This window comes from Janthinobacterium violaceinigrum, assembly GCF_009208555.1.
Classification (GTDB): Bacteria; Pseudomonadota; Gammaproteobacteria; order Burkholderiales; family Burkholderiaceae_D; genus Janthinobacterium; species Janthinobacterium violaceinigrum.
Map to the genome: position 1 here is coordinate 56,292 of NZ_WFLI01000007.1, position 57,671 is coordinate 113,962.

Annotated in this window: 51 protein-coding genes (2 of these 51 cut by a window edge); 9 read left to right on the forward strand and 42 right to left on the reverse strand. The window is 59.3% G+C overall.

Going from position 1 to position 57,671, the window contains the following annotated elements:
• The 24 genes from GCN75_RS08125 to leuS all read right to left on the reverse strand — a co-directional run.
• Positions 1–303 carry the beginning of a glycosyltransferase family 2 protein gene (locus tag GCN75_RS08125; protein ID WP_152282110.1) on the reverse strand. 753 nt of this gene lie to the left of the window's left edge, so only the first 303 of its 1,056 coding nucleotides appear in the window; the start codon lies at positions 301–303; its stop codon lies off the left edge, out of view.
• Positions 296–958, reverse strand: coding sequence for an LbetaH domain-containing protein (locus tag GCN75_RS08130; protein WP_152282111.1), 663 nt, complete (start codon positions 956–958; stop codon positions 296–298). The genes GCN75_RS08125 and GCN75_RS08130 overlap by 8 nt, the downstream gene beginning before the upstream one ends.
• Before the next feature lie 37 nt (positions 959–995).
• Positions 996–2,006 (reverse strand): glycosyltransferase family 2 protein, encoded by a 1,011-nt coding sequence (locus GCN75_RS08135; protein WP_152282112.1) that lies wholly within the window; start codon positions 2,004–2,006, stop codon positions 996–998.
• A complete protein-coding gene (locus tag GCN75_RS08140) occupies positions 2,003–3,037 on the reverse strand; it encodes a glycosyltransferase family 2 protein (protein ID WP_193317417.1) in 1,035 nt (344 codons plus the stop codon). The genes GCN75_RS08135 and GCN75_RS08140 overlap by 4 nt, the downstream gene beginning before the upstream one ends.
• 4 nt (positions 3,038–3,041) lie before the next feature.
• The gene (locus GCN75_RS08145) at positions 3,042–4,814 is read right to left on the reverse strand and encodes an ABC transporter ATP-binding protein (RefSeq protein ID WP_152282114.1); all 1,773 of its coding nucleotides are present in this window, start codon (positions 4,812–4,814) and stop codon (positions 3,042–3,044) included.
• A gap of 2 nt (positions 4,815–4,816) precedes the next feature.
• Entirely contained in the window at positions 4,817–5,716 is a 900-nt protein-coding gene (locus GCN75_RS08150; protein WP_152282115.1) for an NAD-dependent epimerase/dehydratase family protein, read from the reverse strand.
• Between the two features lie 337 nt (positions 5,717–6,053).
• Positions 6,054–7,379 carry a lipopolysaccharide biosynthesis protein RfbH gene (gene rfbH, locus GCN75_RS08155; RefSeq protein WP_152282116.1) on the reverse strand — a complete coding sequence of 442 codons (1,326 nt, stop codon included), beginning with the start codon at positions 7,377–7,379 and terminating at the stop codon, positions 6,054–6,056.
• Between the two features lie 18 nt (positions 7,380–7,397).
• The gene (gene rfbG / locus GCN75_RS08160) at positions 7,398–8,480 is read right to left on the reverse strand and encodes a CDP-glucose 4,6-dehydratase (RefSeq protein WP_226941194.1); all 1,083 of its coding nucleotides are present in this window, start codon (positions 8,478–8,480) and stop codon (positions 7,398–7,400) included.
• Positions 8,465–9,235, reverse strand: a complete 771-nt coding sequence (gene rfbF / locus GCN75_RS08165) for a glucose-1-phosphate cytidylyltransferase (protein WP_152282117.1) — start codon at positions 9,233–9,235, stop codon at positions 8,465–8,467. The genes rfbG and rfbF overlap by 16 nt, the downstream gene beginning before the upstream one ends.
• A gap of 64 nt (positions 9,236–9,299) precedes the next feature.
• On the reverse strand, positions 9,300–10,514 hold the full coding sequence (locus GCN75_RS08170; RefSeq protein ID WP_152282118.1) for a GumC family protein: 1,215 nt from the start codon (positions 10,512–10,514) through the stop codon (positions 9,300–9,302).
• A gap of 91 nt (positions 10,515–10,605) precedes the next feature.
• The gene (locus tag GCN75_RS08175; protein ID WP_152282119.1) at positions 10,606–12,519 is read right to left on the reverse strand and encodes an SLBB domain-containing protein; all 1,914 of its coding nucleotides are present in this window, start codon (positions 12,517–12,519) and stop codon (positions 10,606–10,608) included.
• Positions 12,520–12,575: 56 nt separating this feature from the next.
• Positions 12,576–15,530 carry a YjbH domain-containing protein gene (locus GCN75_RS08180; protein ID WP_152282120.1) on the reverse strand — a complete coding sequence of 985 codons (2,955 nt, stop codon included), beginning with the start codon at positions 15,528–15,530 and terminating at the stop codon, positions 12,576–12,578.
• 380 nt (positions 15,531–15,910) lie between these two features.
• Entirely contained in the window at positions 15,911–16,549 is a 639-nt protein-coding gene (locus GCN75_RS08185) for a DUF4197 domain-containing protein (RefSeq protein ID WP_226941195.1), read from the reverse strand.
• 365 nt (positions 16,550–16,914) lie between these two features.
• Positions 16,915–18,489: a tetratricopeptide repeat protein gene (locus GCN75_RS08190; protein WP_152282122.1), complete on the reverse strand. Its 1,575-nt coding sequence runs from the start codon at positions 18,487–18,489 to the stop codon at positions 16,915–16,917.
• A 3-nt stretch (positions 18,490–18,492) separates the two neighbouring features.
• Positions 18,493–20,697 carry an EAL domain-containing response regulator gene (locus tag GCN75_RS08195; RefSeq protein ID WP_152254858.1) on the reverse strand — a complete coding sequence of 735 codons (2,205 nt, stop codon included), beginning with the start codon at positions 20,695–20,697 and terminating at the stop codon, positions 18,493–18,495.
• Between the two features lie 5 nt (positions 20,698–20,702).
• Positions 20,703–22,856, reverse strand: a complete 2,154-nt coding sequence (locus tag GCN75_RS08200; protein WP_226941196.1) for an HDOD domain-containing protein — start codon at positions 22,854–22,856, stop codon at positions 20,703–20,705.
• A gap of 203 nt (positions 22,857–23,059) precedes the next feature.
• Complete coding sequence (locus GCN75_RS08205) at positions 23,060–24,268, reverse strand: multidrug effflux MFS transporter (RefSeq protein WP_152282124.1); 1,209 nt, start codon at positions 24,266–24,268, stop codon at positions 23,060–23,062.
• Positions 24,269–24,413: 145 nt separating this feature from the next.
• Positions 24,414–25,619, reverse strand: coding sequence for a THUMP domain-containing class I SAM-dependent RNA methyltransferase (locus GCN75_RS08210; RefSeq protein WP_405002792.1), 1,206 nt, complete (start codon positions 25,617–25,619; stop codon positions 24,414–24,416).
• A 100-nt stretch (positions 25,620–25,719) separates the two neighbouring features.
• Positions 25,720–26,334: a 2-hydroxychromene-2-carboxylate isomerase gene (locus tag GCN75_RS08215; protein ID WP_152282125.1), complete on the reverse strand. Its 615-nt coding sequence runs from the start codon at positions 26,332–26,334 to the stop codon at positions 25,720–25,722.
• A gap of 10 nt (positions 26,335–26,344) precedes the next feature.
• Positions 26,345–26,782 carry a CopD family protein gene (locus GCN75_RS08220; protein WP_034745744.1) on the reverse strand — a complete coding sequence of 146 codons (438 nt, stop codon included), beginning with the start codon at positions 26,780–26,782 and terminating at the stop codon, positions 26,345–26,347.
• 84 nt (positions 26,783–26,866) lie between these two features.
• Entirely contained in the window at positions 26,867–28,150 is a 1,284-nt protein-coding gene (locus GCN75_RS08225) for a glutamate-5-semialdehyde dehydrogenase (RefSeq protein ID WP_405002793.1), read from the reverse strand.
• 11 nt (positions 28,151–28,161) lie between these two features.
• Positions 28,162–29,178 (reverse strand): DNA polymerase III subunit delta, encoded by a 1,017-nt coding sequence (gene holA / locus GCN75_RS08230; RefSeq protein ID WP_058048018.1) that lies wholly within the window; start codon positions 29,176–29,178, stop codon positions 28,162–28,164.
• Positions 29,179–29,188: 10 nt separating this feature from the next.
• Positions 29,189–29,797 (reverse strand): LPS-assembly lipoprotein LptE, encoded by a 609-nt coding sequence (locus tag GCN75_RS08235; protein WP_152282127.1) that lies wholly within the window; start codon positions 29,795–29,797, stop codon positions 29,189–29,191.
• 2 nt (positions 29,798–29,799) lie between these two features.
• Entirely contained in the window at positions 29,800–32,439 is a 2,640-nt protein-coding gene (leuS, locus tag GCN75_RS08240) for a leucine--tRNA ligase (protein ID WP_152282128.1), read from the reverse strand.
• A 155-nt stretch (positions 32,440–32,594) separates the two neighbouring features.
• On the opposite strand from leuS, the gene GCN75_RS08245 reads away from it, so the two are divergent.
• Together GCN75_RS08245 and GCN75_RS08250 are read left to right on the forward strand one after the other, a co-directional pair.
• On the forward strand, positions 32,595–33,359 hold the full coding sequence (locus tag GCN75_RS08245) for an AraC family transcriptional regulator (RefSeq protein ID WP_226941197.1): 765 nt from the start codon (positions 32,595–32,597) through the stop codon (positions 33,357–33,359).
• A gap of 52 nt (positions 33,360–33,411) precedes the next feature.
• Entirely contained in the window at positions 33,412–33,804 is a 393-nt protein-coding gene (locus GCN75_RS08250; protein ID WP_226941199.1) for a VOC family protein, read from the forward strand.
• A gap of 6 nt (positions 33,805–33,810) precedes the next feature.
• Here the strand turns inward: GCN75_RS08250 and GCN75_RS08255 are convergent, their stop codons facing one another.
• Positions 33,811–34,707: a LysR substrate-binding domain-containing protein gene (locus GCN75_RS08255; RefSeq protein ID WP_193317418.1), complete on the reverse strand. Its 897-nt coding sequence runs from the start codon at positions 34,705–34,707 to the stop codon at positions 33,811–33,813.
• A gap of 160 nt (positions 34,708–34,867) precedes the next feature.
• Between GCN75_RS08255 and GCN75_RS08260 the strand changes: the two genes are divergently transcribed.
• The gene (locus GCN75_RS08260) at positions 34,868–36,046 is read left to right on the forward strand and encodes an acyl-CoA dehydrogenase (protein ID WP_152282129.1); all 1,179 of its coding nucleotides are present in this window, start codon (positions 34,868–34,870) and stop codon (positions 36,044–36,046) included.
• Entirely contained in the window at positions 36,046–37,293 is a 1,248-nt protein-coding gene (locus tag GCN75_RS08265; protein ID WP_152282130.1) for a CaiB/BaiF CoA transferase family protein, read from the forward strand. Before GCN75_RS08260 ends, GCN75_RS08265 begins: the two co-directional genes overlap by 1 nt.
• A 54-nt stretch (positions 37,294–37,347) precedes the next feature.
• Here the strand turns inward: GCN75_RS08265 and GCN75_RS08270 are convergent, their stop codons facing one another.
• Genes GCN75_RS08270 through GCN75_RS08280 form a run of 3 tightly spaced genes read right to left on the reverse strand, consistent with a single transcriptional unit; the run spans position 37,348 to position 39,147 of the window.
• Positions 37,348–37,674 carry a barstar family protein gene (locus GCN75_RS08270; RefSeq protein ID WP_152282131.1) on the reverse strand — a complete coding sequence of 109 codons (327 nt, stop codon included), beginning with the start codon at positions 37,672–37,674 and terminating at the stop codon, positions 37,348–37,350.
• An 8-nt stretch (positions 37,675–37,682) separates the two neighbouring features.
• Positions 37,683–38,492, reverse strand: a complete 810-nt coding sequence (gene dapB, locus GCN75_RS08275; RefSeq protein WP_152282132.1) for a 4-hydroxy-tetrahydrodipicolinate reductase — start codon at positions 38,490–38,492, stop codon at positions 37,683–37,685.
• A gap of 19 nt (positions 38,493–38,511) precedes the next feature.
• Positions 38,512–39,147, reverse strand: coding sequence for an outer membrane protein assembly factor BamE (locus GCN75_RS08280; protein WP_226938820.1), 636 nt, complete (start codon positions 39,145–39,147; stop codon positions 38,512–38,514).
• Positions 39,148–39,342: 195 nt separating this feature from the next.
• On the opposite strand from GCN75_RS08280, the gene fur reads away from it, so the two are divergent.
• Entirely contained in the window at positions 39,343–39,774 is a 432-nt protein-coding gene (gene fur, locus GCN75_RS08285) for a ferric iron uptake transcriptional regulator (RefSeq protein WP_099761922.1), read from the forward strand.
• 48 nt (positions 39,775–39,822) lie between these two features.
• Here the strand turns inward: fur and hrcA are convergent, their stop codons facing one another.
• Together hrcA and GCN75_RS08295 are read right to left on the reverse strand one after the other, a co-directional pair.
• On the reverse strand, positions 39,823–40,839 hold the full coding sequence (gene hrcA, locus GCN75_RS08290; RefSeq protein ID WP_034745713.1) for a heat-inducible transcriptional repressor HrcA: 1,017 nt from the start codon (positions 40,837–40,839) through the stop codon (positions 39,823–39,825).
• Between the two features lie 102 nt (positions 40,840–40,941).
• A complete protein-coding gene (locus tag GCN75_RS08295; RefSeq protein WP_193317419.1) occupies positions 40,942–41,667 on the reverse strand; it encodes an HAD family hydrolase in 726 nt (241 codons plus the stop codon).
• 244 nt (positions 41,668–41,911) lie between these two features.
• On the opposite strand from GCN75_RS08295, the gene GCN75_RS08300 reads away from it, so the two are divergent.
• Together GCN75_RS08300 and GCN75_RS08305 are read left to right on the forward strand one after the other, a co-directional pair.
• The gene (locus GCN75_RS08300) at positions 41,912–42,517 is read left to right on the forward strand and encodes a hypothetical protein (protein WP_152282133.1); all 606 of its coding nucleotides are present in this window, start codon (positions 41,912–41,914) and stop codon (positions 42,515–42,517) included.
• Positions 42,518–42,558: 41 nt separating this feature from the next.
• Positions 42,559–43,140, forward strand: a complete 582-nt coding sequence (locus GCN75_RS08305) for a hypothetical protein (RefSeq protein WP_152282134.1) — start codon at positions 42,559–42,561, stop codon at positions 43,138–43,140.
• Positions 43,141–43,327: 187 nt separating this feature from the next.
• On the opposite strand, the gene mmsB is transcribed toward GCN75_RS08305, so the two are convergent.
• From mmsB to GCN75_RS08330, 5 genes are read right to left on the reverse strand one after another with little or no spacing between them, the layout of a single operon-like run.
• Positions 43,328–44,233, reverse strand: coding sequence for a 3-hydroxyisobutyrate dehydrogenase (gene mmsB, locus GCN75_RS08310; RefSeq protein ID WP_152282135.1), 906 nt, complete (start codon positions 44,231–44,233; stop codon positions 43,328–43,330).
• 22 nt (positions 44,234–44,255) lie between these two features.
• Positions 44,256–45,386, reverse strand: coding sequence for an enoyl-CoA hydratase/isomerase family protein (locus GCN75_RS08315; protein WP_152282136.1), 1,131 nt, complete (start codon positions 45,384–45,386; stop codon positions 44,256–44,258).
• On the reverse strand, positions 45,379–46,164 hold the full coding sequence (locus GCN75_RS08320) for an enoyl-CoA hydratase (protein ID WP_152254840.1): 786 nt from the start codon (positions 46,162–46,164) through the stop codon (positions 45,379–45,381). Before GCN75_RS08320 ends, GCN75_RS08315 begins: the two co-directional genes overlap by 8 nt.
• Positions 46,161–47,321, reverse strand: coding sequence for an acyl-CoA dehydrogenase family protein (locus GCN75_RS08325; protein ID WP_133989165.1), 1,161 nt, complete (start codon positions 47,319–47,321; stop codon positions 46,161–46,163). The genes GCN75_RS08320 and GCN75_RS08325 overlap by 4 nt, the downstream gene beginning before the upstream one ends.
• A gap of 9 nt (positions 47,322–47,330) precedes the next feature.
• A complete protein-coding gene (locus GCN75_RS08330) occupies positions 47,331–48,839 on the reverse strand; it encodes a CoA-acylating methylmalonate-semialdehyde dehydrogenase (protein WP_152282137.1) in 1,509 nt (502 codons plus the stop codon).
• A gap of 157 nt (positions 48,840–48,996) precedes the next feature.
• Between GCN75_RS08330 and GCN75_RS08335 the strand changes: the two genes are divergently transcribed.
• Positions 48,997–50,379 carry a short-chain fatty acyl-CoA regulator family protein gene (locus tag GCN75_RS08335; RefSeq protein ID WP_152282138.1) on the forward strand — a complete coding sequence of 461 codons (1,383 nt, stop codon included), beginning with the start codon at positions 48,997–48,999 and terminating at the stop codon, positions 50,377–50,379.
• On the opposite strand, the gene GCN75_RS08340 is transcribed toward GCN75_RS08335, so the two are convergent.
• The 7 genes from GCN75_RS08340 to GCN75_RS08370 are packed head-to-tail and all read right to left on the reverse strand — an operon-like array spanning position 50,376 to position 57,312.
• Positions 50,376–51,452 (reverse strand): adenosine deaminase family protein, encoded by a 1,077-nt coding sequence (locus GCN75_RS08340; protein ID WP_152282139.1) that lies wholly within the window; start codon positions 51,450–51,452, stop codon positions 50,376–50,378. The two genes, GCN75_RS08335 and GCN75_RS08340, sit on opposite strands and share 4 nt — an antisense overlap.
• A gap of 28 nt (positions 51,453–51,480) precedes the next feature.
• The gene (locus tag GCN75_RS08345) at positions 51,481–52,425 is read right to left on the reverse strand and encodes a nucleoside hydrolase (RefSeq protein WP_152282140.1); all 945 of its coding nucleotides are present in this window, start codon (positions 52,423–52,425) and stop codon (positions 51,481–51,483) included.
• A 20-nt stretch (positions 52,426–52,445) separates the two neighbouring features.
• Positions 52,446–53,477, reverse strand: coding sequence for an ABC transporter ATP-binding protein (locus GCN75_RS08350; protein ID WP_152282141.1), 1,032 nt, complete (start codon positions 53,475–53,477; stop codon positions 52,446–52,448).
• A 13-nt stretch (positions 53,478–53,490) separates the two neighbouring features.
• Positions 53,491–54,270 carry an ABC transporter permease gene (locus tag GCN75_RS08355; protein ID WP_070290842.1) on the reverse strand — a complete coding sequence of 260 codons (780 nt, stop codon included), beginning with the start codon at positions 54,268–54,270 and terminating at the stop codon, positions 53,491–53,493.
• A complete protein-coding gene (locus tag GCN75_RS08360) occupies positions 54,267–55,106 on the reverse strand; it encodes an ABC transporter permease (RefSeq protein WP_152282142.1) in 840 nt (279 codons plus the stop codon). Before GCN75_RS08360 ends, GCN75_RS08355 begins: the two co-directional genes overlap by 4 nt.
• Before the next feature lie 21 nt (positions 55,107–55,127).
• Positions 55,128–56,150, reverse strand: a complete 1,023-nt coding sequence (locus GCN75_RS08365; protein WP_226938796.1) for an ABC transporter substrate-binding protein — start codon at positions 56,148–56,150, stop codon at positions 55,128–55,130.
• Positions 56,151–56,208: 58 nt separating this feature from the next.
• Positions 56,209–57,312, reverse strand: a complete 1,104-nt coding sequence (locus tag GCN75_RS08370) for a porin (RefSeq protein WP_152282143.1) — start codon at positions 57,310–57,312, stop codon at positions 56,209–56,211.
• A gap of 238 nt (positions 57,313–57,550) precedes the next feature.
• Between GCN75_RS08370 and GCN75_RS08375 the strand changes: the two genes are divergently transcribed.
• On the forward strand, positions 57,551–57,671 hold the beginning of the coding sequence (locus GCN75_RS08375; RefSeq protein WP_070281784.1) for a LysR family transcriptional regulator. It continues 797 nt past the right edge of the window; the window shows 121 of its 918 coding nt (coding positions 1–121); its start codon is at positions 57,551–57,553; its stop codon lies off the right edge, out of view.

The window sequence follows — 57,671 nt, forward strand, 5'->3', positions numbered from 1 at the left end:
CAGATCGTCATTGCCCATAAAAAAACAATATTCACCCTTGGCATTGGCAATAATGTTACGCACATTGGCATCATAACCAAGATTTTCAGAATTCTCGATATACGTCAAGGTTTTTGGATACCTCTCAGCATATCTATTGGCAATCTCCGAAATAAGGGGACGTTCTCGCGATTGATCTTCGCAAATAACAATCTCAAAATCCTTGAAATTTTGTGCGTAAATAGAATCTAAAAGCGCAGGCAAATGGACAGCCCGATTATATGCCGGGATGCATATTGAAAATTTGCGGCGTGATTCAGACATATTTTTCCCATTTATGTGAAGCGTGGTTGAATTTTTTTATGACTCGGGCTGGTATTCCAGCGACTATCGTGCCATCAGCAACATTGCCACGGACCACTGAATTAGACGCAATAATAGCGCCCACCCCTATCATTGCCGGACCGACAATATTTACATTGTCGCCAATCCAGACACTACTGGCTATACGAACAGATCCCGAGGAATATAACTTTCGGTCCGCTGGCGCTTCCGCAGGATGACTATGTTCATTCGTCTCCCCGTTATAAATACCATGATTATGGTCTGAAATATAAACATTACTTCCCAGCAAAACATCATCGCCAATTTCAATGCTATGAATGGCCGTTATGTGAACCCTGTCAGAGATTTTCACGCGGTCGCCAATAGAAATATTGGGAGAGTAAGGTAGGCCATTATATTCACTGACTGCTTCCAACCATAAATTTTTGTGGACCGATATATTCCGCCCAAATCTAATATATTTCTTTCCAAAGATCTGACAACCAGAACCCAAATTAAGGCCGGGGGCCTTTAATATTTTAGCATAGAAGATGGATTTTAATTTTTGAATGATACGTAGCAATATAAATAGCGAAGCCAATATTGGCCCATCACTCTTACATTTCTTGGAAAATATTTTTATTAATTTCAGCATTTATATTTTAAAAATTCATATGTGAAGTCATCTCAACTTAAAGCATGGCGTACCTGATTTTCTTATTCACTCTGTTAAATACTCGTACAAAGAAAAAAGAAATTTTTCGCTTGAAAACAGAGCCGGAAAGTATTGGCTTTAAGAAAATCTTAAAATATATCTTATTTTCAAAACATGAATAAATTGCTTTTTTTACATCTTCATGTTCAAATTTGCTTTTGGCTGATGACTCACCATTTTGCCGAATTATCTCACCTGGAAGTAATCTGGTAATGACTGCATTCGACATGATGTTTGCTGCAGCTGGCAAGCTTTTGTCAAAATATTTTTTTGTTATATTTATCAAATTAATACCAAAAACTTCGATTAGCTTATACCCACCGGTATTTCCAGTCAGGGCACCCAACATGGGCGAGCGAACAAAGAAATGTTGATCAACCGATTTCAACGCACTATACATCCACGCCATTTGCGGCAAAAATGTATTCGTATCGGATCTAGAGTTAAATTCAGGAAAACTATTGATAACAGCAGATTTATTAACAATGTTTGCAGAAATGAAAGTCAAGAAAACATTAACCTCACGAAACATTTTCTCGGAGCTTAATGTAATAACATCCGGAGTACCTGGAACTGAAATTAATTCCACCTTACCTTCTTCGCCATCTTGAAATCCCCGATTTTCCATATAAAGAATTCCAAAGTTTTCAACCCGGCATAAATTTAAAACGTAGTCAAGTGTCCCTCGATATAATATTTCATCATCACCCAGTACCCACAAATATTTACCGTTTGCAGCATCAAAACATGACGCTATATTAGCATCCATGCCGATATTTTTTTCTCGCTTAAGATACTTTATTGGATACGACTTTGAAAAATTAGATACTACATCTTCGGTATTGTCAGCGGATGCATTATCTAAAATAACAACCTCAACATCAGTATGAAAATTACAAGATTTACCAAATAATGATGACAATAAATAATTTAATTTCGATGCCCTATTATAGGTTGGGATCACAATAGATAAAGAAATTTCAGTCATTTTTCACTGCCACTTAATTTTTTGCAAATCTTCAAAAGTACAAAATTCATCATGTGGAAAACAAATGACACCCTTGATAAGTATTTTTCTTTTCCTGAACTCCAAGTGATTTTAAAGAAACTAAAACAATAAGTTAGTCCTTGATTTATCATTTCTTGAGTCGAAACATTTCTTGGCGGCATCCCATAATGAATACAAAGATCATCATTTTTCATTACTGCTTTATAACCTGTAGTTGCGCCACTCAGTCCACGCATAAAAACATCAACGGAAAGCCTGGTTTTTTCTTTTGATAACAGATCAAGTGTATTGATGTGATGACAAAAATTGATTGCCATTCTTAATCTTGATGCAGGTGAAAAGAAAGCTTCCTTCTGAATGCCCTTTGTCTCAAATGACTTTACTTTCGCCGCCATGGCACCAGTTTCCAATTGGATAAAGTTTGGATAGTAAATTGCACCTTGGCCCAATAAACACAATTTCCCAAAAACAAAATCAAGCGGGAAAAGGTCCACATATTGGCTATCCGAGTAGTTTTCGACCAATTTTATTTTTTTCAATAATTTATTATTGAAAAAGAAACCTGTTGGGTGCCTCGCTTGATGAGCAATCTCTCTAACTGCGGAAAAGCCTGCTGGAAATAAATCAAAGATCTTTAGAGATTTTGAGTTAAATTGGCAAAACCCGCCGGCCAAATCAGATTGTGCCAACAGAAATTTTTTAAACTGTGATATTTTTTCCGAAGAAAAGGTATCTTTATCTGTAGAGAAAATTAGATAATTTCCTTTACCCTTATCAATGACATGTAGGACATTATATAAAAAACCCCTGTTTGCACCGTTCGCATAAATTGATAACCGATTATCAACAATGCCCCCCAATAACTCCAGTGTATTATCAGTAGAACCATTGTCAAGAACCACAACTTCAATATCAGGATCGGGGCAACGCAATATGTTTAATATGTTTTTGAAAACAATTTCGCCACGATTATATGTAGGAATACAGAAGCTTAATGTTATTTCACTCATAGTGCTATGACAATGCCGTAAAATGCATTTTTTCTTTTCGATGTACTGCACCTTTCTGCACTTCTACGATCTCGGTACAGTTTTCTAATGTGTTAAGTCTATGTGCCACAATTAATATCGTTATATCATCATTCAGTTCTTCAATAGAAAGCATGATTGCCTTCTCGGTGTCCGTATCCAACGCACTGGTAGCTTCATCAAGTACGATAACATCTGCTTGCTTGTACAAAGCACGGGCTATACCGATACGCTGACGCTGCCCACCGGATAACTGGACGCCCCGTTCCCCCACGACCGTCGCATACTTATCCGGCCATGCCTCAATAGTTTCAGTAAGCTGAGCCTGTCTAGCCGCATCCCTGACCCGATCTGCGGAAATCTCATCTTTAGGGATGCCAAATGCAATATTCTCTTCTATGCTGTTATCCGTTAAAAATACGGACTGTGGAACATGCGCAATTCTCGATTGCCATGCTCTCTTGTTTGCAAGGGAAACAGGCATGCCGTCAATTTCCAGCGTCCCGTAGACAGGATCTAAAAGTCCCATAATGACATCGATTATGGTACTTTTGCCACTGCCGGTTCCACCAATAAAACCTACGCGACTACCTTTTCTAATTTCCAGATCAACCTGATGCAGTATCCATGATGTGTCTGATGTATATCGGAAACAAACATTTTTTAATGATATTTTTTCATTGAAATGAAGCAAGGGCATTATTTTCTGTTCAGCGTGAGATGGCAGATCCTGATCTAAGAGCTCCAAGGTATCCTGCAACGACGCTTGCGCCCCCTGAATCAGCGACCAGGAGTTATAAGCTTGCTGTAGCGATGGCAATATCCGCTGTAAGCCTAGCGCCAACGCCGCCAGAATTGGAATTGCATTGGCAATGCCGTCTTCCCGTTGCGAAAGCACGTATGCCAACCCGGCAATCAATATTGTCCCTAGGCTTTCCATGGCAAATCGCGGACTCTGGCTGATAAACTGATTACTGCCTTGGGCATTGCGCAAAATTTTGTCTGTTTTACGGTAAATTTCGCAAAAACTCTCTTGACTGCCGTCTATCAGAATATCTCGAACTCCGCCTAAACCCTCTTGCAGCGACCGCATCACATTATTTGACTCAGAAGCTATTCTTTTACTGCTCTCTTTAAGATGCTTTCTTGTTATTTTTATAATAACAGCGTATATCAAACCAAAACAGGCAATTATTGCGAGCGCTATACCCGGAATAATGTAGCATAAAACAAATATAATGGCAGATATCATTGCCAAGGAGCTAATTAGAGTCAAACTTGGCATTAATATATAAAATATTACTTCACTGATTTTTATCCATATTACATTTATTACTTCGCTACTGTTTCTGGATATCTGAGTCGCATACGATTGGTACAATGTCCGTCGATAAGCATTGTTGCTTAAATCCGAACCTATTTCAAAAGAAATTTTTGTTGACAGGCGAAGCAGTAACATCCGCAATATTCCTGCGAAAAGTGCGGCAATACTGAAAATAATGGTCAGCGGAAGCAACAATTGCTCTGCCGACGTCAAATTAAAAAATCTAATGAAATGAGATGCAGTGGGATTATTAAAAATACGTTCTGGATTCGTCAACGCACCAATAAAAGGCAACACCGATCCTATGCTTAATATTTCAGCAAACGACGCGAAAATTGTTAACGCAAGAAGCAACCACAGTTGACGCCGGCGTTGATGGCCTACATGATGCCATAAGCGGCTTATCAGATCTGGGAAATTTTTTTCTAATTTCATTTTTATTTTACATCTATCAACTTATAGGCTTTTAATATATTCCTTACCCCATCTTGCAACATAAAAGTGGGGCTCCAGTTTAATTTTTTTATTTCGCCTATATCAGCTGTTGAATTCATTATTTCATCACTTCTATACTCAATCGCACCAAAACATAGCTCGGTTGAACTTCCGGACAGATGCTTGATCGTTTCTATAAAATCACGAATTGAATGACTTTCGCCGCTACCAACTTCAAAATTCTTAAAAAGAAAATTTTCTTTCCTTCCATATTCAATTAACTTAATATATGCGTCAGCTACATCATCAACATAAATAAAATCACGCTTTTGATGACCGTGCGTAAGTGCAATTTTCGCTACCTTTTTCACGGCGATTTCTTGTATAGCATATTCAACAAACTTTGAACGATCATCCTGTGGGCCATAAACATGCTCAAGAACGACGTTAATAATTTTCAGTTCTTTAGATAAATTCGTCAGCCAGGTAAGTAGATTTTTCTTGGAAAGCGAATAGCTTGGCAGGCCAGAATAGGATTTATTTTCCTTGTTAAAAAATGAATCCGTATTAATGAAACACTTTACTCCGTAACTTATCCCCAGCTCCGCCAATCGAATTGGCAACATTAAATTTGCTTCAAGAGTTTTAATTACGGGTGTTGTTCCGCGCCCATATTCAGTTGCTGTGTGGATAATTGTCTCAATCGGATATTTTTCGAACAATTTCCTTGGATCTGAAAGATCGATGTCAAATGTGTGGAGTTTTTCATCTGATAGAAATTCACCAATCTTATCCGTATTGGAAAAAGATCGTTTCACAACAACAACTTCATTGCCGTTTTTTAGTAGTGCGGAGAGGATCCGACTCCCTAAGAAGCCAGTAGCACCAGTTAATAAAATCATTACATTTCCAATTGTAAATTATTCAACATGAATAATATCTATCTGACTTTTTACTTCCACAAATCAAAATACAAACCAACATATCGTTACGAAAAAGACATATCCATAATTAAGCAAGAAAATCAAAACCACAATGCCTTAAATTCAATGAATTTTAAGTAATTTCAAGATAAAACACATCCGCGCGATACATTTAACTCTCACAACAGTTTTACGGCGAATGAGATATTATGAAAACCAATAAATATTCAGCAACGCCGTAAAACTTCAATAACACGCTTATTGGAAAAAAATCGAGCGTAACTGGGTATATTTCATATGGCCGCTGATAGCAATATTAAAAATTTACACCGAAAAATTCTTCGATTTTACTGATCGAGAAGTCCATCATTTCCTTAGTCAAGCCAGGGAAGACACCAATCCACAACGTATCGTGCATGATACGGTCAGTATTTGTCAGTTCGCCCGAAACGCGATAATTACGCCCAATCATATAGGGCTGGCGTGTCAGATTACCGGCGAACAGCAACCGTGTCCCAATCTTGTGTTGGTCAAGGAACGTTAACAGATTAACCCGGTCCACATTGGCCTCTGGGCGCAATGTGATCGGAAAGCCAAACCAGGACGGATCCGAATTGGGCGTTGCTTCCGGCAAAATCAGAAATTCCTCACAGTTTTTCAGGCCATCTTTCATGTAAGCAAAGTTGTCCTTGCGCGCTTGCACAAAGCCCGCAGCACGATCCATTTGTGCCAGGCCGCATGCAGCCTGCATGTCGGTGATCTTCAGGTTGTAACCCAGGTGGCTGTAAGTGTACTTGTGGTCATAGCCATCTGGCAGCGTACCAAGCTTGCAGCAGAAACGTTGCCCGCAGGTATTATCCTTGCCCGGCGCGCAGTAGCAGTCACGGCCCCAGTCGCGGAATGATTCTGCGATGGCCTTCAGTTCCGGATTGTTGGTAAATACCGCTCCACCTTCGCCCATCGTGATGTGATGTGCAGGATAAAAGCTCATGGTGCCGATATCGCCAAAGGTTCCGCACATCTGGCCGTTATATGTGGCGCCCAGGGCATCACAGCAATCTTCCACCAGCCACAGATTGTATTTCTTACACAGCGCGACGATGACTTCCAGATTAAATGGATTACCCAAGGTATGCGCCAGCATGATGGCCTTGGTCTTGTCCGTGATGGCCGCTTCGATTTTCGAGGCATCGATATTGTAGGTGCCCAACTCGACATCGACGAACACGGGTACAGCACCGAACTGCAGGATAGGATTGACGGTAGTCGGGAATCCCGCTGCGACACCGATGACTTCGTCACCTGGCTGGATAGCGCGCGCGCCCAGCTTCGGCGAAGTCAGGGCCGAGAAGGCCACCAGATTGGCCGACGAGCCGGAATTGACCGTGATCAGGAACTCAACCCCGATAAATTTGGCCAGACGCTGTTCGAATTCATCATTGAAACGCCCGGTGGTCAACCAGGCATCCAGTGAAGCCTCAACCATCAGGCCCATTTCAGGCGCGCCAACCACTTTGCCGGCGGGTGGAATCACAGTCACACCGGGTTCAAATGGTTTCGGTACGCTAGCCAGCTTGCCGTATTGCGCTACCAGTGCCGCGATTTGCTCACGGATTTGTTGTTGGGTCAGTTGTTCGCTCATGATACAGCCTTCAATTTGTTAGGTATTTTGATAAGTGGTGATTTGGGCCAACGTCATTTCACGCATGTCGGCTCCCTGGTCGCAGGCTTTATGCCACTCGACAATTTTGGTGATAGTCTCGCCGATATCCCAGCGCGGATACCAACCAAGCTGACCGCGCGCCTTGGAGCAATCAAGCTTCAGGTACGTCGCTTCGTGTGGATGGTCTTGACCGTCGAGCAACCAAGAGGCGCCAGCGCCCCACTCTTGCGTCATGCGTTCGATGATCCATTCAACGGGTTTGGCATCGGTATCGTGCGGGCCAAAATTCCAGCCTTCGGCGTGCAATGGTCCTTCCAGATACAACTTTTCCGCCAAGGTAAGATAACCGCTCAGGGGCTCGAGCACGTGCTGCCATGGTCGGATTGCATGTGGATTTCTGATCATGACGGGTTCACTCGCGCCAATGGCGCGCAGCATGTCTGGAATCAGCCGGTCCAGCGCCCAGTCTCCACCGCCGATAACGTTACCGGCACGACCACTGCCCAAGGCAATACCATGTTCAGAATACTTTTCCGCGTTGAAGAAGGAACTGCGATAGCCGGCCGTGACGAGTTCTGCGCAACCCTTGCTGTTGCTATAGGGATCATAGCCGCCCATTGCCTCATTTTCGCGGTAACCCCATGGCCACTCACGGTTTTCATAGCACTTATCGCTGGTAACATTCACAACTGCGCGTACGCCAGGCGTGGCGCGCACGGCCTCCAGCAGGTTGACCACGCCCATCACGTTGGTGGCATAGGTTTCCACCGGATTCACGTACGAATAGCGCACTAACGGCTGAGCCGCCATGTGGATAACGATTTCTGGACGGGCCACTGCCATGGCGCGCTTGACAGCGTCCCCATCGCGCACATCGCCGATGACCGAACGCATGCCGCGGGCTACGTTGGCCACCTCGAACAGACTGGGAACAGTCGGTGCTTCTAGTGCATAACCTGTCACTTCGGCGCCAAGCTGCTGCAACCACAAGCTGAGCCAGCCCCCCTTGAATCCGGTATGGCCGGTCAGGAAAACCCGCTTTCCTGCCCAAAATGCGGCATTCATCAGTAAGCCTTCCATGGTGCTTTGCCGGACTGCCACAGTTCCTCCAAAAGAACCTTATCACGCAAGGTATCCATCGGTTGCCAGAAGCCGCGATGAAAGAATGCATCCAATTGACCTTCGCGGGCCAGGTCCTCCAGCGGCTGCTTTTCCCACGTGGTGCTATCGTCAGCGATATAGTCAATGACCTTCGGCGACAAAACGAAATACCCACCATTAATCCACGCGCCATCACCTTGTGGCTTTTCCTGGAAGCTATTGATTTTCTGACCGTCCAGAATCAAGGCGCCGAAACGACCGGGTGGCTGGGTCGCGGTCAAGGTAGCGAGCTTGCCGTGAGCCTTATGGAAGGAGATCGATTCAGCAATGTTGACGTCACTGACGCCATCGCCGTAGGTAAAGCAAAATGCCTCTTCGCCTTCCAGATACTGCTTGACCCGCTTCAGGCGCCCCCCCGTCATAGTCTCGTCGCCAGTATCAACGAGCGTCACCTTCCAGGGTTCAGCATTACGGGCATGCACCTCCATCTGGTTATTCTGCATGTCAAACGTTACGTCAGAGGTATGAAGAAAATAATTAGCGAAGTATTCCTTGATTACATATCCTTTATAGCCACAACAAATAATGAAATCATTCACACCATGCGCCGAGTAGCTCTTCATGATATGCCACAGGATGGGTTTCCCACCGATTTCGACCATTGGTTTCGGTTTTGTAGATGTTTCTTCGCTAATGCGGGTCCCCAATCCACCCGCCAGAATAACTGCTTTCATTTTTCCTACCCATCAAAGTTAAGCAACAATCATATCCATGCATGGCATACAGGCCATGTAATGATTAATTATTTTTCCAAGAATTTACAAAAATATCCCAACGTTTTTTCCCAGCAGCATTATTAATTGTTCGCAAATAAGCATCACGCATCAATACCAAAAATAAAGCCAACAACCCGCCAGCAACAAACCCCAATACTATTATGCTCATTTTCCGCGGCTTTGATTTTTTCTCTGCTGGAACGGCACTATCGAGAATTTGTATACTGGATGACTCCTTTGCCTCGTCGATCTTGGCCAACTCATATTGTTTTGATAGCAATTCAAACATGGCTTCATGATATTTCACATCACGCAAACGCCGTATATATTCGACGCCTATTTCAGGAATTTTCCCAGTCGCCACCATCATATCGCCATCTTTAGATAGCTTTCCAGTTTTTAGCTTTTCAAGCTGAGCCTGATAACCCTGAATTTCCCCCTGCAAACGAATGAGTTCGGGATTTTGATTTGTCGCAAAACTGCGCATCGCACTAAGTTGCACTTCCTTTGCCGAAATTACCGCTTCTAGCTGGGCAACATTACCAATAATGCCCTTTACCTGGCCACTCAATTCGAGCATGCCCGTTTTTTCCTGAACTTTTTGCAAACCGATTTCTGCATCCGCTAACGCATCCTTGGCTGTCACTAACTGTTTTTCAAAAAACAGCCGACGCTGTGCAGCATCAGTAATTGCCATATATTGATTCAAATCCGACAACTCACCAACATAAGCATTGGCCAGTTCGGCAGAAAATTTTGGATCGCGATTTTCCACCTGAATAGAAATAGTACCGGACTTATCACTAATTATCGTCGAAAGGCTATCGAGCGACTTACGCGCTTCGTCCATTGTTTCCACTTTAAATCGTGTCTTCAAATCAAAGCGGGTGATCAATTTATCAGCAATGGTACGGCTTCGCAGCATGGCGACATATAAATCATTGGAATTTTTTAACCCGGCAATGTTGCCTGCAGCCCCAGCCAACCCTCCAAGTTGTCCTAACATGGCAGCGACGCCCGAACTTTGCTGCTGGGGAGGAAGAATAACTGCCATTGATGAAAATGTGGGCGTAATCATGAATGCAACAACAGTAGCTGCAATCCCCGTTATAAGTGGCACTGTGAACAATATCTTCTTTTGTCGGACGAATAGCGTTAACACATCCAAAAAATGAAAACCTTCAGTATTTTCATTTTCCACCATGTTTTTTTCTTTATTTCTCAATTCCTCAGACATCTTTTTTCTTTCGAGTGATAACCCATCGCATTGAAAACGACACTGGCTCTGCCTGTATTAATCAACAGATGCCTTTGTGACAGTCAGATTGTTAGTCTTTGAGCACCTTCAACCCGGCGGCACCCAACCCAAATTGATAAAAGATCGCAGTCCAATCCTTCACGCTCTGCATGAACGTGCTGCGTTCAATTTTTTCAGGCACCACTACCGTGTCGCCCGGATTGAGTGCAGCACCGCCCAGACCGCTGAACCACCCCGTACCCTGGCCACTCATGGCTGTACCATCGGCACGAATTACATACATTTCAGATTTGTCCGCGGTGGATGTGACACCACCTGCTTGCTGAACATAATCACTGACCGTGCGCTGTGGACGGTAAACAAACGCGTTTTGCTGGAAGACAGAACCCAGCACATCCACGGTGCCGGGGCGACGCGGAATCAGGATCGAATCACCGTCCTGCAAAGGCAAGTCGGGCAAGTTTTTCACTTGCGTGTCGACACCTGGCAGATCGAGGACGATACGGCCCTCGGCCTTGACACTCCGCAGCTTTTGCACGATGCGGCGCTGCTGCTCGACTTCGGACGCCATTTTTGCCGCATTCTCCTTGTCGCCACTCGACGATATGCGCTGGGTGGCGTTCGATTCCAGGTCACGCTCGAAACGATCAGCCACCTGGTTCAATTTGATTTGCTGAGCACGACGTACGGATTCGCGGTTCAACTGGGTCGCGTACAGGTAGCCGTTTTCATTGGCGCCACCGACACGGGCGATCAGCTCGCGCAAGGTTTCACCTTTCTTCAGCAGGAAAATACCGCTCTGCTTTGCTTCGCCAGCCACGCGCACGTATTCATTCTGGATTTGCGCCTGAACGGGAACGGCACCCGGTGCAAACACGCGCAGGATATCGGTAGGCTTGACGGCAATGCCGGCCAACTGGCTGCCGGACACACCCTTGTCAGCCACCAGTTCCAGCACGGTCTTGTATTGGTTATCGACGTTTTTCTCGACGATCACTTGCTTCGTTTCCGCGGCCGAATCAAAACCGCCGGCCCAGCTCAGTACATCGGCCAGTGTCGCGTTGCCTTTCAACTCAAAGATGGCCGGTTGCTTCACGCTGCCCGTCAAGGCCACGAGCGGACCGACTTCCGGAATATAAATCACGTCGCCGTCACGCAAGGTGACATCGTGGCTCTTGTCGCCCTTGACCAACATGTCATACAGGTCGAACGTGGTGACGGTATCCTTGCCGCGCTTGAGCTGGATATTGCGCATGCTGCCGGTGGCATCCGGACCGCCCGAGGTAAACAGGGCGTTGAGCAAGGTGCTCATGGAATTGAGGGTATACGTGCCGGGACGTACTGCGTGGCCGACCACGTAGACTTGCACGGCACGTGTTTGCGCGATGCTCGCCGTCAGGTCGAAATTGGTGTAGATCTTGCTGATGGCCTTCTTCAAATAACCTTGCAGGTCTTTGTATTGCACACCGCTGACCTTGATGGAGCCGACGCGCGGGATGAAGATCGCACCGCTGCGGTCGACCGTGGCGCTGACATCGATATCGACCATGCCCCAGCCGCGTACCTGCAACTCGTCGCCCGTCCCGATCACGTACTCCTGGTTCACCTGAACGCCATCGAGCGGCGCAAAGGTGGACGGCACGTCGCTGAACAGATCCTTGCCGAAGATGCCCAGCTTTTTCCCCGTCACGCCATCGACGTACTCTTCAAATGCGCCCGCCATGGCATCCATACCATTGGCACGTTTGCTGGCGGTACTACCTGGCGATCCTTTCATCGGACGCTGCTCATTGCGCCCGCTGCGAATGCTGGGCAAACTGCTGCCGCCCATGTCGTTCGCCTGCGCGCGTGCAAGATCCACGCGCGGCGTATCGCCCACGCCAAACTCCTGCTCGACGGCGAAGGAGGAACCGACGCCCAGCAGGCACGCCGAGAAAATCATGTGCTTCACGAACGTCGGGGGAGTACGAAGTTGCTTTTTCATGCTGGTCTTTGTCTGGATGAATGATGTTGTATGAGTAAAGGGGGCGCCATGCGCGCTTAATACTTGCCCTGCCAGGTCACGCTGATTTCTTTCGGTCCGGGATTGATCGACAGGCCCGATTTGCTCTGGTCACGTTGCGCATGCCACAGCCAGCTGCCCATGGCGTAACCCAGGATGCCACCGGCGACCGTGTCCGACACCCAATGTTTGCGTCCAAACACGCGGCCGGCGGAACCCACGGCAGCCACGCTGTACAACCAGGGCGCATCGTATTCCTTGGCAAACGGCGTCACGGCAGCAAAACCGATGGCGGCATGCGCGGAAGGGAACGAGGAATTCGAACGGGAACTGCCGCTGCCGACACGGCTCCACGCGCCGAGGTCTTCCTCTGGACGGGCGCGGCCAAACGCATATTTGCCGGCCACGGCCAGGCCCGTTGCCGCGGCAACCGATTGCAGCGAAATGAGTCCCGTATTTTGCATGCGGTCATCGCCCAGGGCAAAAGCAGCGGCAGCGGCGCCCACTGCCGCATACGGCATGGCCTTGCCCAGCTTGTCCCAGTTGCGGTAGACCTTGGAATCCTCGTGTTTCTTGACGAAACGGTCGACAGGTTTGTCGGCCAGCGCGGAAGCCACTACCACTCCCCCGACCACCGCCGTCGCCTTGAGCCATTCGGGTGCGCTAGGCGTAGCAGATGCGGATTGCTCCAGGCGCGCGCGCATGGCTGGCCATGGGCTGACAAACGGCCTGTCCGGCGGATTGACGGCCGGCAGGTGCTGTTCGTCCGGGCGTTCGGCAAAGTTGCCCAGTCCATCGTAGCTGTGCATGTCGGCGCGCGGACGCTCGAACATGTCGTACAGGTCGCCCGGCGAAGCCACCATCTGCCCCACGTCGCGCGTCCATGGCGCGATGGCGAAACCGGCCGTCGATTGCGTGTCCATCGGCAACATGCTGTTCAGCGGGACGGACAGGAAAACGCCACGGTCCTGGTAAGGCTTCGATGGCGTACCGGGACTGGTGATATCGTTGCCGTTCGTATGCGTGTACCAGGCACCAACTTCGATGCCGGACTGGAAACGGCGCTTGAATTCCATGCGTACGCCCGTGTCTTTCGCCAGGAAACGGCCGGCGCGGGCCGTCACGGTAATATCATGCGGCAAGCGGTAATGCAGGGAGCCGATCGCCGTCACCGTCTTGTAATCGCGCGAATCGAGCAAGCCCTTGAAACCACGTTGTTGCAAGGCATCGACCGCCACGTCGGCCGCCCAGCGGCTATCCTTTGGCAGGTACAGCACCTGGCCGCCAACGCCGCGGAACATATCTTCATACAGGCCCGCCGACATGCGGGTATACACGCGTTCGGCGGGATTGTCGTATTTGTTCAGCAAGACGCGGCTCAGCGAGAATCGCCCGCCGCGTAAATATTCCGCGATATCGGTACGCACGTGCGGCAAGTTGCTGTTCGAGGGCTGCTTGACGCCCGACACCGTTTCCAGCAACTGCAGGCTGGCGGCGCTATTGAGGTACAGGCCATCGCCCAGACGGCGGTCATAATTGGCGACCGCCGAGATCGAATAACGGAAGGCACCGCTCGGATCATTGAAGAAGAAACCCACCTTGGGAGCGACCTTGAAGCGGTTCGCTTCCCGGTCCAGCGATTTGATCTGCACCACGTCGCCATCGACGCCGACGCCGACAGCCAACTTGCCATCGTCCTTGAGGACATCGGCAACCATGGTGCGAGCTGGCGCGGAAACGGCAGGGGTAGCTGCCGCTGGCGCAAGGGCAGCAGGCGCGCTGGCAGGGGCCGCCACAAGTACCGGTGCCGGTGCCGGTACCGATGCCGGTGCGGGGGCCGCGGCCACGACAGGCGCTGGCTTGTCGAGGAATTCCTGCAGCCAGCTTTGCTGATCATCGCGGATGACGTCGCTTTTCTCCGGATAACGCAGCAGGACGACGTCGAGGAACGCCTTGCGGTCGATCTTGCCGGCCAGATAGTCGTTCAGTTTTGGCAAGTCAAAGAATTCGTAGGTGGCGATTGGCTGGTCCAGCTTGGTGTACGTGATGCGCAGGGTCGTCACGCCCTTCGGCGTGAAGGCGACGGCGGTGCGCACAGCACGGCCAACGGCCCGGCCCATATTCGAAATACGGCTGTTGGTCAGGCTCAGGCTGAGGACATTGCCTTCTTGCTCGACACGGATGTTCTTGTAGTCCTGCTTCGCCAGGGCATTGACCAGGTCGGCGCCATACACGGCGTCGCGGTGCCATTCTTCCTTGCTCGGCAACGGCGGCGGATTCTTGTCATCCACGAAATACGGTGGCTCATACACCTTGGGAACAAACTCGCGTTCGCCAAACGGAATGCTGACATAGGCGTTCACGCTGAACTGGTCGCGGTTGCGCGCCGCCTGCAGGGCAAGCCAGCCCCAACGGTATTCCAGGCCCACGGACGCGCCCTTGCGGCGCTTGCCGGCGTTCGTTTCGCTGGCACGAAAATCGCGCAGATAATTGGTGGTATCGTACTCGGCCACCACCGACCAGCGCGGCAGCGCGGCCGGGGTCCAGCGTGCGCCCGCAAACACGCCGTCCGGGCGCTTGTGCGCATAACCCAAGCTCGCTTCGATATTCTTGCTGGCGCCAAAAGTCTTGGTGGCAACCACATATTGCCCCTTGAACAACTCGGTACCGAACAGATCCGTCATGCCGACGGCGACCGACGGCATCCACTCCGATTCGCTCCACAGGCGCAACTTGCCGTCGACGACCTTATCCTTGTAGCGGCCATAGCCACTGCCGTATTCGCCAGGCGCGTTGGTAAAACCGGGAATGCCCGTGATCGACACATAACGCCCCGTCATTTGCAGGAAGGGCAGGATATCCGCCGTGACCCACAACTGGCCATACGGGCTGTCGTAGCTATACCCGACGCTGAAGGTCCCGTCTGTTTCCACCAAAGCACTGGGCATATTGATATACCCGGATTGGCCACCATGATTCGGGGTGGCGGCCATCGCCGAAGGCGCGCCAAGCACCAAGCAACCACACCAGGTATATTTAATTGATTTTCTGAGTACGCTTAACAAATCCGGCTACCTAAAATATCCTGCACCTGGAATTCCTGACAATGTATTCAGAAAATCAATGAGCTTGGGGAAACGTGAATGAAACGAAAAAAGGCCAACCGACGGGCATCTCGCAATGCCACGCATCAGTTCGCCACTAAAACCGGGCACTCCTGGGCAGGTGATAGTTGCTTGAGCATGCCTCAGGAATTTATGTCGCAGAATTTTAACATTGTTTTCTTGTAGCAAATGCTTAACTTGTTTCCCTTGCGCCACACCTGTCTGTGCGGCGCAAGCGCCATCTGTTCCCCTGCGGCAGGCCTACACACTCACTTCAAACTGCCAAACACTTTGCCGATAATCTTGCTGCCATATTCAAGCGGATTGCTGCGGATGGCTTTTTCTTCCTCGCCGATCATCAGGTACAGGCCGTCCAGCGCACGGTCCGTGACATACGCTTCCACCGTCGATTGCTGCTGCGGCACCAGGCCCGTCTTGCCGATCTGGCTCATGGTGCTGTTGTATTTGCTGGCCAGGCCCGAGCGGTCGGTGACGGATTTCACGATGGGCAGGAATTTGACGGCCAGGGGTGCGGATGTTTTCTGACGGAAAAAGTCCGTCACCGAAGTGTCGCCACCGGACAGAATATTTTTCGCATCGGTCACGCTCATCGACTTCACCGCATCGAGCAGCAAGGGCTTGGCCATGGGCACGGCAGACTCGGCGGCACGGTTCATCGCCACCACCAGATCGTCCAGTTGCTGGCCGCGCCCCGTCATCTTCAGCAAGGGCTTGGCTTGCTCCAGGATGCCGGGCAACTTGATTTTCACCTTGTCGTTATTCAGAAATCCATTTTCAACGCCCAGTTTGGCTACGGCAGCGGCGGAGCCGGCGTCCAGCGCCGCCTTCAAGCCACTGCTGGCCTCCTGATTGGTCAGGGCAGCGAGTGGGTTGGCCGCGATTGCCATGGACGAGCATAACGCCACAGCGCACAACAGGGCGGCGGAGGAAGCGGGGAGGAATTTCGGGCGCATAATCATCCTTTGTTTAAGAGCCAGTGGCGCATCGGGCGATTCGTGAACCCTTAGCATAGCAAACCACGGCGGCGCCGGCACTTTTGTCGCTGAAGAAATATACGTGTGTACCGGCGCGGGAGCGCACGATACAACAAATCCTGTTGTATCCACGCACGTTTGGACGGTGCCGCATGGTATGGATGGGAGAGGCCTGCACGCGCCGGCGGGCGAAAGATGCCTGCAGCTCAACGAAACAGCTGTCGACATGGCCCGGCAGGCCCGCTTCGCACAGGCAATGCCGCGATATGCAATCGAGGTTAATCGGCCAGCGCTGCCAGGCGCTGGCGCACCTGTATCAAGTCGGTTTCGCGCATGCGCGCCGCCGTCTGGCGCAAGGATTTTTCTGCGCCGGCCACGCCGGCCGCCGCCGCCATCGACAGCCAGATATACGCCTGCTGCAAATCGAGCGGGCCACCCTGGCCGCTGGCCGCCATCAAGCCCAGGTTCATTTGCGCCCGCGCATGGCCCTGGCGCGCGGCCAGCGCATACCAGTCCCAGGCGGCGGCATAATCCTGCGGCACGTCCTGGCCATTGTCGTGCCGCAAGCCCAGCGCGAACTGGGCCAGGCTGTGGCCCTGCGCGGCGGCGCGGCAATAACAGGCGCAAGCCAGCTGGCTGTCGGGCGCCGGGCCGTCGTCGCGGTCGTGCAGCACGCCCTGCATGTATTGCGCCGGCGCGTAATCCTGCTCGGCGGCACGGCGGTACCATTCCAGCGCCAGCACCAGATCCTGCGGCACGCCCTGGCCATGTTCATGGCGCAGGCCCAGGTCGAACTGCGCCCGCACATGCCCCTGGTCGGCCGCCTTGCGGTACCAGAAGATGGCTTCCTGCGCATCGACAGGCATGCCCTGCCCATGTTCATGCAGCAGTCCCAGCTGATACTGGGCCGCGGGAAAACCCTGCCCGGCCGCCTGGCGGTAGAACACCTGCGCCCGCGTATAGTCCTGCGCGCCATGTTCATGGTGCAGGCCCAGGTTGTGCTGGGCCGCCGCGTGCCCTTGGCTGGCCGCCTTCACATACCACTCGAGCGCCGCCTGTTTATCGCAGGGCACGCCCTGGCCATTGTCGTAGATCAGGCCCAGGTTGAACTGCGAACTGGCATGGCCCTGCTCGGCCGCGCGCCGGTACCAGGCGATCGCCTGCCCGCTGTCCTGCGGCAGCACGTCGCCATTTTCATAGCGCAGCGCCAGGTTGAACTGGGCCGGCGCGTATCCCTGCTCGGCCGCCTTGCGCATCCAGGCACTGGCCTGCTGGCGGTCCTGGCGCACGCCCTGGCCATTGTCGTAGCGCAGGCCCAGGTTGAACTGGGCCCGCGCATATCCCTGCTCGGCCGCCTTGCGGTACCAGGCGATGGCTTGCACGAAGTCCTGCGGCACGCCCTTGCCATTGTCATACATCATGCCCAGATTGTTTTGCGCGCCCGCGTCGCCCTGCTCTGCCGCGCGGCTGAACCACAGCATGGCTTGCCCGCTGTCCTGCGCGATACCCTGGCCCTTGGCATACAGCCAGCCCAGGTTGTACTGCGCCGCCGCGTAGCCCTGCTCGGCCGCCTGCTGGTACCAGTGCGCGGCCTGCACGAAGTCCTGCGGCACGCCCTGTCCCTTCTGGCTCATCACGCCCAGGTTGTATTGCGCGTGCTCGAGTCCCTGCGCAGCAGCCAGGCCATACCAGTGCAATGCCTGCGCATAGCTTTGCTCGATACCCTGGCCATTGAAATACATGAAGCCCAGGCTATGCTGGGCGTTCGCATTGCCCTTCTCCGCCAGTCCTTTCAGGCGCAGGTAGTCAGCCGTGTAATGAGCGGCCGTGTAGCGGGGATCTGCAGGCGGCATGGATCAGGCCTCGATGGCCAGCGGCTGCGGTTCGCCCGGTGCGGCACCGGCGATCAGGCGGTTCTGCTCCTGCAGCACGCCGATGAAACTGCCCAGCGAAATGGGCCGGTGGTACAGATAGCCCTGCATCGTGGTGCAGCCCTTGTCCTGCAAGTAGCGCGCCTGGCCTTCCGTTTCCACGCCTTCGGCAATCAGGTGCAAGCCCAGGCCGCGCGCGATGGAAATGATGGCCAGGATGACGGGATAGTGCCCGTGCTCGTCGTGGATTTCCTTCACAAACGACTGGTCGATCTTGATCGTGTGGATGGGGAAGCGGTGCAGATACGACAGCGATGAATAGCCGGTGCCGAAATCGTCGATGGCGACCGACACGCCCAGCTGGCACAGCTTGTTCAACTGCTCGATCGCATACTGCGGATTGCGGATGCAGATGTTTTCCGTGATTTCCACTTCGATCTTTTCCGGCGCGATGCCATAGCGCGTCAGCGCGCCGCGCATCTTCTCGAAAAAGTCGCCCCGGTCCAGGTATTGCGGCGACAAATTGAGCGACAGGCGCACGGCTTCGCCGCCGGCCGCGTTCCACTGCACCAGATCGCGGCACAGGGCGCCCAGCATCCAGTCCGAGATCGGCAGCATCAAGCCGTTTTCCTCGGCGAACGGCAGGAATTCGCCGGCCGTCAACAAGCCCCGTTGCGGGTGGTTCCAGCGCATCAGGCCTTCGGCGCCGACGATGCGGCCCGTCATCACATCGACCTGCGGCTGGTAATACATCTCCAGCTGGTTCAGCTCCAGCGCCTTGCGCAGGCTCTGCTCGAGCGCGATCTTCTGGTGCGACACGTCGAGCATGGACTCGTGGTAAAAACTGTGGCCGTTCTTGCCCAGCGCCTTGACCTGGTACATGGCGATGTCGGCATGGCGCAGCAGTTCGTCGATGGTCTCGCCATCGCCCGGATAAATGGCGATGCCGATGGAAGCCGAAATGTGCACCTGGTTGCCATCGAGGTCGAAGGGCTGGTGCAGGCATTCGAGGAACTTGTCGGCGATCAGGCGCGCATCCTGGCGGTCGCGCAGTTCCGGCAGCACGATGGTGAATTCATCGCCGCCCTGGCGCGCCAGGGTATCGCCGCGGCGCAGGCAATCCTTCAGGCGCAGCGCCACCTGCTGCAGCAGCTCGTCGCCCTTCACGTGGCCCAGGGTATCGTTGACCAGCTTGAAGCGGTCCAGGTCGATGAACATCACGGCCAACTCCGTCAGCTTGCGCCGCGCCTGGATCACGGCCAGCCCCAGGCGGTCCTTGAACAGCATGCGGTTCGGCAGGTCCGTCAGGATGTCGTGGTAGGCCTGGTAGGAAATGACTTCCTCGGCGCGCTTGCGGTCGGTGATGTCGCGCGCCACGCCGTAGGTGCCGAAGTATTCCTGCTTGCGGGCTTCGTGATCGAGGCTGTGCATGCCGATCGAATTGAGCGGGATCGTCATCAGGGTATTGTTGAAGGTACGGTCGCTGCCGCTGCCGCTATGGCACTTCAGGCGCAGTTCCACATTGCGCGAGGCGCGCTCGTCGAGGCGGCGCTCGTTGAAGGCATAGCGCGCCCGCTCCTGGTCTTCATCGTGGACGAGGATCGAGTAATGGCTGCCGATCAGTTCTTCGCGGCTAAAGCCCAGCAACTGGTGCACCCGGTCGTTGATGAAGGTGATGCGGCCCTCGTGGTTCAGGGTATAGATGATGTCCGGCGAGCTGTCGACCAGGTAGCGGTACATCTTTTCCGAGTTTTCCAGCTGCAGCGCGATGCGCTCGTTCTCCAGCGCCAGCTTGCGCTTCTGCAGCGCGTTCTCCACCGTCTTGAGCAGCTCTTCGCGGCTGTAGGGCTTGCGCAGATAATCGTAGGCGCCGCGTTTCAGGGCACCGATGGCCGCCTCGATGCCGACGTCGCCGCTCATGACGATCACGTCGCCCTCGATGCCGCGCCGGTTGATGTGGTCCATGATTTCATGGCCGCTCATGTCGGGCAGGCGCAGGTCGAGCAGGATCAGGTCGAAGCGCAGTTTCGACAATTGCGCCAGCGCCTCGCTGCCGCAGGTGGCCGTGTACAGCTGGTAGCCGCGGTCCTTCAGCAATTCGTGGAGGGAGGCGAGCAAACGGGGCTCGTCGTCGACGAGCAGGATGCGCGGGCTGTTTTCCAGGTCAAATGGAATGGCGGAGGAGTTCATGGACGTTACGAAGACAGGGCGGTGTTGCCGGGGGCGGGCAGCGCGGCTGCGGCGGCCGCCGGCAGGGGAATGGGCAGCAGGATTTCAAACGAGGTGCCGGACTTGCTGCTGCGGCAGCCGATCACGCCATGCAGGCGCGTGACAAGGTCGTGCACGATGGACAAGCCCAGGCCGTGATGCGCGCCTTCCTTGCTGCTGCGCACGGGGGAAAACAGATTGGCCAGCACTTCCGGCGCCAGGCCGGCGCCATTGTCGCTGACGCACAGTTCCAAATACAGGCGGCGGTCGCGGTTGACGTGGCCACGGTTCGCCACTTCGATGCGTCCGCCATCGGGCAAGGCTTCGACGGCGTTTTTCAGCAGGTTGAGCAGGATTTGCTTGAGCATGTCGGCATCGGCCTCCACCTCGCATGGCGCATCCTGCATGCGCGTGACCACTTCGATCTTCGGCGGCAGGAAATCGGTGGCGCGGAACAACCGCAGCACGTCGTCGACCACGCGCGCGCAATCGGTGACGCCACTGGCCGCCGCCGGCTGCAGATCGGCCAGGCCGCTGATCAACTGGCCGACCCGGTCGATTTCCTCGTTCAGGATCGACATCTCGCCCGTCACCGGCTCCTGCTTCTCCAGCTTGTGATCGAGCACGCTCAGGTAGTTCTTGATGATGGACAGCGGGTTATTCACTTCATGCACGACGCGGCGCGATGCGGCGCGGTATTCCTCGGCCACGTGATCGAGCTGGCGCCGTGCCAGGCCGCGCGCGCTGATGGCCGTTTCCAGCGCCGTGGCGGCCTGGTTGGCATACGCGCGCAGGAAACCTTCGCGCTTCTGGCAGGCGGGAATCTGCCACGCCGCCACGCCGCCGATCAGCACGCCCAGGCTGCGCTGGCCCGCCACCAGCGGCACGCAGACCAGGCTGTCCGTGCCGAGAATGCGGAACAGCTGCTCCTCGACGATGCCCAGCGCCGGCATGTCGCGCTTTAAGAACGCCTGCCTGCACTCCAGGGCCGACGCGGCCAGCGGACCGCCCTTGGCCAGCGGGATCGAAAAGCCGGCCAGGCGCTGCTGATGTTCGCCCGCCGCCACGCCCACCAGCGCATGGCCGGTGGGGTTTTGCAGCAGGATGACGGCCGTGTCGAAGTCGAACAGGATGCGCGCCGAACGCGTAATGGCTTCGAGCAGGCTGCTCTCGCCCTGCTGGCGGGCAAAGGTCTGCCCCACCTCGGATACCAGTACCATGTTGCGCACTTCATCGGACAGGCGCTGCTGCACCGGATCGACGGCTGGCGGCGCATACGCGGGCGGCGTGACGATATCGTCCGCGCCCGTCAGGTCGATGCCCAGGTGCTGCGCGGCCTGCTCCACCTGGCGCGCCACGCTGCCGGCCAGGTCTTCCAGCGCTGCGACGTCCAGCGCGCACAGGCTTGCCGCCTGCGCGATCGACTCCGCATCGTCGGCATGGCTGCACAGCAGATGCGCCAGGCGCACGATGCGGATCAGGGGATGGCTCGCTTCCAGGCGCGCCAGCGGTTCATGGTGATACAGCACGCTGTCGGCCAGGAAGGAATCGAGATGCCAGCGTTCGATCAGCCAGGCGCCCGCTTCGGCATGCGTGATCTGCAGGGTGCGCTGCTCCACCGCGCACAGGGCGGCATCGTCGCGCGCCGTGAAATTGAACGCGTATTCCTTCGGCGCCGTGGCCAGCAAGGCCAGGCGGCCCACGTTGTGCAGCAAGCCTGCCAGATACGCTTCCTCCGCGTGCGGATAAGCCATGGCCTTGGCCAGCGCGCGCGCCATGACGGCAGCCGATAGCGAGCTTTTCCAGAAGGCGCGCAAATCCGTGCTGCCGGAATGGGGAAAGCTGTTAAAGGTCTGGAAGACGGATTCGCTGATGACCAGGGTCTTGATCATGTCCGTGCCCAGCGAGACGAGCGACTGTTCCAGGCTGACGACCTTGCCCTGACGGTGGTAGGCCGAGCTGTTGGCCACGCCGAGGATCTTGCTGGTCATGCCCGCATCCTTGGCGATCAGGGCGGCCAGCTCCGGCATGCCGGCATCGTCGGCCTGCAGGTGGGCGATCAGCTTGATGAGGATCTGCGGCATGGCCGGCAGGCGGGCAATCAGCAGGCGATTGCGAATATCGTGATCAGATTGATGCATCGTATCAGGCATTGCCGGTTCGATAAGGAAGAGCGCTCAGCAGCGAAGCGCGGCCACGTTCAGAGGAATCCTCCACTCCTGTAACCAAAAAATAGACTGCCTGAGAGGATGCCGGGAAAAAAGTCATCTTATCATAAGCCTCGGATATTACTTGCAATATAGAAAATTAAGTTGAAATAAATCCAGCGTTCTGCCATGGAAACTTATGCCTTGATGGCACCAAGTAAACGGTGGCGGAAGCGCCGCGAGAGCAGCCACAGCGCCAGTGCCAGCGCCGTAAATCCCAGCTGGCCCGACGCCAGCCACAGCACGGAACCGGACAGCAGCGGCGAGATCACGCCGGCCACCACGGCACCGAGCAAGGTGCTGGCAAACGACTGGCACGAGGCCACCGTGCCGCGGATATGCGGGAACAGGTCCAGCGCCAGCAAGGTCGCGCCGGGCCCCACCAGCGACATGCCGAAGGTGTAGAAGAACAGGGGCAGCACCGACCAGGGCAGCGATGGCGGCAGGAACAGGTGGTACACGACATTAACGCTGGCCGCGCACAGCAGGAAGGCGAAGCCGATGCCGATCTGGCGCGCGAACGTGACCTTGCCGGCGATGCGGTTGGCCGCCAGCGCCCCCATGAAAATCCCGCTCACGCACGGGATGAACAGCCAGCCGAACTGCGATGGACCCAGGTGCAGCTGCTTGGGCAGCATTTCCGGCGCGGCCGTGATGAACAGGAACAGGCCCGCGAAATTGAGGGCGACGATGCCGGCCTTGATGTGAAACAGGGGCGAGCGCAGGATCTGTCCATAGCTCGACGCCAGGAAACGGGGATTGAAGGGCTGGCGCTTTTCCACCGGCAGGGTTTCGGGCAGGCGCCAGTAGCAGAACGCCAGCAGGATCACCGTGTAAAAGGCGAGGAACAGGAAGATCGAGCGCCAGTCGAACCAGATGACGATCCAGCCGCCGAGAATCGGCGCCACGGCCGGGGCGATGGAAAAGATCATCGTCACCAGCGACAGCAAACGGGCCGCCGCCGCATCGGAATACAGGTCGCGGATGATGGCGCGGCTGATCACCACGCCGGCGCCGGCCGACACGCCCTGCATGATGCGGAAGAACCACAGATAGTGCACCGTGTGCGCCGAAGCGCAGCCGAGCGAGCCGATGGCAAACATCAGCAGGGACACGAGGATGACGTTGCGCCGGCCGAAGGTATCCGAGATCGCGCCATGCCACAGCACCATGCCGGCAAAGGCCAGCATGTAGAACGTCAGCGACTGCTGCACTTCCAGCGGCGACGCCTGCAGCGAACCCTGGATCGCGCCAAAGGCAGGCAGATAGGTGTCGATCGACAGAGGGCCCAGCATCGACAGGCCGGCCAGCATCATGGCCAGCGCACCGCGGCTCAAAGGCGCCATATGGCTCGGTGTGGGAGGCGGAACGGGTGTGACCGGGTCGGGCGGCACATCGGCCGGAGGGGTGGGAAACATGGCGGGTCCAAAGTGGCGCGCGGACCGGTGACGGTCCGCGCGCGGGGTTACTGCGGGATCTTGCGACGAACGCTTACTGCTGTGGCTTCGGCTTGGCTTCTTCTCTACGGTTGTACCCGGCGACCATATCAAAGCGGAACAGACGGCATTCCAGCGCGCCGTTGAAGAACGGCGTCTTGCGCGCTTCCTTCAGACGCAGCAGCTTGGGCAGACCCAGGTCGGCCGTAAACAGGAACACGGTCCAGCCGGCGAAACGCTGCTTCAGGGTCGTGCCCATGGCCGAATAGAAGGACGTCGACAGTTCATCTTCCGGAATGGTGCTGTCGCCGCGCACGCCGATACGCTCGCCGTAAGGCGGGTTGGTCAGCATGATGCCCGGCACGTCGCTTGGCGGCTTGACTTCCTGCGCCTCGATCTGCTTCAGCGGCACCTCGAAGCGCACGCCGGCGCAACGCAGGTTATGGCGCGTCATCGCCACCATGTCGCCCGAGATGTCGCTGCCGAAAATGGTCGGCTCGGCCGGCAGCGGATTGACCTTGATGGCGTTTTTCATGGCATTCCACGGCGCCGGATCGAAGTCGTGGAAGTTTTCAAAGGCGAACTGGCGCGAGGCGCCCGGCGGAATACCTTGCAGCATCTGCGCCGCTTCGGCCAGGATGGTGCCGGAACCGCACATCGGGTCGAACAGCACCATGCCCGGCTTCCAGCCCGACACGCGCAGCAGGCCGGCGGCCAGGTTTTCGCGCAGCGGCGCGTCGCCCGTCTCTTCGCGCCAGCCGCGCTTGAACAGGGCTTCGCCCGAGGTGTCGAGATACACGGTAAACGTGTGCGCGTCGAGGAAGCCGACGATGCGCATGTCCGGCGTCTTGGTGTTGACCGACGGACGCTCGTTAAACTGGTCGCGGAAGCGGTCGCAGATCGCATCCTTGATCTTCAATGTCGTGAATTCCAGGCTGCGCAGCGGCGACTTCACGGCCGTGACGTCGACGCGGATCGTGTGATGCACGCCGAACCAGTCTTCCCAGGATTGCGCCAGGGTCAGGTCATAGATATCGTTTTCCGTCTTGTAGCCGGAATGGGCCATGCGCATCAGCACGCGCGAAGCAATGCGCGAATGCAGATTGATGCGGTAGGAATCGAGCAGGTCGCCCGAGCAGTGTACGCCGCCCGGCACCTGGTTGTGGACCTTCATGGTCGAACTGTCCTGGGCAATCTCGCCCAGTTCCTCGGCCAGCGCCGCTTCCATGCCGCGCGGGCATGGGCAAAAATATGAAGCCATGGTTGGTGTACCCTTATTCCATTGTGTTGAACGCCCGCTAAATTACAGGCGCTGCTTACTACGTTAAAAAATACGACGTTAAAAAACTGCTTTTGCTTGACTACCCTGCCAGCGCCCGCTCGACAAAATCGAGGCGGTCCTGGCCCCAGTAACCCTCGCCATCGACGATGTACCACGGCGAGCCGAAGACGGAAGCGGCGGTGGCTGCCTCCGTGTTGGCGTCGTATTCGGCCTGCACGCTGGCCGTTTCCGACGTCTTGAGCAACTGGCGGCCATCAAAGCCCGCGTCGACGGCGATCTGCACCAGCGTCTCTTCGTCGCCGATGTTGCGCTCTTCGGCCCACAGGCCGCGCATGATGGCGTGCGCCAGGTTCAGCGACGCTTCCACGCCATGCGCCAGGCGCGTGGCGATGATCAGCTTGGCAGACGCTTCCGGCGATACGGGAAAGAACTTCGGCTGCAGATTCAAAGGCACTTGCAGGAAGGCCGACCAGCGCGCCAGTTCGGCAAGGCGGTACGCCTGGCGCTGCGGCGCGCGCTTGGCCAGCGGCAGGCCGCCCGACACGCTGAAGACCTTGCCCAGATCGAAGGGCCGCACGTCGATCTGCGCGCCCGTCTTCGCGGCGATGGCCATCAGGCGCGCGTGGCCCAGGTAGGTCCATGGCGAGTGGGGCGCGAAGAAATACTGCACGACTTTGCTCTGGCTTGCACTCATCTCGACTCCCTTAGAAAGGCTTGACCACGACCAGCACGACGACGGCCAGCAGCATCACCACCGGCACCTCGTTAAACCAGCGGAACCAGGTGTGGCTGCGCTTGTTGAGACCTTTTTCAAACTTGCGCAGGATGGAACCGCAGGCGTGGTGATAACCGAGCAGCAGCACCACGAACGTCAGCTTGGCGTGCATCCAGCCCGGCATCTTCATGCGGCCTTCGCCCCCGCCGTACAGCATCCACATCAGCGCCAGACCCAGCACCATGGCCGGCAGCGCCAGCAGGGACATGAAGCGGTACAGCTTGCGCGCCATCAGCAACAGCCGCTCGGTCGCCACCGTTTCCGTCTCCATCGCCAGGTTCACGAAAATGCGCGGCAAGTAAAACAGGCCGGCGAACCAGGACATGACGAAGATGATGTGGAAGGCTTTGGTCCAGAGAAAAAGCATGGGGTTTCCAGTGTCAGAGAGCTACAGAAATGAGAGCACGGGCCACCTCGTGGGCCGCCCGCGCACGCGTACTACCTACGTTTCTTACTTGCGCACTTCGCCGTGGCCAAAGACCACGTATTTGAGCGAAGTCAGGCCTTCCAGTCCCACCGGGCCGCGCGCGTGCAGCTTGTCGTTCGAGATGCCGATCTCGGCGCCCAGGCCATATTCGAAGCCGTCGGCGAAACGCGTCGAGGCATTCACCATCACGGAAGCGGAATCGACTTCGCGCAGGAAGCGCAGCGCATCGCTGTAGTCTTCCGTGATGATGGCTTCCGTGTGTTTCGACGAATACTGGTTGATGTGATCCATCGCTTCGTCGATGCCGTCGACCACTTTTACCGACAGGATGGCGGCCAGGTATTCGGTGCGCCAGTCTTCCTCGGTGGCGGGCACCAGGTGCGGATAGGCAGCGGCAGCCAGGATCGCATGGCTTTCAGGGTCGGCGCGCAGTTCCACCTGCTTGGTCAGGTACAGTTCAGCCAGCTGCGGCAGCACGGTCGCGGCGATGGCGCGCGACACCAGCAGGGTTTCCATGGTGTTGCAGGTGCCATAGCGGTGGCACTTCGCGTTGAAGCCGATTTCCAGCGCCTTTTTCAGATCCGCCTTGGCGTCGATGTAGACGTGGCAGATGCCGTCGAGGTGCTTGATCATCGGCACGGTGGCCTCGTCCATCAGGCGCGCGATCAGCCCCTTGCCGCCGCGCGGCACGATGACGTCCACGTACTGCGGCATGGTGATCAGGGCGCCGACGGCGGCGCGGTCGGTGGTATCGATGACCTGCACGGCATCGGCCGGCAAACCTGCTCCCAGCAGCCCTTCCTGCACCAGCTTGGCCAGCGCGCGGTTGCAGTGAATGGCTTCCGAGCCGCCGCGCAAAATCGTCGCGTTGCCGCTCTTGATGCACAGGCCGGCCGCGTCCACCGTCACGTTCGGCCGCGCTTCATAGATGATGCCGATGACGCCCAGCGGCACGCGCATCTGGCCCACCTGGATGCCCGTCGGGCGGAATTTCATGTTCGAGATTTCGCCGATCGGATCGGCCAGCGCGACGATCTGCGTCAAGCCTTCGACCATGGTGGCGATGGCGGCGTCGGACAGGGTCAGGCGGTCGAGCATGGCCGGCGCCAGGCCGGCGGCCGCCGCCGCATCGAGGTCGCGCTGGTTGGCCGCGCGCAGCAGGTCCGCATCGCGCACGATGGCGGCGGCGATCAGGCTCAAGGCGCGGTTGCGCGTGGCGCTGTCGGCACGCGCCATGGCGCGCGACGCGGCGCGTGCGCGCGTGCCCACGTCCTGCATATATTCTGTGATGTCCATGCTCGTATCCATATAGTAAAAAACTAGCCTCGGGCGATCTTCAGGCCCAGCTGCAGCATGGCGTCCCAGGCATCGCCCGCGTAGCCCTTGGCGCGCAAGCCCTTGATCATCTTGTCCACCTGCGCCGCCTGTTGCAGCGCCGCTTCCAGCACGGGCAGCGAAATGCGCCGCAGGGCCGGCTCCATCATCCGCTCGCGCGGTCCCCAGATGCGGTACTCCTTCAGCAGCGCACCCAATGGACGCCCTTGCGCCATGCCGGCCTTCAATTTTAACAGCGTGCGGATTTCCTCGGAGACGGCCCACAAGACCAGCGGCAGCGCCTCGCCCTCGCCCTTCAAGCCTTCGAGCATGCGCACCAGGCGCGCCGGATCACCGGCCAGCATGGCTTCGGACAGCTTGAAGACATCGTAGCGGGCCACGTTCAGCACCGCGTCCTGCACTTGCTCGTACGTCAGCTTGCCCGCAGCATGCAGCAAGCCCAGTTTCTGGATTTCCTGATGCGCCGCCAGCAAATTGCCCTCCACCCGTTCGGCGATGAAGTCGATGCTGGCCCGTTCGGCACTCTGCCCCTGCGCGGCCAGGCGCTGGGATATCCAGGCCGGCAACTGCGCCCGCTCCACATTCGGGATGTCGATATACACGGCCGCCTGCTGCAGGCTGGCCACCCACGCCGCCTTCTGCGTGGCCCAGTCCAGCTTGGGCAAGGTGATCAGGGTCAGGTTGTCGGGACTGAGGTTTTTCGCATAGCTTTGCAGCGCCGCGCCGCCATCCTTGCCCGGCTTGCCGGTGGGGATGCGCAATTCGATCAGTTTTTTATCGCCAAACAGCGACAGCTCCTGGTTCGCCGCCAGCAGTTCGCCCCACTTGAAGCTGCGCTCCACCGTCAGCACGTCGCGCTCGGAGTAACCCTGCGCGCGCGCCGCGCGGCGGATCTTGTCGGCCGCTTCCAGCGCCAGCAAATGTTCATCGCTGGTGATCACATACAGCTGCGCCAGCGGCTTGGCCACATGCCCGTCGAGCGCGTCTATCCGCAATTGCATGGCGTCCCCGTTACTGCTGCGGGGCGGCCGGCGCGACCGGCGTCACGGGCGCCACTGGCGCCACCGACATGGCCGGCAGCACCGGCTTGATGGCGGCCAGGCGGCGCATGATCTGCTGCACCAGGTCGTTGCGCATGTCGCGGTACAGCGCCGCTTCCTCGGTTTCCTTGGCCAGCACCTGCGAATCGTCGAAGGTGATCGGACGCACCAGGCTGATGGTAGTCGGTACCAGCAACTGGTTGCCGGCCTTGTCGACGACGCGGAAATTGATCGAGTAGCCGAGCTGGTATTCCTGCACCCGGCCATTTTTGTTCAGCGACAGAATGGTCTTGGTACGGTTCCTCTCCGGGTCGCTGAGCACTTCAAGCACGGCGTCGGCGCCATCCTTGGTGCTCACCACCTCCGTGCTGCCGATGGCGCGGATATAGCGCTTCAGGCCGATCGCCAGCGGCGACGTATCGGGCAAGCCGATATACATCGTCGCGAACGGCAGCATGAAACTGCCGTTCGAACCGCGCAAGTGAAAGCCGCAGGCCGACAACAGCAGGGTCAGGGCGATGGCCAGCATGGCGCGCCATGCGCGCCCGCCCAGCAGCGATACGGAAGAGGAGGTCGTCATGATTACACCACGATGCTGATTAACTTGCCTGGCACGACGATGATCTTCTTCGGCGTGGTCTCGACGTACTTTTGCACACTTTCGCACGCCAGCGCGGCCGCTTCGATGCTGGCCTTGTCCGCATCCTTGGCCACCGTGATCGAGCCGCGCAGCTTGCCGTTCACCTGGATCATCATCTCGATTTCGGACTGTTCCAATGCGGCCGGGTCGACTTGCGGCCACGGCGCGTTGAGCAGGTCGCCATGCACGCCCGCATAGCCCAGCTCCTGCCACAGCACGTGGGTGATGTGCGGCGCGACAGGGTTGAGCAGGCGCAGGAAGATGGAGAAGCCTTCGGCGATCAGGGCCTTCGACTGCGCGCTGTCGTCGAGCTTGGCCGATTCCAGGGTGTTGAGCATCTTCATGCAGGCCGACACCACGGTGTTGTACTGGATGCGCTTCAAGTCGTAATCGGCTTGCTGCAGCAGCTTGTGCAATTCGCGGCGCAGGTTTTTCTGCGCGTCGCCCGTGGCAGGCGCGGCGCCGCCGGCCAGTGCCGCCTGGATGCCGGCCGACTGCGCGTAGCCGAAGTTCCACACGCGGCGCAGGAAGCGGTTTGCGCCTTCGACGCCGCTGCCCGACCATTCCAGCGTCTGTTCCGGCGGCGAAGCGAACATGGTGAACAGGCGGGCCGTGTCGGCGCCGTACTGCTCGATCTGCGCTTGCGGGTCGATGCCGTTATTCTTCGATTTCGACATTTTTTCCGTGCCGCCGATTTCCACCGGCTGGCCGTCGGCCACCAGGATGGCGCTTTGCGGACGGCCCTTGTCGTCGAGCGACAGGCGCACGTCGTCCGGGTTGAACCAGGTGGTCTTGCCCGCCGCATCCTTGCGGAAGTAGGTTTCGTTGAGCACCATGCCTTGCGTCAGCAGGTTCACGAATGGCTCGTCGAACTTGACCAGGCCGAAGTCGCGCATGATCTTGGTCCAGAAGCGCGCGTACAGCAAGTGCATGACGGCGTGTTCGATGCCGCCGATGTACTGGTCCATCGGCATCCAGTAATCGTTGCGCGCGTCGACCATGGCGTCGTTCGAGCCTGGCGAGGTATAGCGCATGTAGTACCACGACGAATCGACGAAGGTATCCATGGTGTCCGTCTCGCGGCGTGCCGGCTTGCCGCACTGCGGGCAGTCGCACTGGAGGAACGCTTCATATTTGTTCAGCGGATTGCCCGTGCCGTCCGGCACGCAGTCTTCCGGCAGCACCACCGGCAGATCTTTTTCCGGCACCGGCACCACGCCGCAGTCGGCGCAATGGATCATCGGGATCGGCGTGCCCCAGTAGCGCTGGCGCGAAATGCCCCAGTCGCGCAGGCGGAACGTGGTTTTCTTTTCGCCCAGGCCCAGTTCGGCCAGGTCGGCGGCCACCGCATCGACGGCGGAGGCGAAATGCAGGCCGTCGTATTTGCCGGAAGCGACGCAGACGCCATCCTTGCTGCCATACGATTCCTGCCAGGCATCCGTCGAGAATTCCTGGCCCTTGACTTCGATCACTTGCTTGATCGGCAGGTCGTATTTCTTGGCAAAGCCGAAATCGCGCTCGTCGTGCGCCGGCACGCCCATCACGGCGCCATCGCCGTAGGTGATCAGCACGTAATTGCCGACCCAGACTTCCACTTGCGCGCCCGTCAACGGATGGGTGACGAACAGGCCCGTCGGCATGCCCTTCTTCTCCATCGTTGCCATGTCCGCTTCGATCACGGAACCGAGCTTGCATTCGGCGTTGAAGGCAGCCAGTGCGGGATTCGTCTGCGCAGCGTGGATGGCCAGCGGGTGCTCGGCGGCCACGGCGCAGAAGGTCACGCCCATGACGGTGTCCGGACGCGTGGTAAACACATACAGCTTGCCGTCGCCGATCAGGCTGCCTTCGGCATCCGTGATCGTGTGCGGGAAGGCGAAGCGCACGCCCGTCGACTTGCCGATCCAGTTGGTCTGCATGATGCGCACGCGCTCGGGCCAGCCCGGCAGCTTGTCATCCACATACGCCAGCAACTCTTCCGCGTAATCGGTGATGCGCGCGTAGTACATGGGGATTTCGCGCTTTTCGATCAGCGCGCCCGAACGCCAGCCCTTGCCATCGACCACTTGTTCGTTGGCCAGCACGGTCTGGTCGATCGGGTCCCAGTTCACGGTACCGGTCTTCTTGTAGATGATGCCTTTTTCCAGCATCTTCAGGAACATCCACTGGTTCCATTTGTAGTATTCGGGCTTGCAGGCGGTCATTTCGCGCGACCAGTCGATGGCCAGGCCCATCGATTCCATCTGCTGTTTCATGTGGGCGATGTTCGAATACGTCCATTGCGCGGGCGGCACGTTGTTGGCCATGGCCGCGTTTTCCGCCGGCATGCCGAACGCATCCCAGCCCATCGGCATGAGCACGTTGTAGCCGTTCATGCGCAGGTAGCGGTACATCACGTCATTGATCGTATAGTTGCGCACGTGCCCCATGTGCAGCTTGCCCGAAGGGTAAGGTAGCATCGAGCAAGCGAAATACTTGCCTTTTGGGAAACGCGGGTCGTGTTCGACGGCTTTATAGGCGTCGATCGCCTTCCAGTGCGATTGGGCGGCTTGTTCGACGTCGGCGGGACTATATTTATCTTGCATGATGTGCGGCCAATAGTGGATATGAACCGAGCATTATACTGGTTGTCGCCACCCGATAGCGCGGCGCGCTGGCGGCCCCGTCTCGCATATTTTTGCCGGTGTCCAATTATGCTGTGTCATATGTCACAATCTTGTTCTTTGCATCAACGCCGGCCATGATCGTCTATCAGGAATATCCGCCCATCCCCGCCCTGCGACCCTGGCTGGACTGCGTCTGGACGTGCCGCGTGCAAACGGGCGCCACGCCCCTCACGCACCAGGTCTTGCCCGACAATTGCATCGACATCCTGTGCCAGGACCAGCACGATGCCAGCTTTGCCGTCGGCATGATGACGGCACCGATTGCCGTCGTCAGCCAGGGCCGCGTGCAGACGGTGGCGGCCCGCTTCAAGCCGGGCGCGGCGGCGCGTTTCTTCCAGCTGCCCTTGTGTGAACTCAACGATGGCCGCGCGGGATTGCAGCAGTTGTGGGGGCGCGACCTGGCGGCACGCCTGGACGATGCGCTGTGGAGCGATCCCCTAAGCAATATGCAACGCATTGCCATTTTGCAAGATTATCTGCTGCTGCGCCTGCGCGCCGGGCCGCCCCTGGCGCCGGCGAGCGTGGCCGTCCACGCCATCGCGGCCATCGAAGGCGCGCAGGGTCTGGTGCGCGTGGAGGGCCTGGCACGGCAGCTGGGCGTGTCGCGCCAGCACCTGGCGCAGCAGTTTCGCCAGCAAGTCGGCATCAGCCCCAAGCTGTTTGCCCGCATCTGCCGCTTCCGTGCCGCCAGCCTGGGCGTGAAGAGCCTGGCGGGACAGCCGGACTGGGCGCAGGTGGCCCTGAAATATGGCTATTTCGACCAGTCGCACCTGATCCACGACTTCCAGGATTTCGCCCACAGCTCGCCCGAGGCATGGCTGACGGGCCGGCGCGCATGACCACCTTCCATTTTTCCAATCGCGCGCCGCGCGCCGGTGGCATCATGGCGTCATGCATTTCAACCAACAGGAGCAGAACATGATCAAGGGCTTGCGCACCGTCACCTATCCCGTCCCCGACCTGGACCAGGCCAAGGCCTGGTACAGCCAGGTATTTGGTACGGCGCCGTATTTCGACCAGCCGTTTTATGTGGGGTTTGCCATCGGCGGCTTCGAGCTGGGCTTGCTGCCGGGCGGCGAGCCGGGCACGCAGGGCAGCGTGACGTACTGGGGCGTGGACGGCATCGAACAGGAAGTCGAGCGCATCATCAAACTGGGCGGCACCCTGCACCACCCAATCACGGACGTGGGCGACGGCATCCGCACGGTGGAATTGCTCGACCCGTTCGGCAACCAGATCGGCCTCATCGACAATCCCCATTTCGATACGGCCAAGGTGGTTTGAGTTGCCTCAGGCGGCTTCGCCTTGCAGCCACAGCCGGAATTGCTGCAAGGCCGTTTTTTCATGCGCCGCTTCCGGCGTAATCAGGTAATACGCCCGCTGCCCCCGCAGTGGGCGCTCGCACGCGATGCGCAGCTCGCCGCGCGCCAGTTCCGCCTCCACCAGCATGCGCGGCAGCAAGACCACGCCCTGCCCTTGCACGGCGGCCATGGCCAGCATGGAAAACAATTCATAGCGGGCGCCATAACGGGCCAGTGCGCCATCCACTTGCATGGCGTCAAACCACTGGCGCCAGGCGCCCGGGCGCGTACTTTGCTGCAGCAGGGTCAGTTCCAACAAGTCCTGCGGCTGCCAATGGCTGCGCGCCGCCAGCAGGCGGGGGCTGGCGACGGGCACGATCTCTTCATGCATGAGCAAGGTGGCGCGCGTGCCGGGCCAGCGCGCCAGTTGCTCGGGCGTGCCCGCATACAGGGCGCCGTCGTATTCCGTATCGGCAAACATGAACGGTTTCGTATAGGCATCGATATGCACGACGATGTCCGGGTGCTGCCCCGCCAGCGAGGACAGCCGCGGCATCAGCCAGCGCGTGGCAAACGTGGGCACGGAAGCGAGCTGCAAGGCGCCGCCACCGCCCTGGCGCGCCATGGTGTCGAGCGTGTCGCGCTCGAGGCCGTCGAGGCGCGCCGCGATCTGCCGCGCATAGGCGGCGCCGGCGCTGGTCAGCAGCACGCCATGGCGCGTGCGCTGGAACAATTGCACACCGAGAAAACTTTCCAACGATGAAATCTGGCGCGACACGGCGCTTTGCGTCAGCGACAGTTCGCGCGCCGCATGCGTGTAGCTCTGGTGGCGCGCGGCCGCCTCGAAGCAATTCAAGGCTTGCAGCATGGGAATTTTGCGTGACATGGGGATATCCGGCCGGTAAAAGACCGCCAGTATGCCGCAAGATATGCGCAGCACGCATGTCTGGGTGCGAAAAAATCGTTTGCGCAAGGCTAGGCAAAAACCTACCATGAGCCATATTCAATCTTGCGCCGATCATCGGCGCTCACCTGCGAGGCCTGTGATGAGCAAAACCGTATTCGACTGGAATTCCCCCCTGCTGCTGGAAGAACAACTGACGGGCGACGAACGCGCCGTGCTGGAAGCAGCCCGCGACTATTGCCAGGGCAGCCTGGTGCCGCGCGTGCTCGAATCGTTCCGCCATGGCCGCACGGACGCTGCCATCTTCCGCGAAATGGGCGAGCTGGGCTTGCTGGGCACGACCATTCCGGAACAGTACGGCGGCGCCGGCCTGAACTACGTCTGCTACGGCCTGGCCGCGCGCGAAGTCGAGCGCGTCGATTCGGGCTACCGCTCGATGATGAGCGTGCAATCGTCGCTGGTGATGGTGCCGATCAACGCCTTCGGCAACGAAGAAACCAAACAGAAATACCTGCCGAAACTGGCGACGGGCGAATACATCGGCTGCTTCGGCCTGACGGAACCGAACCACGGCTCCGATCCCGGCAGCATGGTCACGCGCGCACGCAAGGTACCGGGCGGCTACAGCCTGTCCGGCGCCAAGATGTGGATCACCAACAGCCCGATTGCCGACGTGTTCGTCGTCTGGGCCAAGGACGATGAAGGCGCGATCCGCGGCTTCGTGCTGGAAAAAGGCTGGAAAGGCCTGTCGGCGCCCGAGATCCACGGCAAGGTGGGCTTGCGCACCAGCATCACCGGTGAAATCGTCATGGATGAAGTATTTTGCCCGGAAGAAAACGCCTTCCCCGACGTGCGCGGCTTGAAAGGCCCGTTCACCTGCCTGAACAGCGCCCGCTACGGCATCGCCTGGGGCGCGCTGGGCGCGGCCGAAGACTGCTACCTGAAAGCACGCCAGTACACGATGGACCGCCAGCAATTCGGCCGCCCGTTGGCCGCGAATCAGCTGGTGCAAAAGAAACTGGCCGACATGCTGACGGAAATCACCATGGGCTTGCAAGGCTGCCTGCGCCTGGGCCGCATGAAGGATGAAGGCTCGCCCGCCGTGGAAATCACCTCGATCATGAAACGCAACAGCTGCGGCAAGGCGCTGGACATCGCCCGCGTGGCACGCGACATGATGGGCGGCAACGGCATTTCCGACGAGTTCGGCGTCATCCGCCACCTGGTCAACCTGGAAGTGGTCAACACCTATGAAGGCACGCACGATGTGCACGCGCTGATCATCGGCCGCGCCATCACCGGCATCGCCGCGTTCAACTAATGGACGCCTTGGCTTCCACCCTGCGGCCCGCGCCGCTGACCGGCTTGCGCGTGCTGGACCTGTCGCGCGTGCTGGCCGGCCCGTGGGCCGGGCAAATGCTGGCCGACCTGGGTGCCGACGTGGTCAAGGTTGAACAACCGGGACGCGGCGACGACACGCGCTCCTGGGGCCCGCCCTACCTGAAGGATGAAGACGGCCGCGACACCGCCGAGGCCGCCTACTTCCAGTGCGCCAACCGCAACAAGCGCTCCTTGTGCATCGACCTGGCCGCCCCGGAAGGGCAAGCCCTCGTGCGCCAGCTGGCCGCCGAGGCAGACGTGCTGCTGGAAAATTTCAAACTGGGCGGCTTGAAGCAATACGGCCTGGACGCGGCCAGCTTGCTGGCCCTCAATCCGCGCCTCGTCTATTGCTCCATCACGGGCTTTGGCCAGGACGGGCCGTACGCGGCGCGCGCCGGCTATGACTTCCTGATCCAGGGCATGGGCGGCTTGATGAGCATCACGGGCGTGCCCGATGGCCAGCCCGGCGCCGGCCCGCAAAAGGTGGGCGTGGCGCAGACGGATATCCTGACGGGCTTGTACGCGACCATCGCCGTGCAGGCGGCGCTGGCCGAACGCGAGCGCTCGGGCCTGGGCCAGCATATCGACCTGGCCCTGCTCGACGTGCAAGTGGCGGCACTGGGCAACCAGGCAGCCAATTACTTGTGCGGGGGAAAAGTGCCCCAGCGCATGGGCAATGCGCATCCGAATATCGTGCCCTACCAGGACTTCCCCACGGCCGATGGCGACATGATTCTGGCGATCGGCAACGATGGGCAATTCTCGCGCTTTTGCGCCATCGCCGGCCACCCGGAATGGGCGCAGGACGAGCGTTTCGCCACCAATCCGCAGCGCGTGGCACACCGGGCGACCTTGATCCCCTTGATGCGCCAGGCCACCGTCATGCGCACGACGGCCGAGTGGATCAGTGCATTCGAGGCGCAAGCCGTGCCATGCGGCCCCGTCAACCGCATCGACCAGGTCTTTGCCGACCCGCAAGTGGTGGCGCGTGGCTTGAAAGTGGAAATGCCGCATCCGACGGCGGGCACGGTGGCGCTGGTGGCCAATCCCGTGCGCCTGTCCGGCTCGCCGGTGCAGTACCGCTTGCCGCCGCCGTTGCTGGGGCAGCATACGGACGAGGTGTTGCAGCAATGGCTGGGCCTTGATGGCGGCCAGATCGACGGTTTGCGCGAACGCAAAGTCGTCTAAAGAAAAACGCCGGGCAGTGGCAACACTGTCCGGCGTTTTTTTATATCTTCAGCGTTACTTCAGCGTCAATTTCAGCGCCGGCTTTTCGCCATAGTCTTCATAGCGTTCATTGATGCCGGCGATGCAGAACGTGATTTCTTCCAGTAAATCAGGCACTTGCGCCTTCATTGCCTCCGCATCTTGCACCACGATATCCAGCACTTCGTTCGGCTTCAAACGGAATTTGCTCATGCCGTCCTCGTCGCGCAGGTAGCTGAGGCAATCGACCCAGGCATCCATGCTGTTGCCGTAGAACTCGGGGAAACCGAACGCTTGCGCACATTGCGCGTGGAAGCTCGCTGCGTCGGTGATGTCTTTTCCATTCAGGATGGCAGTGGCCATGGTGCTCCTCAGTTCTTCAGCGACAGCACATCCTGCATGTCGAACAGGCCGGTCGGCTTGTCCGCCAGGAAACGCGCGGCGCGCAGGGCGCCGTGGGCGTAGGTGACGCGGCTGCTCGACTTGTGGCTGATCTCGATGCGCTCGCCGATGCCGGCAAACAGCACCGTATGGTCGCCCACGATATCGCCGCCGCGGATGGTGGCAAAGCCGATGGTCGACGGATCGCGTTCGCCCGTCACGCCTTCGCGGCCGTACACGGCGCACTCCTTCAGGTCGCGCCCCAGGGCGCCGGCCACCACTTCGCCCATTTGCAGGGCCGTGCCCGACGGCGCATCGACCTTGAAGCGGTGATGCGCTTCGACGATTTCAATGTCGTAGCCTTCGGACAGGCTTTTCGCGGCCAGTTCCAGCAATTTCATGGTGACATTCACGCCCACGCTCATGTTCGGTGCGAACATGATGGCCGTCTTTTCGGCGGCGGCGGCAATGGCGGCCTTGCCCGCGTCATCGAAACCGGTGGTGCCGATGATCATCTTGATGCCGTGCTCGGCGCAATACGCCAGGTGCTGCAAAGTGCCTTCGGGACGCGTGAAGTCGATCAGGAAATCGGCGTTCGCCAGGCCCGTGGCCAGGCTTGATTCGATCAGCACGCCGGCAGGCTTGCCCAGGAAGGCGGCCGCATCCTGGCCGACAGCAGGCGAACCTGCGCGGTCGAGCGCGCCGGCCAGCACGGCATCGGGCGCATTGCTGACCGCTTCGATCAGGATATGGCCCATGCGGCCGCTGGCGCCAGCAATGGCGATTTTCAGTTCAGTCATTTTATTCTCTTACAGCAACTTATTTGGTGGGTTCGGCAGCGGGTGCAGGCTCGGCGGCAGGCGCCGTGGCTGGTGCGGGAGCCACGTCAGGCTTGCTCACAGGAATGGCGGGAGCCGCATCGGCCGGCACGGGCACGGCGCTCGGCGCCACGGGCGATGGTACGGCAGCGGCCGGCACATCAGCCTTGGCGACCTTGGCGAACGGCGACGGGCCCGCGATACGGTCGATGTATTCTTTCTCCGTCGGCAAGTTGCCGCCTTCGAAACGTTCAACCTTGCCATCCTTGCCGAAGTACACAACCACGCGGCTGCTGGTGGTTTCGCCACTGCCCCGGGCCAGGCGGAATGGATAATCCCAGCGGTCGGCGTGGAAGATATCGGTCAGCAGCGAGGTGCCCAGGACGAAACGCACCTGGTCGCGCGTCATGCCCACTTTCAACTGGGCCAGCATCTCTTCGGAGACAAAGTTACCTTGTTGAATGTCTGGACGATACGGCGAGAAAAACCACATGAATTTTTGCAGCGGCGTAATGGTGGTCGTTTGGGCGCCCTGTTCAGGAACCAGTTCCTTGCCTTCTTTTTGGCTGGCGGCCGGCTTTTCGCCAAGGATGCCACGGCTGGCGCAGCCGGACATGGCCAACGCGACACAGACCATGCCTGCCACGACTGGTGCTCGAAATGAAATACGGTGCCAGAGAGATGGCAATACAGCCGGTGTTACGCGCATAAATGACCTCAATTTGATGAACAAAACGCCAGGAGTGGCCGGCCTGCCAAAAAATGCATATTTTGGCACTCCCCGCTAAAACGCTATATGATAAAGCACCTGACCCACATACGAGCAACAAACATGAGTAACAATCCTAGTGATCTCAAGGCAAGCGGCCTGAAAGCCACCCTGCCACGGCTGAAGATACTCGATATCTTCCAGAGTAGCCCGGTACGCCACCTGACCGCGGAAGACGTCTACAAGATTCTGCTGGCCGACAATATGGATGTCGGTTTAGCAACTGTGTACCGCGTCCTCACGCAATTCGAACAAGCTGGCTTGCTCAATCGCAACCATTTTGAAACTGGCAAGGCGATTTTCGAACTCAACGAAGGTTCCCACCATGATCACCTGGTGTGCCTCGATTGTGGCCGGGTCGAAGAATTCTTCGACGAAGAAATCGAAATCCGCCAGCAAAAAGTGGCCGAAGAGCGCGGCTTCAAGATCGCCGAACACGCTTTGGCCATCTACGGCAACTGCATCAAGACGGCTTGCCCGCACAAAACAGCCTGACCACAGCTGGCCGCTCCCATGGGGCGGCCAGCGCATCAGGCAGTACGATCAATGATGGCTCAGTGCGCTTGACAGCAGCTTGGCCGTGATATCGACAATCGGGATGACGCGCTCGTAAGCCATGCGCGTCGGTCCGATCACTCCCAGCGTTCCCACGATCTTGCCGTTGACTTCATACGGCGCCGTCACCACGCTCATTTCATCCATCGGCACCAGGTTCGATTCGCCGCCGATGAAAATCTGCACACCCGTCGCCTTGCTCGACACGTCGAGCAGCTGCATCAAGCCCGTCTTTTGCTCGAACATGTCGAACATCTGGCGCAGCGAATGCATATTCGAAGACAGGTCGCTCACGCTGAGCAAGTTGCGCTCGCCGGAAATCACCATGTCGTCGCTATGGTCAGCCATCGCCTCGCTGCCCGCTTCCACGGCCGCCTGCATCAGGCTGCCCATATCGTCACGCAACTGGCGCAATTCGCCCTGCAGGCGCACGCGCACGGCGTCGAACGACAGGCCGCCATAGTTCTGATTGATATAGTTGGCCGATTGCACCAGTTGCGCCGGCGTGTAATCCGCTTCCGTCAGCAGCAGGCGGTTCTGCACGTCGCCGCCGGGGGCAACGATGACGAGCAGGATGCGTTTTTCCGACAGGCGCAGGAACTCGATCTGCTGGAACACGGATTCGCGGCGCGGGCTGAGCACGACGCCCGCAAACTGCGACAGCGACGACAGCATCTGCGCCGCGTTGGCGATGGTTTTTTGCGGCTGCGGCGTCTGCAGGCGCATGCGCGACTCCACCAGGTGCTCGTCCAGGTGCCGGACGGTCAGCAAGGTGTCGACAAAGATGCGGTAGCCGCGCGGCGTGGGGATGCGTCCGGCCGAGGTGTGCGGACTGGACACATAGCCGAGCTCTTCCAGATCGGCCATGATGTTGCGGATCGTGGCCGGCGACAGGTCCAGGCCGGAAATTTTCGACAAGGCGCGCGAACCGACCGGCAGGCCGTCGGCGATATATCGCTCGACCAGGGCTTTCAGCAGTGTTTGGGCACGTGTATCGAGTTGCATGGTGTTTTATTTAAGCAAGTATTCTTTTAGGCAAGCGGCAGCGAAAGCGGCCGAACGTGCATCAACAGCGCCTATTATGCACGTTCGCCCGTTTCGCGGCGATCAATCTTCCAGTTGCTGCTGCAACCACAGCAGCAAGTCGTCAAAGTTGGCGCAGATGGCGTCGGGCTGCACGCCGGCGGCCAGGTGGGCATCGCTGCCCTTGCGGTTCATCCAGACGGCCCGCATGCCCGCCCCTTGCGCTCCCGTCACGTCGAAATACAGGTCGTCGCCCACATACACGGCTTCATGGGGCGCCACGTCCAGCGCCGCGCAGGCGGCCAGGAAGATGCTGGCATCGGGCTTGGCCACGCCAAACTCGCTGGCGGCGATCGATACCTTGAAATGCTGCGCCAGGCCGATAATTTCAAGGTCCGCATTGCCATTCGAGATGGAACCGACCAGCATGCGTTGCCGCATCCAGGCCAGGCCGGGCAACACGTCGTCATACGGCCGGACGCGGTTGCGCGCGGCCAGGAACTGCGCGATGGCGCCGTCGACGAGGGCGGGATCTTCGCCGGCCGCCTCGAAGGCGGACAGCAGGCCGGCCCGGCGCAACTCGATCAGGTTGCCATGGAAATGCGGTTGTTCGTTGAGCATGGCCAAGCGGTGCTGGCGCAGCACCTCGATGGAAAACTGCCGCGCCACCTTGGGCGCATGCGTGGCCAGCCAGTCATGCAACAGCGTTTCGGCGGCGGCAATGACGGGCGCGATGGGCCACAGGGTATCGTCGAGGTCGAACAGGATGGCCTTGGGCGGCACGGCGGGTTTTACAGGAGCAAGGGACATGGGACTCACGGTGAATGCCGCGCCACGGTGCGCAGCCTGCATCTATTGTCGCACCGATCGCCCCCGCCAGCATGGCTGCGCCCCCGTGAAATGGGGCCAGGCCAGCGCTTCCCGGAGAAAAATTGTTACAGGGTGATACAAGGCAAGATCATCGAGCTTGCCAGATAGACTAAAATAGGCGCCATTCCAATGCGGCGCCAGCGTCCGTGTTGCGCTACCCAACCTAATTCGTTTTGGAGAATGTATGAAAAATTTGTACCTGCGCTCGATGCTGGCGGCGGCTTGCGCCGCCACACTGGCAGCCTGCGGCGGCAGCGGCGGCAACCTGTATCTGCAAGGCGCAGTCAGCGGCCTGGCCAAAGATGGCCTGATTCTGCTGAATAACGGGGAAAGCCTGCCGGTTCCTGCGGGCCAGAGCAGCTTTGTTTTCACCAAGCTGGTCAATACCGATGACCGCTACGACATCACCATCGCGCAGCAGCCCAAGGGCGCCGTCTGCAGTATCGCCAATGGCGCGGGCAAGGCATCGAGCTACTCCGTGACCACGGCCGTGGTGACGTGCAAGACCAATTCCTACCCGCTCAGCGCCGCCATCACGGGCTTGACCGCCGACGGCTTGACCCTGGCGATCGGCAATCTCAGCACCAGCCCGCTCAAAGGCAGTACCGCCTATACCTTCCCCGCCATCGATGACGGCATTGCCTACAATATTTCCATATCGACCTATCCAGCAGGCCAGACGTGCAAATTCGCGGCCTCTGCCAACACCAGCGCCGACGGCCGCGTTGTCAACGGCACCATGGGTTCAGCCGCCACGACCGGTACCGCACTGAACTGCACGGCGCTGTAAGCCACGCGCTTCGTCACTACTATATTGCATTGGAGAAATACATGAAGTTATCCTGCCTGCGCCCGCTGACCGCGCTGTTGCTGACCCTGGGACTGGCCGCTTGCGGCGGCAAGGCCTCGTATGAAGTCGGCGGCACCGTCAGCAACCTGAACACCAACGGCCTGATCCTGGCCAACGGTGGCGTCAACCTCCCGATTGCATCGGGCCAGACCAAGTTTGCCTTTGCCCAGCGCATCGACTATGGCACCGAGTACGACATTACCGTGCAACAACAACCCGCCCACATGACTTGCGGCATCAGTGGCGGTTCCGGTTCGGCTGGCCACTACCTGAGCATCCAGGCAGCGGTCTCGTGCTTGCAAAACACCTATACGGTGGGCGGCACGGTGACGGGCCTGACAGCCGACGGCCTGGTCCTGATCAACGGCACGTCGCAAACCACGGTACTCAAGTCCAGCACGACCTTCACCCTGGGAACGCGTGTTGCCGATGGCGACAAGTATGGCATCAGCGTGTTTACGCAGCCGACTGGCCTGAAGTGCGACGTGGCCCCGAACACCGGCGTCGGCGTCATGGGCGAAGCGAATGTGACCACCGTACAGGTCATCTGCAATCCGGCCTGATGCGGTGACACTGGCAGCCGTTTTGCGGCTGCCAGGAAGAGATATCACAGAAATCTATAGTTGATATTCCAAAGATAAATTGGAGTTATATGTGGCGATGCAGCATAATGCATCTGTCTCCTCCAACTCTTCCAAGAATTGGATTTAGCCCGCTTTCACCAGCGGGCTTTTTTTTGCCCAAAATTTCTCAGGCGGCAGGCGTCTGCAAACCAGGCTGCAGCATTTGCACGATGCTGGAGAAATCCTGCTGCGCATATCCCGCCTGCGCATGCATCTGGTACAGCTGGCGCACCAGGCCGCCCAATGGCGTGGGCGCGTTAGCCGACAAGGCCGACTGCTGCGCCAGTCCCAGGTCTTTCAGCATCAGCGCCGTGCCGAAGCCGCCGGTGTAGTTGCGCGACGCGGGCGTGCCCTCCATGACGCCGGGCCACGGGTTGTACACTTCCAGGGTCCAGTTGCGGCCCGAACTCTTGGCCATGATGTCGGACAACACTTTCGGATCGAGGCCATGCGCCACGCCCAGGTTCAGCGCCTCGGCCGTACCGACCATCAAGATACCCAGCAGCATGTTGTTGCAAATCTTCGCCACCTGGCCCGCACCCGCCTCGCCCGCATGGAAAATGTTCTTGCCCATCTTTTCCAGCAGGGGCCGCGCCTGCTGCAAGGCCGCTTCGCTACCGCCGACGATGAAGGTCAGCGTGCCGGCGGCTGCACCCGCCGTGCCGCCCGAGACGGGCGCATCGATCATGGCAAAACCCCGCTCGCCGGCCGCCTGCGCCACCTGGCGCGCCACATCGGCGGCGATGGTGCTGCAATCGATGAACAGGGCGCCCGGCTTGGCCGAATCGAGCACGCCGCCGGCCGCCAGGTACAGCTCCTGCACGTGCTTGTTGGCTGGCAGCATGGTGATGACGGCATCGGCCGTCTGCACGGCCGCGCTGGCGGACGCGGCCGCCGTGGCGCCCGCCTCGACCAGCGAAGCCACGGCGGCCGGCGCCAGGTCGTACACGGATACGTGGAAGCCGGCGGCTACCAGGTTGCGGGCCATCGGCGCGCCCATGTTGCCCAGGCCGATGAAAGCGATATGTTGCATGTGTATGTCTCCTGTTGTTCTTTTAAGATAAGTCAGCCAAGGGATGCTGCGTCCACGGCGCCGTAAAATACTCGTCCAGATACGCGGCGCTGACGTCAGCCAGGCTGGCCGGCTGCCACTGCGGCGCGTTGTCCTTGTCGATCAGCAAAGCGCGCACGCCTTCGCTGAAGTCCCCATGGGCGCAACATTGCACGGCAACGATCAGTTCCAGCTGGAACACTTGCGCCAGACTCATGTGGCGCGTGCGCTCGCGCATGGCCCATACCAGGGCGGCCGAACTGGGCGCGCCCTTGTCCAGCGAGTGGGCGGCCTTTTGCAACCAGGCCACATCGCCGTCATACGCGGCGATGGCGGCCACCACTTCGGGCAAGGTGGGCGCTTGCGTCAGCGCGGCGATGGCGTCGAAGTTGGCGCGCACTTCGGAGACGGGCAGCATGGACGTTGGCGCCGACAAGCCGCGCAGCAAGCGGCCCAGCTGCTGGTGGTTCGCCTGCGGGCTCGCTTGCCATTGCGCCAGCGCCAGCGCGTCGAGCACCATGACGCGCTCTTCCTGGCGCAGGAAATAGTCGCCCAGGCCCGCAAACAGGGCATCGGCCGCGTTCAGCGGTGCGCCCGTCAAGCCCAGGAACAGGCCGCTGCGTCCCGGCATGCGGCCCAGGAACCAGCTGCCGCCCACGTCGGGGAACAGGCCAATCGTGATTTCCGGCATGGCGATGCGCGTGCTTTCCGTCACCACACGGTGGCTGGCGCCCGCCATCAGGCCCAGGCCGCCGCCCATGACGATGCCGCCGCCCCACACGAGCAGCGGTTTCGCATACGTATGGATGCGGTGGTCGAGCCGGTATTCCTCGGCAAAGAAAGCCAGCGCCTGCGGGTTGGGCACGACGCCAGGTTGCTCCACGACGGCGCCGCGCAGGCTGCGCACGTCGCCGCCGGCACAGAATGCCTTGTCCGTCGACGATTGCAGCACCACGCAGGCGACGGCGTCGTCAGCGGCCCAACGCACGAGGGCGCCATCGATGGCGCGGATCATGTCCAGGGTCAAGGCGTGCAGGGACTTCGGCGCATCGAGCGTGATGACGCCCAGCTTCATGCCGCCGGGACAGTCGCGCTCTTCCAGTTTCACTGTCTCGACATTGACGATTTCAACCATTCTTCCACTCCGCCGGCCGTTTTTCCAGGAAGGCCTGCACGCCTTCTTTCTGGTCCTGCGTATCGAACAGGCCCAGGAACAGGGTGCGTTCATCGGGCAGGGAAGCGACCAGCGGATGGCTGCGCGCGCCCTGGATCAGGGTCTTGCACGCCGTCACGCTGCTGGGGCTTTGACGGGCCACCTTGGCGGCCAGCGCCAGCGCCGTGGCGGCAGCCTTGCCGGTCGGCACGACTTCCTCGACCAGGCCGATGGCCAGGGCCTTGGCCGCGTCGACCCGCTCGCCGCACAAGATCATGCGCTTGGCCCAGCCTTCGCCCACCAGCCACGGCAAGTGCTGCGTGCCGCCCGCGCACGGCAGCAAGCCGACGGATGCTTCCGGCAAGGCCATCTGCGCGTGTTCCTCGGCGATGCGGATGTCGCAGGCCAGCGCGCATTCGAGACCGCCGCCCATGGCATAGCCATTGATGGCGGCGATGCTGACGCCGCGAAACGCGGACAGCGCCTCGAACGCCTCGCCAAACGCGGCGGCCATCTTGAACGCCATGTCCTTGTCGCCGTCGGCAAACACTTTCAAGTCGGCGCCGGCCGAGAAGAACTTGGCGCCGCCGCCCGTGATCACCAGCGCATACACGTCCGGGTCCCCATTCAGGTCGGCCACCAGGTCCCTCAGCGCGTTCAGGCTGGCGAGGGTCCACGTGTGGGCGGGCGGGTTGTCGAGGGTCACCAGGGCCGTGTGGCCACGGCGCTCGAGCAGCAGATTGGTATACACTTTGGTCATCGTAAGGTCTCCGTGGCGCCGTCTTTCAAGATCGCTCGCGCGACGATCAGGCGCATGATTTCATTTGTCCCTTCCAGGATCTGGTGCACGCGCGTGTCGCGCACATGGCGCTCGAGCGGGTACTCGCGGATGTAGCCGTAGCCGCCATGCAGTTGCAGCGCATCGTTGGCTACATTGAAGCCCACATCCGTGGCGAAGCGTTTTGCCATGGCGCAATACGCCGTGGCGTCCGGGCTTTCCTGGTCCAGTTTCCAGGCCGCCAGGCGCACCATCTGGCGCGCCGCCACCAGTTCCGTCAGCATGTCGGCCAGCTTGAATTGCAGCGCCTGGAATTGCGCCAGCTCGCGGCCGAACTGCGTGCGTTCCTTCATGTAGGCCTGCGCGCGCGTGAGGGCGGCCTGCGCCGTGCCCACCGAGCACACGGCAATATTGATGCGCCCGCCATCGATGCCCTTCATGGCGATGGCAAAGCCTTCGCCTTCCGCGCCCAGCAAGTTAGCAACAGGAACTTTCACCTGGTCGAAGCTGATGATGCGCGTGGGCTGGCTGTTCCAGCCCATCTTTTCTTCTTTCTTGCCATACACGATGCCGGGCAGATTCGCCGGCACGGCAAAGGCGGAAATGCCGGCCGCGCCCTCGCCGCCCGTGCGCGCCATGACGATCAGCATGTCCGTCTGGCCCGCGCCGGAAATAAACGCTTTCGTGCCATCGAGTACGTAAAAGTCACCGTCCCTGACGGCTTTCGTGCGCAGGGACGCCGCGTCGGAACCCGATTGCGGTTCCGTCAGGCAATAGCTGGCCAACTTCTGGCCGGCGGCCAGGGCCGGCACCCACTCGTCGCACAGGGCTTCCTGCCCCCAGCGCGACAGCATCCAGGTGGCCATGTTGTGGATCGTGATGTAGGCCGTGGTCGAGGTGCAGCCGCCCGCCAGCTCTTCAAACACGATGGCCGCATCCTGGCGCGACAGGCCCAGGCCGCCCCAGCGCTGCGGCGTGTACAGGCCGCAAAAGCCCATCTCGCCCGCCTTGGCAATGGTTTCCACCGGGAAGATCGATTCCGCATCCCAATGCGCCGCGTGCGGCGCCAGTTCGCCTTCGGCAAACGCGCGCGCCGCCTGCTGGAACTCGCGCTGCTCGTCGCTCAGTTCAAAGTCCATGACAGCTCCTTACTTGAGGCTGATGGTGGTGTTGACCTTGCCCACCGAGGCCGCATCCGTGAACCAGCGCTGGGTGATCGTCTGCGTCTGCGTGTAGAACAGCACGACCTGCTTGCCGAACGGGCCCAGGTCGCCCAGCTTGGAGCCGCGCGAACCCGTAAAGCTGAACAGGGGAACGGGCACGGGAATGGGCACGTTGATACCGACTTGCCCCACGTCGATTTCTTCCTGGAAGTAACGGGCCGCCGCGCCGCTTTGCGTGAACAGGGCCGTGCCGTTGCCGTTCGGATTCGCGTTGACGAGGGCAATCGCTTCGTCCAGCGTATCGACTTCGACGACGATCAGCACGGGGCCAAAGATTTCCTGGTCATACACGACCATGCCGGGCTTCACGCCGGACAAGATCGTCGGTCCCACGAAGTTACCGTTCGGATAGCCATCAACCTTGACGTCGCGGCCGTCCAGGGTCAGCACGGCGCCCTGCTCGATGCCCTTGGCAACGAGGCTGAACACGCGCTCCTTGGCTGCGCAGGAAATGACAGGGCCCAGGTCCGGATTGTCCTTGCCCGCGCCTACCGTCAGGGTTTGCGCCTTGGCCGCCAGTTCCGGCAGCCACTCGCGCGCTTCGCCCACCAGTACGGCGACGGACGCCGCCATGCAGCGCTGGCCGGCGGCGCCGAAGCCGGCGCCCAGCAACTGGTTCAGGGTCTGTTCCTTGTTGGCGTCAGGCAAGACGACGGCATGGTTCTTGGCACCCATCATGCATTGCGCACGCTTGCCGTTCAGGCTGGCGCGCTGGTACACATGCGTGCCCACCTTGCTGGAGCCGACAAACGAGATCGCCTTGATGTCCGGATGGTCGCACAGGGCGTTGACCACGTCTTCGCCGCCGTGTATCACGTTCAGCACGCCAGCCGGGATGCCCGCCTGCAAGGCCAGGCGCACGAGCTTTTCCGTCACCAGCGGATCTTGCTCCGACGGTTTCAAGACAAACGTATTGCCGCAGGCAATTGCCATCGGGAACATCCACAGGGGGATCATGGCGGGGAAGTTGAACGGAGTAATGCCCGCGCACACGCCCAGCGGCTGCATCACGCTGTAGGTATCGACGCCGCCGGCCACGTTTTGCGCATACTCGCCCATTTGCAGGGTGCCGATATTGGCGGCGTGCTCGACCACTTCCAGGCCGCGGAACACATCGCCTTCCGCGTCCAGCAGGGTCTTGCCCTGTTCCATCGTCAAGGTGGCGGCCAGGTCGGCCATGTTTTCGCGGATCAGCTGCTGCAATTTGAGGAAGATGCGCGCGCGGGCGCCGATCGGCGTCTTGCGCCAGGTTTTGAAGGCGCGCTGGGCCGAGGCGATGGCCGCGTTCACTTCGTCCGGCGTGGCGAACGGCACCTTGGCCAGGACTTCCTGCGTGGCGGGGTTGACGACGTCGCGCCAGACGGTGGTCTGGGATTCAACCCACTCGCCGTTGATCAAGAGGGGAACGGTCGGAATAGCGTTTTGCGTGGTCACTCGGTGTCTCCTTGTGTGGGTATAGGTCTGTTTGCATTATTCGCACAATCGCCGCCACGAACAAGGCGTGAAAATGCGAGATAATGCAAAGATGAATCTGTTAATCTGCAAAGATTGTAAATTTGCAGATTCCGCAAACCGGGGAAGAGGAGACGCGATGGCGAAGGTTTTCATGGGCGTGCGCCTGCAGCGCCTGCGCGAGGAACGGCGCATGACGCAGGTGGCGCTGGCCAAGTCCCTGGGCATCTCGCCCAGCTACCTGAACCAGATGGAACGCAACCAGCGTCCGCTGACGGTGCCGATCTTGCTGCGCATCGGCAGCGTGCTGGGCGTCGATCCGCAAATCTTTTCCGAACACGACAGCGCCAGCCTGGTGGCCGACGTGCGCGATGTGTTCGGCGAATTGCCCGACGCGCCGCCCACCTCGATGGCGGAACTCAAAATGCTGGTGGAAAACATGCCGGAACTGGCCCGCTCGATCCTGCTGTTGCAGCGGCGCTACCGGGTGATGGCGGAACGGGCCGATACCCTGGCCGCGCGCCTCGACGACGGCAGCCGCGGCGCCAGCTCGGCGGCGCCATCCACGGACGAGGAGGTGCGCGAATACCTGAACCGGCGGCAAAATTACATCGATGAGCTGGACCGGGCGGCGGAGCGCGTGGCGGGCGAACTCGATCCGTCCCTGCGCACGCTCGATGCGCTGCAGGGGCGTCTGCTGGAACGCCACGGCATCCGGGTGCAACTGTCCGATGGCGACGCGGGCATGGTGCGCAAGCACCGCTACGATGCCCAGCAACACATATTGTGGCTGCCCGACACCCTGACGGGCGGCCAGCGCGCGTTCCAGATGGCGGCGCAGATCAGCCTGCTCGAGCACAGCGAGCTGATCGACGCCCTCGTGCTGGCGGCGGGCTTGTCCGGCGCGGCCGCGCAAACGGGCGCGCGCCTGGCATTCTCGAATTACTTTGCAGGCGCCCTGCTGATGCCCTACCAGCGCTTTTTGCAGGCGGCGGAAAGCCGCGCCTACGATATCGAGCGCCTGGCGCACCAGTTCGGCGTGGGTTTTGAGGCCGTGTGCCACCGGCTGAGCACCATGCAGCGCCCCGATGCCGCGGGCTTGCCCTTCTTCTTCGTGCGCGTCGACCGCGCGGGCAATGTCTCGAAGCGCCAGTCGGCCACGGACTTTCACTTTTCCAGGGTGGGCGGCACGTGTCCGCTATGGATCGTCTACGACGCGTTCAGCCATCCGGGCCAGGTACTGACGCAGGTGGCCAGCATGCCGGACGGCTGCACCTATCTGTGGATTGCGCGCCAGGTCAGCACGGCCTCGCCCGGATTCCGGGCGCCCGGCAAGACCTTTGCCGTGGCGCTGGGCTGCGACATCTCGCAGGCGCACCGGCTGATCTATTCGAAAGGACTCGATCTGCACGACCCGTCCAGCGCCACGCCGATCGGCACGGGCTGCAAGGTGTGCGAGCGGCAAAGCTGCCCGCAGCGGGCGTTTCCGTCGCTGTTGCTGCCGCCGCCCGTCTCGGCCTAGGAGGCGTCGATGACGCGCGCGCGCAGCGCGTCGAATTCGCGCGCAAATTGCGCGCGCCAGTCGCGCCGCGTGGATTCGTCTATCCAGGCCGCGTCCAGGCCATTCAACATGAAGCCGCGCATGTCGTCCAGGCCGAAGCCGAATTCGCGCATCATCATCCAGGCGCCCGTCGGCGTCACGTGGTGCAGGGTCGGGTCGTCCGTGTTCGGATGCAGTTTCAGGCCCAGCTTGGCCATGGCGCGGATCGGGTGATCGAGGGCCCAGCGCTCGGGCGCCAGGGTGCGCAGATAATACGAATTGGTCGGCACCACGGTAAATACCAGGCCCCGCTCCACGCAGCGCTGCGCCAGTTCAGGATTGTCGACGATGGTGTAGCCGTGGTCGACCCGGTCCACCTGCAGCTGCTCGATGGCCGTCTCCACATTCATCCACGGCATGCCGAATTCGCCCGCGTGCGCCGTGCACTTGAAGCCGGCCTCGCGCGCGGCGCGGTAGGCTTCGATGAAGAGTTCCGGCGGGCGGTCGTTTTCGCGGTAATCGATGCCGATGCCGATCACTTCCGGCGCGCGGTGCGCCTTCATCCATTCCACCATCTGCACGGCTTCCGCAGGAGCCGCTTCGCGGTCGATGCTGGGGATCAGGCGGCCGATCACGCCGAAATCGCGCTGCGCGTCGCGGATGGCGGCCACGATGGCGTCTTGCGCCGCATCGTAGCGGATGCCCGACACGCGCACGGTGCCGGTGGGATTCCAGAAGAACTCCGCGTAGCGCACGCCGTGGCCATGCACGTCTTCCAGGTATTCGTAGGCGAGGCAATACAGGTCCGTCGGCGAGACGATCAGGTGCGCGTCGAGCGCGCGCAGCACGCGCAGCACGCCGACGGGCTTGTCGCCGCGCGTGTAGAACGCGTCGATTTCCTCGGGAGTGACGACATTGCCCGTCTTGGCGGCCAGCGCACGGAAAGTGGCTTGCCGCACCGTGCCGAACAGGTGGCAATGCAGCTCCACTTTCGGCATGGCGCGTAAAAACTGTTCGATGCTCAGGGCAGGCAGGGTGTCGGCAGGATGACTCATGAAGCTCGCTTCGTTAGTGGAAAAAGGGTCAGACGAGAATGGCGGCCAGGCGGCGCATCAAGCGTTCGATGGCGGCCGGGCCATCGGCCAGCATCGCCACCTGCGTGTTGATAGCGGCGCGGCGCGGCACGCGGAATTCGCACACCGTCATGCCGCGCGTCAGTTCGCCCGTCAATTCGATGGCCACGTGGGCCGGCTGGAACTGGAACAGCTGCGGCGCTTCCAGGTACAAGGCCACCACGGGGTCGTACATGGGCATGGGCACGGAACCGTCGGCACTGCGGATGCGCACATACGCTTCCAGGTAGCCGGCCAGACGCTGCGCGCGCGGCGTGCCGATGGCGCGCAGGCGTTCCACTTCCACGTTCGTCACCAGCAGCTGGCGGCACAGGTTCAGGCCGAACATGCGCAACGGAATGCCCGCATTGAACACCTGGGCAGCCGCTTCCGGGTCGGCATAGATATTGAATTCCGCCGCCGCCGTGTGGTTGCCCTGGTCGGTCGAGCCGCCCATCAGGATGATCTCGACGATTTTTTCCGCGATGTCCGGCGCGCGGCTCAAGGCCGTGGCCAGGTTCGTCATCGGCGCAATGGCCATGATGGTGATCTGGCCCGGATGCGCGCGCACGGCGGCGATCAGCGCGTCGACGGCATGGCCGGCAGCATCCGTAGCCGCGCCGGGCGGCAGGATCTCGCCTGTCGTCGGCATGCCGCTGTCGCCGAGGATGCGCTGCGCCGTCTCGATGACGCCGGCCAGCGGTTCTTCGCAGCCGCGGTAGATGGGCACCGTCAAGCCATCATTGGCCTTGATGCGCAAGGCATTGTCGTAGGTGATGTCGACGGGCGCATTGCCCGCCACCACGCTCACGCCCAGCCACTCGATATCGGGATTGCTGCCCAGAAGCAGCATCGTCAGCCAGTCGTCAAAACCGGGATCGGTATCGAGCCAGATTTTCTTGAGGGGTTTGTCCATGATGGTCTCCGGTTAAAACATCAGGCAGCCAAGCACAGGGCGCTGTCGGACGGCAGCACGAACGAGACGACCGTGCCTTCGCGCCAGGCGGCGCCACCGGCCGCGCAGATGCCCTTGACCTGGCCCAGCGGCGTTTGCAGCAGGTATTCGACGGTGTCGCCCAGGAAGCCCCGTGCCAGCACGGTGCCCGGGTATTGAGCGCTTGCGTCGTCCGGCGCGCACACGCGCACCTTGTCCGGACGCCAGCCCAGCACCGTCGTTCCGGCAGCAACGGGAGACGTGTACGGCAGGCTGGCGCCCGCGTGGTGCAGCGCGCCGTCGCGGTAGTCGAACAGGTTCTCGAAGCCCATGAAGTTGGCGACGAAGCGCGTCGACGGCGTATTGAAGACGGCTTCCGGCGCAGCCAATTGCTCAATGCGCCCGCCGTTCATGACGACGATGCGGTCGGACAGGGCCAGCGCTTCTTCCTGATCGTGCGTCACGTACAGCATGGTGATGCCCAGTTCGCGCTGGATGCGGCGCAATTCGGCGCGCATCTGCACGCGCAGCTTGGCGTCCAGGTTCGACAGCGGTTCATCGAGCAGCAGCAGGGCCGGCTCGACGACGATGGCGCGCGCCAGCGCCACGCGCTGCTGCTGGCCGCCCGACATCTGCGCCGGCAGGCGCGTTTCAAAGCCCGTCAGGCCCACGGCGGCAATCACGGCTTCCACTTTCGTTTTCAGCAGGGCCGGCGCCACCTTGCGCAGGCGCAGGCCGAACGCGATGTTGTCGTACACGTTCAGGTGCGGGAACAGCGCGTACGACTGGAAGACCATGCCGATATTGCGCTTGTTCGGCGCCAGCTTGCCGATTTCGCGGCCATCCAGCACGATGCGGCCCGACTGCAGCGGCATCAGGCCGGCGATCGCGCGCATGGTGGTGGTCTTGCCGCAGCCGCTGGGGCCCAGCAGCGAGATCAGTTCGCCCTGCTCGACGTGCAGGTCCAGGTCCTTCACGGACGTCGTGTTCTTGGCGTAGCCGAGGTTCAGCTTGTGCAGTTCCAGATAACTCATGGTGTGTTGCCTCTTACATGTATTTAGAAATGCCCAGCACCTTCTCGGTCACCATCACGAAGGCCATGGTGAACAAGACCAGCAAGGTCGACAGGGCTGCGATCGACGGATCGAAACTGTTTTCCATATGGCCCAGCATCTCGATCGGCAAGGTGCTGATGCCGGGTCCCGTCAGGAACAGCGACACAGGCACCTGGTTGAACGAGGTGACGAAGGCGAGGAAGAAGGCGGCGATCACGGCGTTGCGGATATTCGGCAGCACGATCATGAAAAACGCCCGCAGGCGCGACGCGCCCAGGGTGATGGCCGCATCCTCGATATCGACGCGCAGGTTCACCAGGCTCGCGTACACCACGCGCACCGAATACGGAATCAGCAGCGCGATGTGGCCGATCAGGAGGCCCACGTAGACGGGCGCATTGATGGTCAGCACCAGGTGGTGCAGCAAGCCCAGGCCCACGAGGATGGCGGGAATGATCAGCGGCGACGTCAGGATCTGGCGGATGGCGCCGATGCCCGGCGGCGGCATGCGCGAAAACGCATACGCGACGGGAATGCCCAGCAACAGCGCGATGACGGTGGCGATCAGGCCGATCTCCAGGCTGGTCTGGAAGGCGCGGCGGAACTCGGGCGCCGCCCACACTTCGAGGATCCAGCGCAGCGAGTAGGACTCGGGCGGGAACGCCAGGGTTTCGCCGCCGGAAAAACCCGCCAGCACGACGATGGCAAACGGTCCCAGCAGGAACAAAAACACCAGCCACAGGACTGCGCGCGAGAATAGGCTTTCTTTCATACGGAACTCCGGCTCGAGGAAATACGTTTAAGGCCGGCATTCACCAGCAAGGTCATGCAGACGAGGATGACGGCGATCACATTCGCGGCGCCGAAATCGCTCTCCACGCTGACCTTCTGGTACAGCAGGGTTTCCAGCATCAGCACCTTGGTGCCGCCCAGCAGGGCCGGCGTCACGTAGGCCGTCACGCAGCCCGTAAACACCAGGGTGCCGCCGACGACCAGGCCTTCCTGCGTCAGCGGCAGGGTGACCTTGCAAAAGACTTGCCATGGATTGGCGCCCAGGGTGGCGGCAGCCGGTTCCACGTCGCGCGGCAGGTTTTCCAGCGCGCCGGCCAGCGACATCAGCATCAATGGCAGCAGCAGTTGCAGCAGGCCGACAAACACGGCGAACTCGCTGAACAGCAAGCGCAAGGGCTCATCCGTGAAACCCATGTTGACGAGCGCCGCGTTGAGGGCGCCATTGCGCCCCAGCAGCACGATCCAGGCATAGGTGCGCGCAATCGGCGACACCATCAGCGGCAGGATCATCATGCCCACCACCAGGCCGCGCCACTTCGGCGACACGCGCGCCACGGCTTGCGCGGCCGGATAGCCGAGGATGATGGACGCCAGGGTCACCAGCGCAGCGATGCGCAGGGTGCGCCAGAAGATGGTGCGGTTGAATTCCTGCGAAAAGAATTCGACGAAGCGGTCGACGCCCCACTGCATGCCGTCGCCGACGCGGAAGGCGTCGACCAGCAAGGCCAGCACGGGTAGCAGGAAGCAGACGACGATAAAGATCAGCGCCGGCAGGACCAACAGCAGGCCCAGGCGCTTTTTTGGATCAGCAAACATGGTGTTCTCTCCTCGTCACCACTATTTGCTCATGGCCTTGTTCCACTGCGTCATCCAGTTCGTGCGCTGCTTGAGGATGGTTTCCGGCTTGACGAATTTCAGCGAATTGATCTGGTCGGCGCCATAGGTATTGAATTGCGCGGCAGCCACCGACAGGCGCACGTCCTTGTTGACGGGCGAGTCGACCAGGTTGGTCGCCAGCTGCGTCTGCACTTCCTTGGACAGCCAGAAATCCATCAGCTGGTACGCCAGGTCCGCATTCTTCGACCCGGCAACGATGCCCATCACGTTCATGCCGGCGGCCTGGCCTTCGGCCGGGATGCTCCATTTCAGGGGCAGGCCCGTCTTGAGCATCTGCGACCAGGTGAAGCGCGCCACGGGCGCGGCCCAGATTTCATCCTGGGCGAACAGGGCCGCCAGCTGCGCGCTGTTTTTCGAGAACGTGACGACGTTGCCCTTCATGCCGACGATCTTGGCAAAACCGGTCGCGTAGTCGTCCGTCTTGCCGCCCCAGGCCGCATCGGCCATGCGCAGCATCAGCGGGCCCTGCGTGGTGCTCACGTCGGGGAAGGCCACGCGGCCCTTCAGTTCGGGGCGCCACAGGTCTTTCCACGATGTCAGCGGGGCGATCTTGTCGCTGCGGTACACCAGGCCCACGGAATACAGGGTGTAGCCGACGGCGTAGTTGCCGCCGATGGGGTTTTTCGCCACGTCGTACAAGGCTTTGTAATTGCTCAGCTTGGAGTAATCCATGGGCTGGATCACGCCCTTTTGCGCCGCTTCCAGCATGCCGGAATCGGACAGCAGCACCAGGTCGATGACCGGGTTCTTGGCGTGCACCACCAGCTTGGCGATGCGGTCCGCGTTATTGCCTGTTTCCACCTTGATATCGCAACCGCATTTGGCCTTGAACGGCTCGTACACATACTTCATGAACAAGGGTTGGGCAATCGGATAGGCCGAAATGACCAGCTCGCGTTTTTCCGCGTGGGCGGCGTTTGCCAGCAAGCCTAGGCTCAAAGCCAACATGAGGTGCTTTTTCAAGATGCTTCCTTTCAGGGGGCGGCGCTGCGGGACAGCGCCTGTAAAAGATGAATCAGACTCAGAAATAATGTCGCATGCCGACGATCAGCACGCTTTGCGTCTTGCCGCCGGAGGCGCCAAAGCCGAACACGCGGGCGAACGTCGCATCGCCGGCCGCTTTCTGGTAGCTCCAGGTGATGGCGACATCGGTACGCTTGGACAGGAAGTAATCGGCCTGGAAGTTGACCTGATGCCATTTCGGCGTCTTGTTGATCACGTCATATTTTCCGGTAGTAAAGAAATACGACGCGCCCAGGTTCAACGCTTCCGTCAGCTTGTGGTTCACGTTCAGATCCACGTTTTGCAAGGTCAGATTGCTTTGATCCAGGTAGTGGTAGCGCACGTTGGTGTACAGCGCGCCGAACTTGGTCCTGCCCACATTATAAAAGCCTCCCGTGCCGGCGATGGCCTGGCTGTCCACGCCGGCGCCCTTGACGGCGCTCTTGTTGAAAATCAACAGGGAACTGCCATAGTCGTTGCCGATGGCGCCATTCGGCGCGTCGGGGCTGTTCGGGTGATCCATCTTGGTATAGGCGACGGCCCAGCTGAAGGCATCGACTTTGTAGCCGGCACCCATGCTGTAGACGCGGTTGCGGTTGGAATCTGCCGGATTTTCGCTGAAGCCATACAAGCCCGTGAACGACAGATTGCTGATGTTCGGGCTGACATACTTGACGGCATTTTGCACGCGCAAGTTGTTGTAGCCATTGTCGTTGTCGCCGATGTGCACGCCGTTACTGGCGATAACCACCGGGCCCAGCAGGTCTTTGACGGCCTCGTACTGGCGGCCCAGGGTCAGGGTACCCTTGTCGTTGCTCGACAGGCCCACGTACGACTGGCGGCCGAACAGGCGGCCGCTTTGCGCCGCCGTACCCGTCATCACATTAAAACCGTTTTCCAGCGCGAAGATGGCCTTGGTGCCGTTGCCCAGGTCTTCCTGGCCGCGGAAACCGATGCGGGGATTCTGATTCGTGCCGCTCAGCGCATGCGTGCGGCTGCCGTTACCCTCATCCGATACGTAGCCGATACCGGCCGACAGCAAGCCATACACCTGCACGCTGCTTTGCGCCTGCGCCGCGCCCTGCGCCGCCAGCAAGCCACCCACCACCATCGTTCCAGTCATCCATTTATTCATCGCCGCCGCCCTAAAAAGAGTAAACCCTGAGTTTTTTTGGAATTATTTTATTGATACGTCCCTTGCCTGGCGCACCGCCGCGAGTGCCGGCGCCGCATTCCAGGCGCTTCTCCCGAATATTGTTGCATTCAAGACAAGTAAAGACCAGTCCAGAATATGGTAAATTGCGGGATAAGAAAATTTGTTTATTTTTATAAATCCATTACTTTTTCTAATAAGCAAACCCATGCATGAACTGAGCAAGAAGATTTCCTTACGACATTTACAAGCGTTTTCCACCCTGGCCCGGGTAAACAGCTTCAGCAAGGCTGCACAGGAATTGTGCGTGACCCAGCCGGCCCTCAGCG

What these genes read in the sequence shown, in the direction of transcription:
- GCN75_RS08130 (WP_152282111.1), bottom strand. Translation starts at nt 958, where the DNA reads ATGCTGAAATTAATAAAAATATTTTCCAAGAAATGTAAGAGTGATGGG.
- GCN75_RS08135 (WP_152282112.1), bottom strand. Translation starts at nt 2,006, where the DNA reads ATGACTGAAATTTCTTTATCTATTGTGATCCCAACCTATAATAGGGCA.
- GCN75_RS08140 (WP_193317417.1), bottom strand. Translation starts at nt 3,037, where the DNA reads ATGAGTGAAATAACATTAAGCTTCTGTATTCCTACATATAATCGTGGC.
- GCN75_RS08145 (WP_152282114.1), bottom strand. Translation starts at nt 4,814, where the DNA reads ATGAAATTAGAAAAAAATTTCCCAGATCTGATAAGCCGCTTATGGCAT.
- GCN75_RS08150 (WP_152282115.1), bottom strand. Translation starts at nt 5,716, where the DNA reads ATGATTTTATTAACTGGTGCTACTGGCTTCTTAGGGAGTCGGATCCTC.
- rfbH (WP_152282116.1), bottom strand. Translation starts at nt 7,379, where the DNA reads ATGAGCGAACAACTGACCCAACAACAAATCCGTGAGCAAATCGCGGCA.
- rfbG (WP_226941194.1), bottom strand. Translation starts at nt 8,480, where the DNA reads ATGGAAGGCTTACTGATGAATGCCGCATTTTGGGCAGGAAAGCGGGTT.
- rfbF (WP_152282117.1), bottom strand. Translation starts at nt 9,235, where the DNA reads ATGAAAGCAGTTATTCTGGCGGGTGGATTGGGGACCCGCATTAGCGAA.
- GCN75_RS08170 (WP_152282118.1), bottom strand. Translation starts at nt 10,514, where the DNA reads ATGTCTGAGGAATTGAGAAATAAAGAAAAAAACATGGTGGAAAATGAA.
- GCN75_RS08175 (WP_152282119.1), bottom strand. Translation starts at nt 12,519, where the DNA reads ATGAAAAAGCAACTTCGTACTCCCCCGACGTTCGTGAAGCACATGATT.
- GCN75_RS08180 (WP_152282120.1), bottom strand. Translation starts at nt 15,530, where the DNA reads ATGGCCGCCACCCCGAATCATGGTGGCCAATCCGGGTATATCAATATG.
- GCN75_RS08185 (WP_226941195.1), bottom strand. Translation starts at nt 16,549, where the DNA reads ATGGCAATCGCGGCCAACCCACTCGCTGCCCTGACCAATCAGGAGGCC.
- GCN75_RS08190 (WP_152282122.1), bottom strand. Translation starts at nt 18,489, where the DNA reads ATGCCGCCTGCAGATCCCCGCTACACGGCCGCTCATTACACGGCTGAC.
- GCN75_RS08195 (WP_152254858.1), bottom strand. Translation starts at nt 20,697, where the DNA reads ATGAACTCCTCCGCCATTCCATTTGACCTGGAAAACAGCCCGCGCATC.
- GCN75_RS08200 (WP_226941196.1), bottom strand. Translation starts at nt 22,856, where the DNA reads ATGCATCAATCTGATCACGATATTCGCAATCGCCTGCTGATTGCCCGC.
- GCN75_RS08205 (WP_152282124.1), bottom strand. Translation starts at nt 24,268, where the DNA reads ATGGCGCCTTTGAGCCGCGGTGCGCTGGCCATGATGCTGGCCGGCCTG.
- GCN75_RS08210 (WP_405002792.1), bottom strand. Translation starts at nt 25,619, where the DNA reads ATGGCTTCATATTTTTGCCCATGCCCGCGCGGCATGGAAGCGGCGCTG.
- GCN75_RS08215 (WP_152282125.1), bottom strand. Translation starts at nt 26,334, where the DNA reads ATGAGTGCAAGCCAGAGCAAAGTCGTGCAGTATTTCTTCGCGCCCCAC.
- GCN75_RS08220 (WP_034745744.1), bottom strand. Translation starts at nt 26,782, where the DNA reads ATGCTTTTTCTCTGGACCAAAGCCTTCCACATCATCTTCGTCATGTCC.
- GCN75_RS08225 (WP_405002793.1), bottom strand. Translation starts at nt 28,150, where the DNA reads ATGGATACGAGCATGGACATCACAGAATATATGCAGGACGTGGGCACG.
- holA (WP_058048018.1), bottom strand. Translation starts at nt 29,178, where the DNA reads ATGCAATTGCGGATAGACGCGCTCGACGGGCATGTGGCCAAGCCGCTG.
- GCN75_RS08235 (WP_152282127.1), bottom strand. Translation starts at nt 29,797, where the DNA reads ATGACGACCTCCTCTTCCGTATCGCTGCTGGGCGGGCGCGCATGGCGC.
- leuS (WP_152282128.1), bottom strand. Translation starts at nt 32,439, where the DNA reads ATGCAAGATAAATATAGTCCCGCCGACGTCGAACAAGCCGCCCAATCG.
- GCN75_RS08245 (WP_226941197.1), top strand. Translation starts at nt 32,595, where the DNA reads ATGATCGTCTATCAGGAATATCCGCCCATCCCCGCCCTGCGACCCTGG.
- GCN75_RS08250 (WP_226941199.1), top strand. Translation starts at nt 33,412, where the DNA reads ATGCATTTCAACCAACAGGAGCAGAACATGATCAAGGGCTTGCGCACC.
- GCN75_RS08255 (WP_193317418.1), bottom strand. Translation starts at nt 34,707, where the DNA reads ATGTCACGCAAAATTCCCATGCTGCAAGCCTTGAATTGCTTCGAGGCG.
- GCN75_RS08260 (WP_152282129.1), top strand. Translation starts at nt 34,868, where the DNA reads ATGAGCAAAACCGTATTCGACTGGAATTCCCCCCTGCTGCTGGAAGAA.
- GCN75_RS08265 (WP_152282130.1), top strand. Translation starts at nt 36,046, where the DNA reads ATGGACGCCTTGGCTTCCACCCTGCGGCCCGCGCCGCTGACCGGCTTG.
- GCN75_RS08270 (WP_152282131.1), bottom strand. Translation starts at nt 37,674, where the DNA reads ATGGCCACTGCCATCCTGAATGGAAAAGACATCACCGACGCAGCGAGC.
- dapB (WP_152282132.1), bottom strand. Translation starts at nt 38,492, where the DNA reads ATGACTGAACTGAAAATCGCCATTGCTGGCGCCAGCGGCCGCATGGGC.
- GCN75_RS08280 (WP_226938820.1), bottom strand. Translation starts at nt 39,147, where the DNA reads ATGGTCTGTGTCGCGTTGGCCATGTCCGGCTGCGCCAGCCGTGGCATC.
- fur (WP_099761922.1), top strand. Translation starts at nt 39,343, where the DNA reads ATGAGTAACAATCCTAGTGATCTCAAGGCAAGCGGCCTGAAAGCCACC.
- hrcA (WP_034745713.1), bottom strand. Translation starts at nt 40,839, where the DNA reads ATGCAACTCGATACACGTGCCCAAACACTGCTGAAAGCCCTGGTCGAG.
- GCN75_RS08295 (WP_193317419.1), bottom strand. Translation starts at nt 41,667, where the DNA reads ATGTCCCTTGCTCCTGTAAAACCCGCCGTGCCGCCCAAGGCCATCCTG.
- GCN75_RS08300 (WP_152282133.1), top strand. Translation starts at nt 41,912, where the DNA reads ATGAAAAATTTGTACCTGCGCTCGATGCTGGCGGCGGCTTGCGCCGCC.
- GCN75_RS08305 (WP_152282134.1), top strand. Translation starts at nt 42,559, where the DNA reads ATGAAGTTATCCTGCCTGCGCCCGCTGACCGCGCTGTTGCTGACCCTG.
- mmsB (WP_152282135.1), bottom strand. Translation starts at nt 44,233, where the DNA reads ATGCAACATATCGCTTTCATCGGCCTGGGCAACATGGGCGCGCCGATG.
- GCN75_RS08315 (WP_152282136.1), bottom strand. Translation starts at nt 45,386, where the DNA reads ATGGTTGAAATCGTCAATGTCGAGACAGTGAAACTGGAAGAGCGCGAC.
- GCN75_RS08320 (WP_152254840.1), bottom strand. Translation starts at nt 46,164, where the DNA reads ATGACCAAAGTGTATACCAATCTGCTGCTCGAGCGCCGTGGCCACACG.
- GCN75_RS08325 (WP_133989165.1), bottom strand. Translation starts at nt 47,321, where the DNA reads ATGGACTTTGAACTGAGCGACGAGCAGCGCGAGTTCCAGCAGGCGGCG.
- GCN75_RS08335 (WP_152282138.1), top strand. Translation starts at nt 48,997, where the DNA reads ATGGCGAAGGTTTTCATGGGCGTGCGCCTGCAGCGCCTGCGCGAGGAA.
- GCN75_RS08340 (WP_152282139.1), bottom strand. Translation starts at nt 51,452, where the DNA reads ATGAGTCATCCTGCCGACACCCTGCCTGCCCTGAGCATCGAACAGTTT.
- GCN75_RS08345 (WP_152282140.1), bottom strand. Translation starts at nt 52,425, where the DNA reads ATGGACAAACCCCTCAAGAAAATCTGGCTCGATACCGATCCCGGTTTT.
- GCN75_RS08350 (WP_152282141.1), bottom strand. Translation starts at nt 53,477, where the DNA reads ATGAGTTATCTGGAACTGCACAAGCTGAACCTCGGCTACGCCAAGAAC.
- GCN75_RS08355 (WP_070290842.1), bottom strand. Translation starts at nt 54,270, where the DNA reads ATGAAAGAAAGCCTATTCTCGCGCGCAGTCCTGTGGCTGGTGTTTTTG.
- GCN75_RS08360 (WP_152282142.1), bottom strand. Translation starts at nt 55,106, where the DNA reads ATGTTTGCTGATCCAAAAAAGCGCCTGGGCCTGCTGTTGGTCCTGCCG.
- GCN75_RS08370 (WP_152282143.1), bottom strand. Translation starts at nt 57,312, where the DNA reads ATGACTGGAACGATGGTGGTGGGTGGCTTGCTGGCGGCGCAGGGCGCG.